Annotated in this window: 41 protein-coding genes, 1 tRNA gene, 6 pseudogenes and 1 riboswitch (1 of these 49 running past the window's edge); of the genes and pseudogenes, 31 read left to right on the top strand and 17 right to left on the bottom strand. The window is 53.1% G+C overall.

What is annotated here, in order from left to right; all coding sequences use genetic code 11:
- From BITS_RS03775 to BITS_RS03765, 3 genes and pseudogenes are all read left to right on the top strand, one after another.
- Positions 1–71: the 3' portion of an SDR family oxidoreductase gene (locus BITS_RS03775; RefSeq protein WP_026642116.1), read on the top strand. Its footprint begins 619 nt before the window's first position; the window shows 71 of its 690 coding nt (coding positions 620–690); its start codon lies off the left edge, out of view; its stop codon occupies positions 69–71.
- A gap of 218 nt (positions 72–289) precedes the next feature.
- The gene (locus BITS_RS03770) at positions 290–1,045 is read left to right on the top strand and encodes an AzlC family ABC transporter permease (RefSeq protein WP_044259417.1); all 756 of its coding nucleotides are present in this window, start codon (positions 290–292) and stop codon (positions 1,043–1,045) included.
- Positions 1,042–1,370: pseudogene (locus BITS_RS03765) on the top strand (branched-chain amino acid transporter permease). Before BITS_RS03770 ends, BITS_RS03765 begins: the two are co-directional and overlap by 4 nt.
- Positions 1,371–1,395: 25 nt before the next feature.
- Here BITS_RS03765 and BITS_RS03760 read toward each other — a convergent pair.
- Positions 1,396–2,631, bottom strand: a complete 1,236-nt coding sequence (locus BITS_RS03760) for a glycoside hydrolase family 3 N-terminal domain-containing protein (protein ID WP_026642113.1) — start codon at positions 2,629–2,631, stop codon at positions 1,396–1,398.
- Positions 2,632–2,789: 158 nt separating this feature from the next.
- Here BITS_RS03760 and BITS_RS03755 point away from each other — a divergent pair, with 158 nt between their 5' ends.
- On the top strand, positions 2,790–5,999 hold the full coding sequence (locus tag BITS_RS03755) for a UPF0182 family membrane protein (protein ID WP_026642112.1): 3,210 nt from the start codon (positions 2,790–2,792) through the stop codon (positions 5,997–5,999).
- A gap of 215 nt (positions 6,000–6,214) precedes the next feature.
- Here BITS_RS03755 and BITS_RS03750 read toward each other — a convergent pair whose 3' ends face one another.
- Positions 6,215–6,991, bottom strand: a complete 777-nt coding sequence (locus BITS_RS03750; RefSeq protein ID WP_034533845.1) for an ABC transporter permease — start codon at positions 6,989–6,991, stop codon at positions 6,215–6,217.
- 424 nt (positions 6,992–7,415) lie between these two features.
- Between BITS_RS03750 and BITS_RS03745 the strand changes: the two genes are divergently transcribed.
- The 6 genes and pseudogenes from BITS_RS03745 to mfd form a co-directional block, all read left to right on the top strand.
- Complete coding sequence (locus BITS_RS03745; RefSeq protein WP_026642110.1) at positions 7,416–8,462, top strand: ABC transporter substrate-binding protein; 1,047 nt, start codon at positions 7,416–7,418, stop codon at positions 8,460–8,462.
- Between the two features lie 253 nt (positions 8,463–8,715).
- A complete protein-coding gene (locus BITS_RS03740; protein WP_026642109.1) occupies positions 8,716–9,837 on the top strand; it encodes a nucleoside hydrolase in 1,122 nt (373 codons plus the stop codon).
- Positions 9,838–10,074: 237 nt separating this feature from the next.
- Positions 10,075–10,569 carry a GNAT family N-acetyltransferase gene (locus BITS_RS03735; RefSeq protein WP_026642108.1) on the top strand — a complete coding sequence of 165 codons (495 nt, stop codon included), beginning with the start codon at positions 10,075–10,077 and terminating at the stop codon, positions 10,567–10,569.
- 109 nt (positions 10,570–10,678) lie between these two features.
- Positions 10,679–11,278 carry an aminoacyl-tRNA hydrolase gene (pth, locus tag BITS_RS03730; RefSeq protein WP_026642107.1) on the top strand — a complete coding sequence of 200 codons (600 nt, stop codon included), beginning with the start codon at positions 10,679–10,681 and terminating at the stop codon, positions 11,276–11,278.
- A complete protein-coding gene (locus BITS_RS09685; protein ID WP_156097480.1) occupies positions 11,268–11,405 on the top strand; it encodes a hypothetical protein in 138 nt (45 codons plus the stop codon). Before pth ends, BITS_RS09685 begins: the two co-directional genes overlap by 11 nt.
- A 5-nt stretch (positions 11,406–11,410) precedes the next feature.
- Positions 11,411–14,815: pseudogene (mfd, locus tag BITS_RS03725) on the top strand (transcription-repair coupling factor); the annotation flags it as partial.
- A gap of 142 nt (positions 14,816–14,957) precedes the next feature.
- Here the strand turns inward: mfd and BITS_RS03720 are convergent.
- From BITS_RS03720 to BITS_RS03710, 3 genes and pseudogenes are all read right to left on the bottom strand, one after another.
- Complete coding sequence (locus BITS_RS03720) at positions 14,958–15,761, bottom strand: ABC transporter ATP-binding protein (RefSeq protein ID WP_152571217.1); 804 nt, start codon at positions 15,759–15,761, stop codon at positions 14,958–14,960.
- Entirely contained in the window at positions 15,758–16,753 is a 996-nt protein-coding gene (locus BITS_RS03715; RefSeq protein ID WP_044259415.1) for an ABC transporter substrate-binding protein, read from the bottom strand. The genes BITS_RS03720 and BITS_RS03715 overlap by 4 nt, the downstream gene beginning before the upstream one ends.
- Positions 16,754–16,918: 165 nt before the next feature.
- Positions 16,919–17,625: pseudogene (locus BITS_RS03710) on the bottom strand (ABC transporter permease).
- 85 nt (positions 17,626–17,710) lie between these two features.
- Positions 17,711–17,853, bottom strand: a riboswitch (TPP riboswitch).
- A gap of 161 nt (positions 17,854–18,014) precedes the next feature.
- Here BITS_RS03710 and BITS_RS03705 point away from each other — a divergent pair.
- The 9 genes and pseudogenes from BITS_RS03705 to BITS_RS03665 all read left to right on the top strand — a co-directional run bounded on the left by BITS_RS03705 (position 18,015) and on the right by BITS_RS03665 (position 25,249).
- Positions 18,015–18,536, top strand: coding sequence for a GNAT family N-acetyltransferase (locus tag BITS_RS03705; RefSeq protein WP_044259414.1), 522 nt, complete (start codon positions 18,015–18,017; stop codon positions 18,534–18,536).
- A gap of 115 nt (positions 18,537–18,651) precedes the next feature.
- Positions 18,652–19,947, top strand: a complete 1,296-nt coding sequence (gene eno, locus BITS_RS03700) for a phosphopyruvate hydratase (RefSeq protein ID WP_026642102.1) — start codon at positions 18,652–18,654, stop codon at positions 19,945–19,947.
- Positions 19,948–20,054: 107 nt separating this feature from the next.
- Positions 20,055–20,597 (top strand): FtsB family cell division protein, encoded by a 543-nt coding sequence (locus BITS_RS03695; protein ID WP_044259442.1) that lies wholly within the window; start codon positions 20,055–20,057, stop codon positions 20,595–20,597.
- A gap of 100 nt (positions 20,598–20,697) precedes the next feature.
- Positions 20,698–21,299: pseudogene (locus tag BITS_RS03690) on the top strand (DUF501 domain-containing protein).
- Positions 21,296–22,309, top strand: coding sequence for a Ppx/GppA phosphatase family protein (locus BITS_RS03685; RefSeq protein WP_026642100.1), 1,014 nt, complete (start codon positions 21,296–21,298; stop codon positions 22,307–22,309). Before BITS_RS03690 ends, BITS_RS03685 begins: the two are co-directional and overlap by 4 nt.
- Before the next feature lie 74 nt (positions 22,310–22,383).
- Positions 22,384–22,465, top strand: a tRNA-Leu gene (locus tag BITS_RS03680).
- Positions 22,466–22,648: 183 nt separating this feature from the next.
- A complete protein-coding gene (locus BITS_RS03675; protein WP_026642099.1) occupies positions 22,649–24,112 on the top strand; it encodes an L-serine ammonia-lyase in 1,464 nt (487 codons plus the stop codon).
- Positions 24,113–24,257: 145 nt separating this feature from the next.
- Complete coding sequence (locus BITS_RS03670; RefSeq protein WP_026642098.1) at positions 24,258–24,665, top strand: FKBP-type peptidyl-prolyl cis-trans isomerase; 408 nt, start codon at positions 24,258–24,260, stop codon at positions 24,663–24,665.
- Between the two features lie 104 nt (positions 24,666–24,769).
- Positions 24,770–25,249, top strand: coding sequence for a GreA/GreB family elongation factor (locus BITS_RS03665; RefSeq protein WP_026642097.1), 480 nt, complete (start codon positions 24,770–24,772; stop codon positions 25,247–25,249).
- 239 nt (positions 25,250–25,488) lie between these two features.
- Here the strand turns inward: BITS_RS03665 and trhA are convergent, their stop codons facing one another.
- Complete coding sequence (trhA, locus tag BITS_RS03660) at positions 25,489–26,433, bottom strand: PAQR family membrane homeostasis protein TrhA (protein WP_081693524.1); 945 nt, start codon at positions 26,431–26,433, stop codon at positions 25,489–25,491.
- 268 nt (positions 26,434–26,701) lie between these two features.
- Between trhA and BITS_RS03655 the strand changes: the two genes are divergently transcribed.
- Complete coding sequence (locus tag BITS_RS03655) at positions 26,702–28,195, top strand: sensor histidine kinase (protein WP_026642095.1); 1,494 nt, start codon at positions 26,702–26,704, stop codon at positions 28,193–28,195.
- Between the two features lie 87 nt (positions 28,196–28,282).
- Here BITS_RS03655 and BITS_RS03650 read toward each other — a convergent pair whose 3' ends face one another.
- From BITS_RS03650 to BITS_RS03635, 4 genes are all read right to left on the bottom strand, one after another.
- Positions 28,283–28,561, bottom strand: a complete 279-nt coding sequence (locus BITS_RS03650; protein ID WP_026642094.1) for a WhiB family transcriptional regulator — start codon at positions 28,559–28,561, stop codon at positions 28,283–28,285.
- Positions 28,562–28,635: 74 nt separating this feature from the next.
- Positions 28,636–30,531, bottom strand: a complete 1,896-nt coding sequence (locus tag BITS_RS03645; protein ID WP_051264336.1) for an FtsK/SpoIIIE domain-containing protein — start codon at positions 30,529–30,531, stop codon at positions 28,636–28,638.
- A 66-nt stretch (positions 30,532–30,597) separates the two neighbouring features.
- Entirely contained in the window at positions 30,598–31,956 is a 1,359-nt protein-coding gene (locus BITS_RS03640; RefSeq protein WP_026642093.1) for an LCP family protein, read from the bottom strand.
- A gap of 71 nt (positions 31,957–32,027) precedes the next feature.
- The gene (locus tag BITS_RS03635; RefSeq protein WP_026642092.1) at positions 32,028–33,470 is read right to left on the bottom strand and encodes an LCP family protein; all 1,443 of its coding nucleotides are present in this window, start codon (positions 33,468–33,470) and stop codon (positions 32,028–32,030) included.
- 414 nt (positions 33,471–33,884) lie between these two features.
- Here BITS_RS03635 and BITS_RS03630 point away from each other — a divergent pair.
- Together BITS_RS03630 and BITS_RS03625 are read left to right on the top strand one after the other, a co-directional pair.
- Positions 33,885–37,005: pseudogene (locus BITS_RS03630) on the top strand (glycosyltransferase family 2 protein).
- Positions 37,002–38,540: a DUF5719 family protein gene (locus BITS_RS03625; RefSeq protein WP_026642090.1), complete on the top strand. Its 1,539-nt coding sequence runs from the start codon at positions 37,002–37,004 to the stop codon at positions 38,538–38,540. The pseudogene BITS_RS03630 and the gene BITS_RS03625 overlap by 4 nt, the downstream one beginning before the upstream one ends.
- A gap of 25 nt (positions 38,541–38,565) precedes the next feature.
- Here BITS_RS03625 and BITS_RS03620 read toward each other — a convergent pair whose 3' ends face one another.
- A complete protein-coding gene (locus BITS_RS03620) occupies positions 38,566–38,994 on the bottom strand; it encodes a metallopeptidase family protein (RefSeq protein WP_026642089.1) in 429 nt (142 codons plus the stop codon).
- A gap of 75 nt (positions 38,995–39,069) precedes the next feature.
- Here BITS_RS03620 and BITS_RS03615 point away from each other — a divergent pair, with 75 nt between their 5' ends.
- On the top strand, positions 39,070–39,885 hold the full coding sequence (locus tag BITS_RS03615; RefSeq protein WP_026642088.1) for an HAD-IIB family hydrolase: 816 nt from the start codon (positions 39,070–39,072) through the stop codon (positions 39,883–39,885).
- Positions 39,886–40,144: 259 nt separating this feature from the next.
- Positions 40,145–40,843, top strand: a complete 699-nt coding sequence (locus tag BITS_RS03610; RefSeq protein ID WP_044259410.1) for a ComF family protein — start codon at positions 40,145–40,147, stop codon at positions 40,841–40,843.
- 97 nt (positions 40,844–40,940) lie between these two features.
- Here the strand turns inward: BITS_RS03610 and BITS_RS03605 are convergent, their stop codons facing one another.
- From BITS_RS03605 to glgB, 3 genes are all read right to left on the bottom strand, one after another.
- Positions 40,941–41,969 carry a sensor histidine kinase gene (locus tag BITS_RS03605; RefSeq protein ID WP_026642086.1) on the bottom strand — a complete coding sequence of 343 codons (1,029 nt, stop codon included), beginning with the start codon at positions 41,967–41,969 and terminating at the stop codon, positions 40,941–40,943.
- 61 nt (positions 41,970–42,030) lie between these two features.
- Positions 42,031–42,768, bottom strand: a complete 738-nt coding sequence (locus BITS_RS03600; RefSeq protein ID WP_026642085.1) for a response regulator transcription factor — start codon at positions 42,766–42,768, stop codon at positions 42,031–42,033.
- A 13-nt stretch (positions 42,769–42,781) separates the two neighbouring features.
- The gene (gene glgB, locus BITS_RS03595; protein WP_026642084.1) at positions 42,782–45,013 is read right to left on the bottom strand and encodes a 1,4-alpha-glucan branching protein GlgB; all 2,232 of its coding nucleotides are present in this window, start codon (positions 45,011–45,013) and stop codon (positions 42,782–42,784) included.
- A gap of 148 nt (positions 45,014–45,161) precedes the next feature.
- On the opposite strand from glgB, the gene BITS_RS03590 reads away from it, so the two are divergent.
- Together BITS_RS03590 and ispF are read left to right on the top strand one after the other, a co-directional pair.
- Positions 45,162–45,761: a CarD family transcriptional regulator gene (locus BITS_RS03590; RefSeq protein ID WP_026642083.1), complete on the top strand. Its 600-nt coding sequence runs from the start codon at positions 45,162–45,164 to the stop codon at positions 45,759–45,761.
- A 38-nt stretch (positions 45,762–45,799) separates the two neighbouring features.
- Positions 45,800–46,276 carry a 2-C-methyl-D-erythritol 2,4-cyclodiphosphate synthase gene (gene ispF / locus BITS_RS03585; protein WP_026642082.1) on the top strand — a complete coding sequence of 159 codons (477 nt, stop codon included), beginning with the start codon at positions 45,800–45,802 and terminating at the stop codon, positions 46,274–46,276.
- A gap of 248 nt (positions 46,277–46,524) precedes the next feature.
- Here the strand turns inward: ispF and BITS_RS03580 are convergent.
- From BITS_RS03580 to BITS_RS03570, 3 genes and pseudogenes are all read right to left on the bottom strand, one after another.
- Positions 46,525–47,360 (bottom strand): annotated as a pseudogene (locus tag BITS_RS03580) (metal ABC transporter permease).
- A 10-nt stretch (positions 47,361–47,370) separates the two neighbouring features.
- Positions 47,371–48,411 carry a metal ABC transporter ATP-binding protein gene (locus BITS_RS03575; protein WP_081693523.1) on the bottom strand — a complete coding sequence of 347 codons (1,041 nt, stop codon included), beginning with the start codon at positions 48,409–48,411 and terminating at the stop codon, positions 47,371–47,373.
- Positions 48,412–48,560: 149 nt separating this feature from the next.
- On the bottom strand, positions 48,561–49,592 hold the full coding sequence (locus BITS_RS03570) for a metal ABC transporter solute-binding protein, Zn/Mn family (RefSeq protein WP_026642080.1): 1,032 nt from the start codon (positions 49,590–49,592) through the stop codon (positions 48,561–48,563).
- 389 nt (positions 49,593–49,981) lie between these two features.
- Between BITS_RS03570 and rpsA the strand changes: the two genes are divergently transcribed.
- The 5 genes from rpsA (at position 49,982) to pyk (ending at position 57,288) form a co-directional block, all read left to right on the top strand.
- Complete coding sequence (gene rpsA / locus BITS_RS03565) at positions 49,982–51,460, top strand: 30S ribosomal protein S1 (protein ID WP_026642079.1); 1,479 nt, start codon at positions 49,982–49,984, stop codon at positions 51,458–51,460.
- Positions 51,461–51,594: 134 nt separating this feature from the next.
- Entirely contained in the window at positions 51,595–52,245 is a 651-nt protein-coding gene (gene coaE / locus BITS_RS03560) for a dephospho-CoA kinase (protein ID WP_034533855.1), read from the top strand.
- Positions 52,246–52,373: 128 nt separating this feature from the next.
- Entirely contained in the window at positions 52,374–54,485 is a 2,112-nt protein-coding gene (uvrB, locus tag BITS_RS03555) for an excinuclease ABC subunit UvrB (RefSeq protein WP_044259404.1), read from the top strand.
- Between the two features lie 98 nt (positions 54,486–54,583).
- A complete protein-coding gene (locus BITS_RS03550) occupies positions 54,584–55,567 on the top strand; it encodes a TerC family protein (RefSeq protein ID WP_026642076.1) in 984 nt (327 codons plus the stop codon).
- Between the two features lie 278 nt (positions 55,568–55,845).
- Positions 55,846–57,288 (top strand): pyruvate kinase, encoded by a 1,443-nt coding sequence (gene pyk / locus BITS_RS03545; RefSeq protein WP_026642075.1) that lies wholly within the window; start codon positions 55,846–55,848, stop codon positions 57,286–57,288.
- Positions 57,289–57,671: the final 383 nt, after the last annotated feature.

The raw sequence follows: 57,671 nt of genomic DNA, 5'->3' as shown, positions 1-57,671 counted from the left end.
TTCTCTTCAATTTGGTGAATGACGCAAATCTCACCGTTTCGGACATTTTGATCGAACGAAATTACCGCTGATTACAATCTGAGTTCATAAGCGCAGGCATGCCTTGGCTTAAGGTGGCCTGCGTTTGTGTATGTGACGGTAATCATGAAGGACGACGTGTCTGAGGAAGTTGCAGTTGCAGTAGGTGCCAATGAGTGACAGAGCGGCGTTTCGGAGTAGGGCCGATGCCGGATGAACCGAGTGTTGTCATTGGTTATGGCAACGCACCAAGGCAGAAAGGGGGAGCAGAGTGGAACACCAGATCACGGAAGCGGTGCCATCCCGCATATGGAGACGTGCCTTGCATGACACCCTGCCGATATGCGCGGGGTTTCTGTTTCTCGGCACCTCATACGGTCTGCTCATGCATGTCAAGGGATTTTCCTTGCTGTATCCAGTATCCATGGCCGCGCTGATTTATGCAGGTTCTATGGAATTCGTCACCGTTGATTTGCTACTCGGGGCCTTCAACCCTCTTCTCGCATTTGTTATGGCGCTTATGGTGAACGCTCGACATCTGTTTTATGGATTGTCCATGCTGGACAGGTTCAAAGGAACCGGCTGGATAAAGCCATATCTTATTTTCGGCATGTGCGATGAGACCTTTGCCGTGAATTCCAGGGCTTCTTTCGAGAACAAAGAGGACTTGCGGCAATATATGGTTTTGGTCACCGTATTCAATCAGATTTATTGGGTTTCAGGGGCGACCCTGGGATGGCTGGTAGGCGGCATGCTACCTCAGTCTGCCACCAAAGGAATTGAATTCGTGCTCACCGCGTTGTTCGCCGTGATTTTCATGGATCAGTGGTTGAATTCATCGAAGCCCGGTCATATTTCCGCCTTGGTAGGTGTGGCGGCATCGGTGATTTGCCTTGTGATATTCGGTTCCAGCCGTTTCATGATTCCCGCTTTGGAGACGATGCTGGTCCTCTTCGTGCTGTTGCGCCCGCATTTGGATGAGTTTGCTCAAGAATCACCGGAATCGGGGAAGGAGAAAGAGTCATGACCGTTGTGCAAAGTATGGTCACCATCGCTGCCGTGGTGCTCGGCACTATGGTGACGCGATTCCTGCCTTTTATCATCTTTCCCGAATCCACTGAGCCGCCACGATTCGTACGATATTTAGGTCGTGTGCTTCCTTTTGCCATGTCCGGGCTTTTGGTGGTGTATTCATTGCGCAATACGGCAATAACGGCTACTCCTACGGGATCCCTGAGGCTGTGGCTCTGCTGCTCACTGTCGTTTTGCACTGGTGGAAGCGCAATATGTTGCTCTCGATTTCCGCTGGAACCATTGCATATATGGTGCTCGTGCAGTTCGTATTCGTCTGATGAGCGCCATATTGTGACACGCTGATCAAGAGATGAGTCCCATACGATATTTCAGGGCCATCACCCGAGTGGCCGCTTGAGTGACCAATTGCGCGAAGTCGCTGTCTTGAGATGCTCGTTGGTTCAAACCATCGGCTATCGGTGCGACCAATGAGTACTCGCCGATACAGGCGATATCGCCGCCGGCTTCGACCAATCGCACGCCGAGCTGTGTGGAATCGATACCACTGACAGCGGCTGCGGAAAGCGAATCAGAAATCACCACTCCTGAATAGTCGGCTTTGGTGCGCAGCAGCTGACCGATTATGGTGGGGGAGAACGCAGCCGGGGCATTGGCATCCAGCTGTGTGTATGTTGCCAGCGACATCATCACCATACTGGGCTGAGATTGCAGAGCCTGCTCAAAGGCAGCAATCTGCGGTGAATCCGGGCCGGTTGTGGTGTCCACAATGCCTTGTGTGGTGAAATCCGTATTTCCTGTCACTCCACCCAATCCGGGGTAGTGCTTGATCACCGTGCTGACCCCGGCATCATGCATTCCGTCCATAAATGCCTGTGCATGAGTGGCATTGCCCGTAGCATCCAATCCAAAATCCCTGGACAGGGCACCGATCGGCGCATTCGTATTACGCTGAACGGTAACGGTGTCGACAACAGGTGCCAAATCAGTGGTTATGCCTGCTTGGACCAATTCGGAGCCCCATTGCGTTGCCTGGGCGCGAAGGATGCCCGTGTCGAGCGTGCCTTGTTCCACGGCCGATGGCATGGTGCTGAAACCGTTGCCACGCAAATGCTGCACCTGGCCGCCCTCTTGGTCGGTGGCGACGATCAGAGCAATGCCCTGCGGAGTTGAGGCTTTGACCTGTTCAACAGCCTGACGTACCGCGGCAACCCCACTATTCCAGTTGCCTGTCACCAGTATCGAACCTGCGTGAATGGAACTCACTCCAGATGCGATGCTGGCAATATCGCAGCCGGCGCATACAGGAACCATGATGAGCTGTCCGACGCGCTCTTCCATGCTCATAGCATCGACGGCTTGTCGGGCCTTGTCCATATCGGCGTCCTCAGAAGAATCCGTTGAAGAGGGGGAAGCTTGGGGAACCGCACTGCGTTGGATGTCCTCATGAGTCGAAGACGAAGCCGGCTGGCTTTGGGATGATCCGTCAGCCGAGGAAGTATTCCGATTCACCGCATTGATGCCCAATGCCACTGAAACGATAAGTGCCACTGCAATGATTACGGCCACTAGTGTCGGCAGCCAACCTGATGTGGCCGAGCGACGTGCATGTTTTGAACTATGTCCCCTGAAACTCTTCACCATCTCATTATGACATCCCATACTCGTTGTCGTTCAAAGTCATACGCATCGAGCATAAGAACCGTCGCTTTCGATGGTGAACGGTACTCTTACGAAATATGGATATGTTTGACGGGTTATTCTCATACAACAGGCCGAGGAAGTCCAGTAATCATGACAACAACGAACAGGATGAGCCGGAAATCCTGAATGTCGAGGTCGATGGCGACGAGGCCAAAAGCGATACCAGGAATTCCGGGAATGGCGGCGATGGCACGCATGCCAAATCAACTCGTGGCAAATCAACGCGACCGCGATTGAGCAACGGTAATCGCAAACCCAATCGACGTGCGATTATCGCCTTCTCCTTAGTTGCCGTGCTGGCAGTGATCGTGGGTCTCTTCTTTGGATTGGCACGATTCATTACCGACCTGATGTGGTATTCGCAACTCGGCTTCCAGAGCGTTATCTGGGTGCAGTTGGCCACCAAAGTCGGCCTGTGGGTGGCATACGCCTTGCTTATGGCAGGTGTGAGCTACATTTCCGCGACATTGGCCATTCGTGCGCGGCCTGACTCATCTGACGGATCCACGATCCGTATCAATGGAGATGTCATCGAAGTGGGCAAGGGTGTGAGCTCACGCAATGCCCGTCGTGTTGCAGTGATCGTATCCCTTGTGGTCGGCCTGCTGTTCGGTTCTCAGTTCAATGCGCATTGGTCGGAAATACTGCTGATGTTCCACGCGCAGTCATTTGGCACGACGGATCCGCAATTCGGCATTGACACCGGTTTCTACGTATTCGTGCTGCCTGGTCTCAAACTGATCGTATCCGCCATATCACTGCTACTCGTGGTCGGGCTGATCTTCTCCGTGGTCACTCATGTGCTTATGGGCGGGATCCGCATCACCATGCCGGTTAAGGGACGTGGATTGTTCTCCATAACCAAGCGTTCCCGTCGCCAGTTGGGCATATGGCTCATCATGATCATGCTGGCGGCTGCGATAACGCAAGTGCTTTCGGCATTCAGCAGCCTCACGGCGACCGGTGATCGATTCACAGGAGCCGCGTATACAGCTGTGCACGCAACCATTCCGGTAACCTTCGTAATGGCCGCGCTTACTGCGGTATTGGGTGTGGTTTTGGGTGTCTGGCTTATGCGCTCGCATGCTCTGGAAGGCCCGGCATCCCTTGGGGTCCGTGCTGTTGCAGCATTGAAGGCATGGCGTGTTCCTGCGATAGCGGTTTCGGTGACCGTGGTCATCGCCTTGCTGCTCACTGTGGTGTGGCCGACGCTTTTGCAACGTTTCAAGGTCAATCCGAATGCGCAGGAGATGGAATCCAGCTATATCCAGCGCAATATCGAAGCCACGCAAGAAGCGTATGGACTCAAGGATGTGAAGGTCGAACAGTATCAGGCCACCACAGAAGGCAAGTCTGGCGCCTTGGCTTCGGATGCCGAAACAACCGCACAGATTCGCCTGCTCGATCCTCAGGTCGTTCCTGCAACATTCAAGCAGCTGCAGCAATCCAAGCAGTACTATTCATTCCCGGACACTTTGGCTGTCGACAAATATGACGTCAATGGAGTCAGTCAGGATACGGTTATTGCCGCCCGTGAATTGAATCTCGATGGCAACGATAACCGCAATTGGGTGAACGACCATACGGTGTATACACACGGCTACGGCATTGTCGCGGCATATGGCAATCAGGTCACTGCCGACGGGCAGCCTCGCTTCTTTGAATATGGCATCCCGACTCAAGGTGAGCTCACTGATACGCAGCATTACGAACCACGCATCTACTTCTCGCCCAATGCGCCGGAATATTCCATTGTCGGAGCTCCGGAGGGTACGCAGTCATGGGAATTCGATTATCCGACCGGTTCACAGGGTGCAACCAATACCTTTAGCGGCAATGGAGGCCCCTCGGTGGGCAATATCTTCTCCCGCTTGCTCTATGCCATTCGCTTCGGTTCCGATCAGATTCTGTTCTCCGATCGCGTTACCGCAGATTCGCAAATCCTCTATGATCGCAGTCCTAAGGATCGCGTGGCAAAGGTGGCTCCGTATCTCACATTGGACGGACGCGTGTATCCGGCAGTTGTGGATGGCAGGGTGAAGTGGATCGTGGATGGCTACACCACATCCGACCAGTACCCCTACTCTCAGATGACCGATTTGGGCGAAGCAACAGAGGATTCGACCACAACCACTTCGCAAACCATACAGGGTTTGGGCTCCCAGCAGGCGAATTACATTCGCAATTCGGTGAAGGCCACTGTGGACGCATACGATGGCTCAGTCGACCTGTATGTGTGGGATGCCAATGATCCGGTGATCAAGGCATGGTCCCAGATTTTCCCTGGCCAATATCATCAGATTTCCGATATCTCCGGTGATCTGATGAGCCATTTGCGCTATCCGGAAAGTTTGTTCAAGGTGCAGCGGCAGCTGCTTTCCAAATATCATGTGACCAGTGCAAGCCAGTTCTTCTCAGGAGAGGACTTCTGGCAAAGCCCTGTGGATCCGACTGAATCGCAGGAAGCCCAGAAGCGTGATATCTTGCAGCCTCCCTACTACCTGACATTGCAAACCGGCGGTTCGAAAGAGCCGGTGTTTTCGTTGACATCAACGTATATTCCAGCCGGCGACTCCTCGACGACTCGAGAGATCCTCACTGGATTCCTTTCTGTTGATTCGGATGCGGGCAATACCAAAGGAACCATCGGTGCGAATTACGGCACATTGAGATTGCAGGAGCTGCCCAAGGATTCCAACGTGCCAGGCCCCGGCCAGGCGCAGAATAATTTCAACGCCAATGCTGATGTGTCCAAGGAGCTGAACTTGCTTGAATCAGGATCCACCAATGTCAAACGTGGCAATTTGCTCACATTGCCATTGGGTGGCGGATTGGTGTATGTGGAACCGGTATATGTGCAGTCAAGCGGTGCCACGAGTTATCCATTGCTGAAAAAGGTGCTGGTTGCCTTCGGCGATCAAGTCGGTTTTGCCAATACTTTGGATGAGGCTCTTGATCAAGTGTTCGGTGGAAATTCCGGTGCCTCCGCAGGAGACGCGGATAATTCCAATGCTTCGCAGAACGGCGGACAGACTTCCGACGATGCGGATGGGCCGGATCAATCCAGCTCAAGCTCCGGTGACAGCGCAATGAGCGAAGAGCTCAAATCGGCACTGCAGGATGCTGCGCAAGCGATGAAGGATGCCGATGCGGCGATGAAATCCGGCGACTGGTCCGCGTATGGTCAGGCGCAGCAGCAATTGCAGGATGCTCTGAACAAGGCGCTGGCCCAAGAACAGGAGTAAAGCAGCTAACTGTTATGAATCTGTGAGGCACATTTCGCAGGTTCATAGCAGTTTCCATTTTGGGCGCTTGATTGGGATGCGTATCGCGAGATACTCGTTCCAACCAAGCGCCCAGCCATATTCGGGAGGATGCGTCACTTACGCAAACTCGCATTTGTGCAAACGCTTAAGTCGAAGAACGCCCTCGCAACTGTGTTTATCGAATGCCAAGAATCTCACAACTGGTCGGCGTCAGGGTCTTCATCATCGCTTGCAGGGCCGATAAGCAGCAATTCGGAAGCATTCACCGCTACCAGCAGCACGCAGGTCATGGCGATGATCACAATGGTCGCGCAGAATACCAAAGGTGTGCGGAAGGAATTGTAGGCTGCCTGCAGCCAGATGCCCAAACCGGAGCGTGAGCCCAGATATTCCGCAGTTGCAGCCGTTGCGACGGTGTATGCGGCGCTTATGCGGATTCCACCGAAAATATGGCGTGCAGCCACCCTGAGCTTGACATGCCACAGAGTCCACGCATTGCTTGCTCCGCAGGTCAAAGCCACATCAGTGTAAAACCTAGGAACGGCTTCGAGGCCACGAATCGTCTGGACCGCTATGGGGAAGAGTCCGAATATGGCGACAATGATGATTTTGCCGGAAATATCAAAACCAAACCAGATCAGAAACAGCGGCGCAATAGAGATTAGCGGCATGGTTTGTGCGGCATACAACAGCGGGAATAATGCTGATTTCAGCGTTCTGGAGATATAGAAAGCCATACCCAAAGCAATGCCGCAAGCGATGGCCAGAACAAATCCGACGAAGCTTTCCAATGCAGTGACCTGGGCAGCAGGCCACAGAGATGGCCAAGAATCAACCAAGGCTTGGCCGATAGCGATAGGGGATGGCATGACATTGGGACTTATTCCCGATCGGGAAACCCAAATCTGCCACACAATCAGTATGAGGAGCACTGCCGTCACAGTCGGCAATATGCGACGAACGCGTTCCATATTCACCTTGCCTTTCCGTCCAATTCCACTGCGCGACACACGGTAAGGTGAGGAGCCCGGGGACGCCCAATGGAGGCGGCAATACTTAACAATGAGCGATATGCGCTTTTTCCGCCGCATACCATTATCTCGTCAACCTCGACTTCAAGCCAACCGAGAACCTGAGGAACCGACGTCGGTATGGAGTACTGTGCAGCTCCATGACATGGGTGCAATCCAAGAACGAAGCAATGTCTGGGCGATGCTTCATAATCGATGCGCTTGATATCAATGTGTGGCAAACCGACTGTTGATTGGTCTTTCCAAGGCAACCGGGGGCATTGAACAGCGGAAACCGGCCCTGTGGTCACGTTCTGCCGACCTTCCGCGAATCCCAGAGCGTGACGATGATACGAGAACTAGGGATTGCCTGATGCTTCGTGATATGAAAAGCAAAAGTCTGCGCATATGTGTTGCTGTGTTGAGTGCGCTCGTCGCCTTGTGCATGGTGACGGCATGTGGCGTCACTGCCGACCAAGCTGGAACCACCAAAACAACATTCATGCTTTCATGGGCACCGGATACCAATCATATCGGCGTGTACGTCGCCAAGGAACAAGGGTATTTCGCCAAAGCTGGATTGGATGTGGATATCGTCGCCGTGTCCCAGGCAGGTGCGGAACAAGCGGTGAATAGTGGTGTCGCAGATTTTGCGCTGTCCAATTTGACCAATGTGGCACAGTACAGTCTCAAAGGCGCCAATCTTCGTGAGGTGCTCCAGGTACAACGCAAACCGAGCGCCATTTGGTGTTCACTGGCTTCGAACACATCCATAACTAGACCGCGTGATTTCGACGGCAAAACGTTTGCCACATTCGGGGCGAGTGAATCCGATGCGGTGATCAAACGCATGATTCAATTCGATGGTGGAACTGGAACGTTTGACAAGGTGACTGTGGGTACCTCCACATTCCAGACGCTGTCTTCGGGACGTGCCGACTTTGGTGGATTCTATGCCACTTGGGAGGGTGTGCAAGCCGATATGTATGGTCCGAAGCTCAATTGCTTTACCGAACCGGATTACGGGGTTCCTGGCAATGCGGATACCATCGGCATCATTGCCAATGAGAAGACAATAACCGACAATCCGCAATTTGTACGCTCATTCGTCCAAGCAGCGCAACAGGGGTATCGCTATGCATATGAGCATCCTGACGAGGCAGCGGAAATGCTGGTGAAGGCTGCGCCCGACGCCAATCTGGATGCCGATTTTGTCAAACGCAGTATGCATGTGATCGTGGAGGGGCAATATTGGGGATCTCCGCAGGATATCGCAGACGGAAAGCTCCGCCTTGGGGCACGTGATACCCAACAAGCGCAGGAATATCTTGATTTTCTTGGCCAGGCCCATGCATACACGGATGCCAATGGGAATACCGTGGACACGGTTCCTCAGGCGGATCAGTTATCGACGGATGAGTTCCTGAGCTGATCCCTCAAGCCTCATGTTGGGAGCGGCCTCGAACGGTGCCAGTTGTCAGGGAAGCGATGATTCGACGCATGTGCTCTGGTGAAAACAAGCAACGAGCTGGTCTCATTTGCGCTCGGGGATACGACGCGACATATGCACGCCGACAAATGCATATTAGAGGCCGTTCCCATCAGCGCGAAACCGTTTCGTAAGCGATATCAACGCAATCAAGCACAAATCTCACTCAATCCGAAACAAGCCATAAGGAGAAGATATGACCAAACGTATCATCATGGACGCAGACACCGGCATTGACGACACACTGGCTTTGGCCTATCTATTGGCTCAGCCGAAAGTCGAACTACTCGGCGTAGTCGGCGTGTATGGCAATGTGCATGCACGCGTTGCTCATACGAATAATCGCATGGTGCTCGAAGCCTTCGGACGCGCTGATATCCCCACGGCCATGGGATGCACCGCTCCTTCCTGGGCACAGGAATTCGCTGTGGATGAGGGGTGCGCACGATTCCATGGTGACAACGGATTCGGCGGCGTCAGCCCTGTCGATTATGTGTCTGGATTGCCGAAATCAAGTTCTAATGTCGCAGCGCAGTCACGGGACGTGAATACCGTTGGCTTGCCCAATTCACTTGGCAACTCGGCGATAGGCTCTGTGGGCGGCACGCGCACCGAACTCCGCGATATGCCTGCAGATGCTGTTCGGGCGACCTGCGGCAGAGGCGTCCATATGATTATCGATGCCGTACGGCAGTACGGAGAAGAAGTCACCGTACTTGCAACCGGGCCATTGACGGATGTGGATGCTGCGATACGCATAGCACCGGATATCGCGCAGCATTTGCAACTGGTGATGATGGGCGGCGCTTTGACTCAACAGGGCAATTGCTACGACCTGATATGCGAAACCAATATCATCCAGGACCCCGAGGCGGCAGACAGGGTGTTTCATTCAGGCGCGCATATCACCATGATCGGTTTGGATGTGACCCATCAATGCCTGCTGACACGCCGCGATATCGCAGCATGGGAGGACACTGGCGTGCCAGTGGGGCGGTTCCTGGCGGATATGACCAAGTTCTACATCAGTGCCAATGAATCAAGCGATGAGATTTTTGCGGCGGGAAGCCCCCTGCATGATCCCCTTGCCGCGGCAGTGGCCGTTGATGCATCGCTTGTGGGATGTTTTGATATCAATATGATGGTGGAAACGCAGACCGGGGACGGGTTTGGATTCAGAGGACGCACCATCGGCGATCGGACCATGCTTGTGGGGCACTCCTGCCGGACCCATGTGGCGCTTTCAGTCGATGCGCAACGATTCCATGACGATTTTGTGGATTCGGTGACGCGATTGTGTCAGGAACAAACCCAATGATTGCATCCTCAATCGCTGCTGCTGAATGCATGACATGACTCGGATGCGGCATATGCGATGTGCCATGCCGTCTGATGCGTTGCGGTGCACGAGCTTTACGTCAGGGCACACCGGCTCATACGCAAGGTTGTGCATGAAGTACTGCACTTATATCTCACGGCGATATTACCCAGTGTGATCAGCATTGAAAGAGACTGTTACGGTTACGTGAAATATCGTGTGCGTACAATACTCGGCATGGCAACCATACGAATGGCTCAGGATTCAGATATTCAGGCAATAACCGACATCTACAACCAGGCAGTCTCTGCTGGAGGAAGCACAGCCGATTTGCAGCCGCGCACCATCGAACAACGATTGGAATGGGTGCATTCGCATACGCCAAGGGAACAATATCCGGTAATGGTCATGGAAGAGAATCATCAGGTAGTCGCCTTTGGTTCGCTCTCTCGCTTCCACCCCCGTTCCGGTTATGACGGCGTGGTGGAACTGAGTTATTACGTTGATGAGAGCGCTCGCGGCCATGGGATCGCAACGGAAATGGTCCAATGGCTCCTTGATGAGGCGAAGCATCGTGGGCATCGCATGGCCACTGCCTTGATTTTTGCCGATAATGCCGGTTCCATTGCGCTCATGGAGCATTATGGGTTTTCCCGTTTCGGTTTGTTGCCCCGTGCCTGCTATGATGGCTCACGGTTTTTGGACATGTCATATTGGTGCAAGGAACTATGAACGACTGAAAATAGCGTTCGCAAAGTGACAAGTCTGTGTTCTTCCGCGTCGAATGAGATGCGCGGTGTGATGGTTATTGACCGATGTGTGTGATAGGTGAGTGGAGCATATGGCATCCGATTTCTGGCTGATCGTCGGATTGGGCAATCCTGGCAGCAAATATGAGGGAACCCGTCATAATATGGGGTTCATGGTGGCGGACGTTCTGGCTGAACGATGGTCAGTACGGTTGTCGGATCACAAGGGGTTGGCGAAATTAGGCAAAGGCGTCATGAATTTGCATGGCACGACCACGAAGTTTTTTCTGGCCAAGCCGGTGACGTATATGAATGATTCAGGCAATGCGGTGGCCTCGATTTCGGCGTATTACGACATTCCTGCGGAACATATCGTTGTGGTGCATGACGATATGGATCTGGAATTTGCCCGTATCAAAGTCAAATCGGGAGGATCGGCCGGGGGCCATAACGGCATAAAATCCATCGATCGTTCTCTGGACACCAACCAATATGCACGAGTGCGTATGGGTGTCGGCCATGCCAAACGGGGCGCGAATGCCCATGCGAATACGGTCAATTGGGTTTTGGGAGGATTCGGTCCCGACCAGCGTAAGCAGCTGCCTGAATTCCTGGCAGATGGCGCCGATGCAGTAGAGGAAGTCATCATTGACGGCTTGAGCCGCGCACAGGAGCATTTCAATGGTCGATAATGGCAACAACGGCGCAGCGGTGGCTTCGCTGGCCGGTGTTTTGGAATCGTTGGACAAGGATCCGGTTTCCAAGATGTTGCGACGGGGAATCTGGAGGTTGTCGAGGGAGCGGAATCGCGCAGACTGACTATCGGCATCCCCACCGGTATGCGCCCTGCTTTGGCGGCGGCCACTTCAGGAAGGGCACCCGTAGTTCTGGTCGTGGCATCCGGACGTGAAGCCGAAGATACCGTTCAATCCTTGCGTTCTTGGTATGACGGCGATCCGCAGGATATTGCGCAATTGGATGCATGGGAAACACTTCCTCACGAGCGTCTTTCCCCCCGCGCGGACACTGTAGCCAGCAGGATGGCTGTTTTTCGCAGGCTGAAACATCCCAATCCAACTGATTCGATGTTCGGTCCGATCCGGATATTGGTTATGCCTGTTCGTTCATTAATCCAGCCGGTTGTGGCGGGTCTGGGCGATATCGAACCATTGGTATTTGAAACCGGCAAGGACATTGCGCTGACCGAAGCGAGTGCCAGACTCGTCGAGCATGCGTACACGCGCGTCGATTTGGTTATGGACCGTGGCGAATTCGCCGTACGCGGGGGTATTTTGGATGTGTTTCCGCCAACGGCTCCGCACCCTGTGCGCGTGGAATTCTTCGGTGACGAAGTGGATTCCATACGCGAGTTCCATGCCTCGGATCAACGCACATACGGCGATGACATCAAGCGTATCTGGGCAACACCCTGTCGTGAACTGCAATTGACCCAGGAGGTTCGCGATCGAGCGAAAAGCCTTGCAGGGCAGATTCCCAATGCGGATGACATGCTCGAATCCATAGCCAATGCAGTGCCTGTAGAAGGCATGGAATCGCTGATGCCGGCATTGGTGGATGACATGGAGGCGGTTCACTCGTTGCTGCCGCATGATGCCATTATCATGCTCTCCGATCCCGAACGCCTGCGTCGGGCATCGGATGATTTGGTCAAAACGGCCAACGAATTCCTTGCCGCCAGTTGGCATGTTGCTGCGGGCGGTCATGGTGCCGGAGCTCCTATCAGCTTCGAACAGGCAAGCTTCCTTGAATTGGAAGATTGCATACATGCGATGGAATACGATGGCAGGGAGGTGCTGTCGCTTTCCGATTTCGGTATCGATCCGAATATGCCCGGACAATACGCGATCCCGGCTCGTGCGTCTGCCTCGTACCGGGGAGACGAATCAAAGGCCAGCAAAGGTATCGAAGGACTTATCGATGCAGGGTTCACGGTGACCGTCACCGCTGCTGCCCAAGGAACCCTGGCCAGATTGAAGCGAGCGATCAACCTTACCGGAATTACGGCTTTCGAACTGGTGCGCTCGTGGGCGGTTGATGGGTTTATCGATGATTCAGCCAAAATAGCCCTGCTCACTGAACGTGATATCACTGGCAAGGATGGCGTTTCCGGCCGTTCATCAACGCCAAAGCGTCGCCGCAAGGCAATCGATCTGATGGAACTCAAGGCCGGCGACTACGTGGTTCATGAGCAACATGGCATAGGTCGTTTCATTGGAATGAAGCAACGCGCCATAAGGTCCGGCGCCAATACCAGCACTCGGGAATACATCGTGCTGGAATATGCTCCATCCAAGCGCAATGCACCTGCCGACAAGCTGTTCATTCCCACTGACCAACTTGATCTGGTCAGCAAATATATCGGTGCCGAAATACCCAAGCTCAACAAATTGGGCGGTTCGGATTGGGCGGCGACCAAGGCGAAGGCACGTAAACATGTCAGCGAGATCGCCGAAGATCTGGTGAAGCTCTATTCGGCGCGGCAGAGCGCTGCAGGATACGCATTCAGTCCGGACACCCCTTGGCAGAAAGAGCTGGAAGACGCATTCCCGTACCAGGAAACCGCCGACCAGCTCACCACCATTGACGAGGTCAAGCGGGATATGGAACGTTCCGTCCCTATGGATCGTTTGATATGCGGTGATGTGGGTTTCGGCAAGACAGAAATCGCGGTGCGTGCGGCCTTCAAGGCGGTTCAGGATTCCAAACAGGTCGCCGTTTTGGTGCCCACCACATTATTGGTGCAGCAGCATTTTGATACATTTACCGAACGGTATGACGGTTTCCCTGTGAAAGTCGCGGCCATGAGTCGTTTCCAAAGCGCCAAGGAAATCGAACAAACATTGGCAGGTCTCAAAGACGGCTCAGTCGATGTTGTCATCGGCACGCATAAATTGTTGAACCCGAGTATCGCCTTTAAGGATCTGGGGCTGCTGATCATCGATGAGGAACAACGCTTTGGCGTTGAACACAAGGAAACCCTGAAGGCTCTGCGAACCAATGTGGATGTGCTCTCGCTTTCGGCAACACCGATTCCGAGGACCTTGGAAATGGCTGTTACCGGTATTCGTGAAATGTCCACGCTGGCAACCCCTCCTGAGGATCGTCTTCCGGTGCTTACCTATGTGGGGGTTCACGAGGATTCACAGGTGACGGCGTCAGTCCGACGCGAGCTCTTGCGCGGCGGTCAGGTTTTTTATGTGCATAATCGAGTTTCGGATATCAATGCGGTGGCAGCACATATCCATGACCTCGTTCCTGAGGCTCGAGTCGGTGTGGCTCATGGCAAAATGGGGGAGAAACAGCTCGATACGATTATCAGGGATTTCTGGCACCGAGACATCGATGTGCTGGTATGTACGACGATTATCGAAACAGGGCTTGATATTTCCAATGCCAACACGTTGATAGTGGACCAGGCTGATCGATTTGGATTGAGTCAGTTGCACCAGTTGCGAGGACGAGTCGGCCGCGGCCGCGAGCGAGCCTATGCATACTTCCTGTATGATCCGTCCAAGCCGATGACTCAGCAGTCGCATGACCGTTTGACCACCATTGCACAAAATACTGCATTGGGTTCAGGTTTTGATGTGGCCATGAAAGATTTGGAGCTTCGAGGCACGGGCAATTTGCTGGGCGATGCACAAAGTGGGCATATCGAAGGGGTTGGCTTCGACTTGTATGTGCGCATGGTCTCCGAAGCGGTTGAGAAATACAAAGAACCTGAACGCAATGAGCCGGTCACGGTCACCATTGACCTGCCCATAGAGGCTTCGATACCGGTCGAGTACATCGATTCCGACAGGCTCAGGCTTGAAGCATATCGGAAGCTGTCTCAGGCTCGCAATGAACATGATCTTGCCGAGCTTCGCGAAGAATTGATGGATCGTTATGGCGAACCCCCGCAAGATCTGGAAATGCTTTTCGAAGTGGCTCGCCTGCGCAATCGCGCAAGCGCCATTGGTATCAGCGAAATAATCGCTCAAGGACGCAATGTTCGCATAGGTCGTGTCGATCCTCCGGAATCCTTGCAAATGAGGCTTTCCAGAATATACAGAGGAACGCAATACAAGCCGGTCACGCATACATTGCTCATACCGGCACCATTTGCGGGTTCTTTGGGGTCCGGACCTATGAACGCCGAGGAAGTGCTTTCTTGGACCCAGCACCTTATGGAAGATCTGGAGTGGAAAGGCGCTTTGAAGGCGTAATCGTCATGTATGGCAGCATTGCTGTGTGCCGTGCTTACTGCTGAATCCAACCGAACACAGCACATATATGAATATCCTCCAATCGAAACGATCGCTGCACTCGACTGGAGGATATTCGTATATGTGTTTTGAAGTTGCCGGCCTATTCGACGTATATGACCTTTGTGTCGCCTTGCCTATTGGAACGGTTGATCAATATATCCCTTAACCACTGCTCGTATGCGCTTCTGTCCTGAGGATAACCATCCCGATCAGAATGCGATCGATCGAGACTGAGCATGCCCTGCAATTGTCCCTCAGAAAGCACGGCTATCCGGTCCGCTAACCGGATTGCCTCATTCATATCATGGGTGACCATAAGCACCGTCCAATGATGTTTGCGGCACAAGTCGGCGAGCAGATTTTGCATATCGATCCGTGTCAGTGCATCCAAGGCGCCAAATGGTTCATCGAGCAGCAATATGGATGGTTTGCGGACGAGCGCGCGAGCCAAAGATGCACGTTGGGCCTGTCCTCCTGAAAGTTGCGATGGCCAGGATGTGTCATATCCCGCCAGCTGAACATCATCCAAGGCCTTGGCGGCAGACTCCCTCAATTGTTGACGGGAGCCGGTCATGCCAAGAACGATGTTCTTCCACACGCGGATCCAAGGAACCAGTCTGGAATCCTGGAATCCGAAGGCGCTTTCACCCTCTACATTCACGCGACCCGATTGGGCGGTGAGCAGTCCGGCTGCTATGCGCAATAAGGTTGACTTTCCGGAACCGGAACGGCCCATAATGCACACGAATTCACCTGGTGAGACCTGCAAACTCACATTCCGGAAAATCGAAACGCCATCGAATTGCATGCTTATGTCATCCAATTCGATGCGGCCAGGTGTGCCGCGCTCTATGCTTGGCGTCGTCATCTCATGGGTATCGCTCAACACCGCACCGTACCTCATTTGGAACAATCGATGGTATGAGCATCGATATCGGGGATTGCATCGATGAAGCCGAAATCGACGTATTGTTGCGCCTGCGCGGCTAGCAAAGCCTTGCCATCCGCGTCGATTGGTTTGATGGTTGGCACGTCGAATTTGCGTACCTGGTCGATCAGTGAATCAGAGGCTCCGAATTCGCGATAGGTGTCGTATATAAAGGATGGGTCCTGCTGTGCGCGCTGTGATTCCTTGACCAATGCATTGTACAGGCGCTTGACGGTATCAGGATGCTCTTTGGCAAATGTCGAGGACACCATATGGATGGACACGTTTTTGGAATCGTAATCCTTGCCTGTCACCAGAAGGGTCGCTCCTTCGGTGGCAATTGCGGATGCAAGATTTTGGTCATAGCTGGCCAAAGCATCGACCTGACCCGAGGCAAAGGCGGCGGCGAAATCGGTCTGGCTCATTTCGACTTCATTGACCTTGGTGTAATCCAATCCCGCATGGCTGAATGCCGCTTTGACAATGTAGTCGCCCGTTGCGCCTTTCTTGTCAATGGCAATGGATTTTCCATACAAATCCTTCAGCGACTTTACTCCGCTTCCCGGTGCGGCCACGATACCTTGGGAATCGCCGTCATAATATTCGATGGCAAATGCCACCCAGGGTGTATCTTGGCTGATCAGTCTCAGGAAATGACCCGTACCGGTGCTTGAGGCATCGGCCTGGCCTGATTGCACGGCTTGGAAAGCGTCGCTGGGAGGGTTGAATGGGCCGGAGAATGAAGCCGAATCCGGACTCATTGTCGAAGCCACGAAATCTTCATTGCGCAGTGTCGTCAAATAATTTGCAGTCGATAGATAGGCTATGCGAACGGTTGCTGCACCGTCGGCTGGTGCGGTGGTGTTGGCAGAGGATTGGCTGGCACATCCTGTTGCAGAAAAGGCCATGCCTAGGCAGAATGCGGCTGCCAGCGATCGCTTGAGAACGGTATTGAAATGAATAGACATATGAACTCCTTATATTGTGTGATGGTTGGTTTCGTGTATCGCCCATATCCTCGTGGGTGAGGCAATACACAGTGAACAGGGGGGGGGAGGCGCGGGCACGACAGGTGAAACGGCCCAGTGCACAAGTCGAGCTGGGTGCGTGAATCATGGTCGAGACATTGAGCGCTATCGTCGCCAGGAAATAACGCAGCGTTCCGGCAATTTCACCAAGCCTTCGCTGGCAAGCCCAAGCAAGGCGTAGAGCACAACGCATAGCATCATCTGGTCTGTGCGTGAAAATTGCTGTGACCTCGAAAGGATGTATCCGATGCCCGTGCTTGAATTCACGGTCTCGCAGGTGACCAATGCGATCCAAGCCACGGCTATGGCAAAACGCAATCCAGTCATAAACGATGGCAATGCGCCCATGAACATAATGCGCGTGAGTATTGTGCGTCGGGGCATGTGATACGCCTGGGCGAGCTCCAATAATTTGGGATCAAGATTGCGCACGCCATCGCGAAGGTTGACATAGATCAAAGAGAAAACCCCTATCGCTATCAGGGTTATTTTCATCCCTTCGCCTATGCCGAGGGCAATGATCAGCAGGGGAGATAGCGCAGGGAATGGTATGGCTCGCAGCATATGCACGGGTTTATCGATTACGGCATATCCAATATGTGATGCGCCGGCCACCAGTCCGCAAGGAACTGCGAAGGCAATGCCGAGAGCGACGCCCGAGCATACCCTGACAAGCTTGCGCCGATCGAAGGCCACAGAATGCCCTCCTGAGCAAGATCAAACCAAGCGCTTATGACGGCCGTTGGACTGGAGAACAATGAAGGCTTCGATGACAGATCAGATGATACCTGCCAAAACAGCAGAATTGTCATCGTAGTGAGCCATGGTGAAACTGCATTCCACACTCGTCGTAGAGGAGGCAATGCAACACCGCGGCTGGAAAAATACGCATGCGGGCGTGGCATGGAACGACATTCCCTTCGTTAGTATTGACTAAATCAGGTTCGACGAGTGTAATCTCAGCCCGGCCGTCCGCTTTCAATATTGATCATTGTTTCCAGCGTTTTTAAGAACTTGCCCGGGCACCCCGTGTCTTCTTGCGTTTGCCATAATACCGAAACCCTTGACCACATTGCCGTTGTGAGTTCATGACGGAGAAGGGCATGAGACAAGCAGCCACCCAGTTTGGGTTGCGAAGCCTTGGAAGAGTAGGGTAGGGGCATCGATTCACAAAACGGTTGACTGTCGGAAAGGATGGGCGATGACTTTGATTGAACACGCACAAGGAAGTGAAGCACCTAGCATCAGGACCGCAGGTGTCGAAGATATCGATGAATTGCTCAGATTATTGAAACAAGTAGCACAAGTGCACCATGTGGGAAGGCCCGATCTCTTCAAAGACGGTGGCAGTAAATATGACCATGATTCATTGAAGGAGTTGTTAGGGCAGAAAGATGTCACCGTGTATGTGGCTCAGCTGCCCAATGAACAACGACTGGCAGGTTATGCCTTCACCATGGAACAGCATCATGAATCGCATGGAGCATTTCAGCCGATCTCCACGCTGTATGTCGACGATCTATGCGTGGATGAAACGGTACGCGGTCGTGCAATAGGCTCACGCTTGATGGAGCATGTGTTTGATGTGGCTCGGCAGCAAGGGTTTTATAATGTCACACTCAATGTGTGGGCATGCAATCCGGAGGCGCTCGCATTTTACAAGCGTTGCGGTATGGAGGTCTATACCTACGGTATGGAACGAATCGTAAACGACGCACAATGAATGGCGTCGAAAACTGTGAACGCTCACACACGCCATGCAGCACAATCACAGTTATCGTCCACAAAGCCCACTATTCTTGGAAACGTCAACACAACCTAATTGCTAAGGAGTAGTTGTGGCAGCTATTGAAAGCGTGTACGCGCGCGAAATCCTTGATTCCCGCGGCAACCCAACCGTAGAAGTGTATTTGGAGACCGAAGACGGTGCTCAGGGCCGTGGTCTGGTTCCTTCCGGCGCTTCCACTGGTGAAGCCGAGGCTTGGGAGCGTCGCGACGGCGACAAGTCCCGTTATCAGGGCAAGGGCGTACTCGAAGCGGTGAAGGCCGTGAACGAAGTGATTGCTCCGAAGGTCATCGGCATGGATGCCACTGACCAGCGCGCTCTTGACGAGACCATGATCGAGCTCGATGGCACCCCTAATAAGGGCAAGCTGGGCGCAAACGCCATTCTTGGCGTTTCTTTGGCTGCCATCTATGCTGCCGCTGAGTCCGCAGAACTTCCTCTGTATCGTTACTTGGGCGGCACCAACGGCCACATTCTGCCAGTGCCGAACATGAACATCATGAACGGCGGCGCTCATGCAGACTTTGCCACCGATATCCAGGAATACATGATTTCCCCTTACGGCTTCGAGACCTACAGCGAGGCACTGCGCGCAGGCGTCGAGGTGTACCACACCTTGAAGAACGTGCTCAAGAAGCAGGGTCTGGCCACTGGTCTGGGCGATGAGGGCGGCTTCGCTCCAAAGATGAAGTCCAATGAAGACTCCATCAAGTTCATCATGGACGCCATCTCCGCAGCAGGCTACGAGCCTGGCAAGCAGATCGGCATCTCGCTCGATGTGGCTTCCTCCGAGTTCTTCAACAAGGAGACCGGCAAGTACCACTTCGACGGTGAGGATCGTGAGTCCGCTTATATGCTCGACTTCTACGAGAACCTCGTCAACGAGTACCCAATCGTGTCCATCGAGGATCCGTTCCAGGAAGAGGGCTGGGAAGACTGGGCTGCAATCACCGCTCGTCTCGGCGATCGCCTGCAGTTCGTCGGCGACGATTTGCTCGTAACCAACCCGAAGCGTCTGGCCAAGGGCATCGAGCTGGGTGCGGCAAACTCCCTGCTCGTCAAGCTCAACCAGATCGGTACCGTTACCGAGACCCTGGATGCCATCGAATTGGCTACCAAGAACGGCTTCACCTCCATGGTGTCCCACCGTTCCGGCGAGACCTCCGACACCACCATCTCCGATCTTGCAGTGGCAAAGAACACCGGCCAGATCAAGACCGGTGCACCTGCACGTGGTGAGCGCGTTGCCAAGTACAACCGCCTGCTGGAGATCGAGGAAGAGCTCGGTTCGACCGCACAGTACGCTGGCTACAGCGCATTCAAGGCTTGCAAGCAGTACATGAAGTAAGCCCTATGCAGTGTTGAGCTGCGGGCTTTGAGTCCGCCGCGCGACACTCATATCTCAAGGTGCCCGTCGCATTCATCAAGTCGAATGCGACGGGTATTTTCGTGCGTATGAGCACATCGAAGCATGACACCGCTTCTCAGCGGACCAAACCGAAGCGCAAAGGTTCAGGTCCGGTTGCATTCTTTGTATCGCTGTTCATTCTCGCCTTGGGGGCCATCCAATTGGTTTCCACATTCCATAGCTATGCGTTGAATCTGGCTGAGCTCAATGGTTTGAAGCGCCAAGAAGCAGCATTGATCGAACGCAAGCAAGAGCTGGAAAATGATATTGCCCGATGGGATGATACGGCATATGTCACGGCACAGGCACGTGAGCGATTGGGATTTGTGTTCCCCGGTGAGCAAGCCATTCGAGTTGACCATCCTGAGGCAGTGACAGGAGAGAGCGATACCAAGCAGCAAACAGGCGATTCGTCTTCGGAACATTCAAGCTTGCCTTGGTATAGTGAACTGTCATATGCATTGAAACAAGCGGATCAGTCTGAAGATACTTCGACATCACCCAGCACGACCGATAATTCTTCCGGGTCGAGCGGCAGTGCTGACGGAACCGATGGCAGTGCCGGTCAATCCGGCAATTCGCAGCAGTGAATAGTGAATGTGGGCAATTGCGACCTGAGCAAGCTCGCAAGCGTAATGAACAATCGCAAGCATCAGCGTGAAGGAGAGCGGTTTGGATACGAAGGAGCAAATGGCGGTCAAGGCCAAGCAGATGGTCGAAGCCATATTGCAGCATCCTGCCACCCAAGAGGATATTGACATCGTCCAGGAACAATTGCATCGCTATCCCAGAGGATGGTAGCCGTAGGCGCCCGTTGTGTGTGCGGAAGGCCCCTGGCCGTAGTGACGCGTCCGAAGCTGGATGATGGGACGCCTTTCCCCACCTCGTGCTATCTCACCTCACCCGAAGCGGTCAAGGCGGTCTCGCATATCGAAGCAGAGGGCGTTATGGCGCAGTACGGCCAGATGCTGGCAGAGGATGTACAGCTGAAAGCAGCGTATGAGCGTGCACATGAGATGTATCTGGCATTCCGTCACGCTTTGGCAGAACGTCTCGGCGATGACGAAACCTATATCGAGGGAATTAGTGCAGGAGGGATGCCTGTGCGCGTGAAGTGTCTTCATGCGTTGCTGGCTCAGACCCTCGTTATGGGATCGGGTGTGAATCCGATAGGTGATTTGACCTTGGATCGCATTTCAAAGGAATTTGATCCGCGGGTCTGCCGCTGTTCGCTCAAGCCTGTGACAACCCAAGATGACCAGCCAGAGTACAACGAGGAGAGTGAAGCATGAGTGCTTCGGTGACGGTAGCTGGAATCGATTGCGGAACCAATTCGATCCGACTGAAGATTTCCCGCGTTGATGACCAAGGCATGCATAAAGTCGTTCCACGCATGCTTCGGGTGATCCGCCTCGGACAGGACGTTGACACCACACATCGTTTTGCGGACGCCGCTTTGCAACGTGCATATTCCGCTGCCCGAGAGTTTGCCGAGGTGCTGTCGAAACACGATGTCGACGGCATTCGTTTCGTAGCGACTTCAGCTACGCGTGACGCCACGAATCGCGAAGAATTCGAAGATACCATGGAAGACATTCTGGGTGTTCGTCCGGAAGTCATCAGCGGCACAGAAGAAGCGGATCTCAGCTTCCTTGGCGCAACAAGCGTGGTATCACGCAATGAATTCGAAGTGCCTTATCTCGTGGTGGATTTGGGAGGCGGTTCCACTGAACTCGTTTTGGGTGGAGACGGCAAGAGCCTGCCGACAACTCAGGTTCAAGCCGCGTATTCCATGAATATCGGCTCTGTGCGCATGACAGAGCGGCATCTGCATGATGACCCTGCAACACAGCAGCAAATCGATGAGGCGATAACAGACATTGATGCTCGAATCGATGAAGCATTTCGCGTGATTCCAGCGGGGAAGACGAGGACGATAATCGGCGTTTCCGGCACGGTGACCACGATGACGGCTTTGGCGATGGGATTGACCAAATATGATCATCGCGCCGTTGATGGAGTGCGTATGCCAATTGCCGAGGCCAAGGCGGTCAATGATCGATTCTTGCGGATGCCACGGGCTCAACGTCGTGAATACGGCACCATTCACCCTGGACGTATTGATGTGGTTGGCGGTGGTGCCTTGGTGTGGAGCCGTGTGCTCGACAAGGTCGCCGAAGCCGTTGGCCAAGATCGAGGATTGCCTCTTGATTCATATGTCGCCAGTGAGCATGGTTTGTTGGACGGTATTGTCCTCGATTATGGACGCAGACTCTTGGCCGAACGCGGGCTTTCTGCCTGATTGAGGCATGCCGCGGGTATCCATAGACAATGGATACCCGTATGTATATACTCTCTTATCGCGATGAATTATGCGCCCCCTTGGCGGAATTGGTATACGCAGCGGACTTAAAATCCGCCACCGCAAGGTTTGTGGGTTCGAGTCCCACAGGGGGCACGGTTGGGGCACTGTCGATCGGCAATGCCTGTTTCATGTATCGCTCAGTATTGCAATCGATGACCCTCGCACGGCGAAACACGCCGTAAGGCAATGCAATACAAGCCTTGAGCGAAGTTGCAGCTCCAAGGCAGTAGCATTGATGTGTTTTGCTTGTCAGGATCGTTGCAGATGAGGTGTGCCATGTTCAGTGTGCTTGACATGTTTTCCGTAGGTGTCGGACCGAGCTCTTCGCATACCGTTGGGCCAATGCGGGCGGCCAGGGCTTTCGTGGCTTCTCTGGAGGGAACATCACTGCTGAGCACAGTTGCGCGAGTGCAGGCGACTCTGTACGGGTCGCTGTCATTGACCGGATTTGGCCACGGAACGGATAGGGCTGTGATAGTCGGCTTGGAAGGCGCCGAACCCAATACCGTGGACACCAATCGACTCTTGGATATCAAGCATATTTGCATGCAACAAAAAAAGCTCGCTCTTATGGGGGCGCATATCATCCCATTCGACGTCGAGCATGATGTTGCCTTTGATATGTGGCATCGACTTGCGGAACATCCCAATGGGATGCGGTTCCAAGCATATGACCGTGACGGAGAAATCGTTGACGAACAGGTGTGGTATTCCGTGGGCGGAGGATTCATCCGCCAAGGCCGTCGAGATGATGCGGTTATCGGCAATCATGATATTCCTCAAACCCAAGCCCAAGTGCCATCGCAGGAGGCGGATGTCGAGGCTCATGGATGGTCTTCGCAAGTGCCATACCAATTCGCTTCATGCAATGAATTGGTCGAGCTATGCGAACGCGAAGGCAAGAGCATAAGCGAAGTGATTTGGGCCAATGAAACCTCCATGCGTCCTGCAGCAGAAGTGAGGCAAGCATTGCTTCATGTCTGGCATGTGATGTCTGACTGCATTCATGCAGGATGCACGAGCAGTCAACAGGTCTTGCCGGGAGGTTTGGACGTGCCTCGTCGCGCACCTGATATGTATGCAAGGCTCACGGCTAATTCGGATGCTTTGCGCCGCGAACCACGTCGTAGCGATGCGGCTTTGGAAAGTTCGGATGCCGCCTGGGTGAATCTCTTCGCTCTTGCCGTGAGCGAGGAAAATGCCGGAGGCGGGCGTATCGTTACGGCGCCCACGAATGGTTCGGCGGGGATTATGCCTGCGGTACTGCAGTATTACTGGAACTTCGTGGACAGCGCATCGGAGGACGGTGTGGTGCGATTTCTACTGACTGCAGGGGCAATAGGATATTTGTTCAAACGAAATGCTTCTATCTCAGGTGCGGAGGTCGGATGCCAAGGGGAGGTCGGTTCCGCCTGTTCCATGGCCTCTGCAGGATTGTGTGAGGCCTTGGGCGGCAGCCCTCGTCAGGTTGAGAATGCCGCGGAAATCGGCATTGAACACCATCTCGGTCTGACATGCGATCCTGTGGGTGGATTGGTGCAAATACCATGCATAGAGCGCAATGCCATGGCTGCGAATACCGCCATCAACGCTGTGCGCATGGCCATGCTGGGCAATGGTTCTCATATTGTCAGCTTGGATCAGGCTATCAAAACCATGAAGGACACCGGTGAGGACATGATGTCGAAATACAAGGAAACATCACAGGGCGGCCTTGCGGTCAATGTGGTTGAATGTTAGCCAGTGAAGCCTTATCGATTCGAGCAGCACAATCGCTGTTCAACGAAAGGCAAATGAATATGACGTTTGTCGCTAATGGTGATAATCTATGACACATTGTGTCATACGAGACACACTAGTGAATAAGGCACGTTAGGAGGAGCACATGGCTCAGAATATGCCTCAAGTCAACGCCGAATTCGGCGCTGCACCTGTGATTGAATTTGCCGAGGATCAGGCGCCTGCAGGTTTGAAGGTGCAGGAATTGGTTGAGGGCGACGGCCCTATGGTCCGTCGGGGCGATACGGTTACGGTGAACTACCATGGCGTGGTCTGGGGCAATGACAAGCCCTTCGATTCGAGTTTCGATCGTCATCAGCCCGCCAGCTTCGGCATTGGTGTCGGACAGGTTATCAAGGGTTGGGATCAGACGGTTCCAGGACATAATGTCGGTTCTCGTTTGGTCGTTTCGATTCCACCTGAGTACGGTTACGGTGCTCAAGGAGTGCCTCAGGCCGGAATCGGTGGCGGTGACACGTTGGTATTCGTTATCGATATCATCTCGACTCGCTGAGTGTGCGAGGCAGAGGCGCCGGCGATAACCGGCGTCTTTCGCATAATTAAACGGATTTGCTGCGCGAATATGCGCAGTGACGCAAATGAATGGGAGTAATTGGAATGGACGGGGAAAAAACCATTCTGCTAACGCAGGAAGCCTATGACAAGATGAAGGAGGAGCTCGAGCACCGCGAGGGTGAGTATCGCGAGGAGATTACCGAGCGAATCGCTGCAGCTCGTGCAGAAGGCGACTTGTCAGAAAACGGCGGATATCATGCCGCTCGAGAAGAGCAGGGAAAGAATGAAGGCCGTATCAACGAGCTTACGGTGAAGCTGCGCAATGCCAAGATTCTGCAGGCGCCAAAGGCCGGCTTGGTGGGCAATGGATCTGTGGTCACACTTGATCTGGCTGGCCGTGAGATGACGTATGTGCTGGGTTCTCGCGATATTGCGGTTGCCACCGACTACGATGTGATCAGCCCTGAGTCACCTATCGGTGCTGCCGTTGATGGAGCCAAGCAGGGTGATACGGTGAGCTACACCGCACCGAATGGTCGTGAGATTTCGGTGACCATCAAAGAAGCCAAGCCTTTGGAATAGTCTTGTCGAATTGAGGCTTGGGATTGGGTTGTCTGAACTGATCCAATGCTTATGCGCATGCCCTTTGGAAAGCTGTAATGCAACGCTTCTCCAAAGGGCATGCGTTGTAATGGGCATCCATGACATGGTGGAACGCCTCATTCATTGCGATGTACAACCCATAGCCACTTGTGCTGCCATTATCCAGCCATTCGCGAAATGTAACACAAAGCGACAACTCACACAGGCAGTCTTGATGACTAATGCCATAAATTGACGATAATCATATAAATAGCCACTATTTGGCAAGCGTATCCGGCAATGGTGCCGGTATGGAAAATCTCATGGAATCCAAATACGGTAGGCCAGGGATCAGGTTTGCGCAGGGCATACACGATCGCTCCGGCGATATAATACACGCCACCGGATGCAATCAGAATCACGACAGCAGGTCCTGCAGCGGGCGACATCCAGAACATGCCCATGAAAGCGACTCCGGCAACACCGAAGATGATGTAGACGATGACATAGAGCCATCGCGGAGCGCTGATCCAGATGACATGAACGATCATGGCTGCCGCAGTGCAACTCCACATGCCAATTATGATGACATTCCGCCAGAAAGGCTGTAATGCAAATGCCGTTGGAGTGTATGTTCCTGCGATGAGCAGAAAAATATTGGCGTGATCGATACGACGAAGCACATCGGTGGTTTTCGGTGACCAATCGCCGAGATGATATGCCGCTGAGTTTCCGAACAAAATCAGCGAGCAGACCATGAAAATGGCGCAGGCCCATTTGAGTCCGGTTCCCTGGGCAAGGCATATCAATACGATTCCTGCTGCCAAAGAGAGGGGAGTGGCAATCGCATGGAGCCAACCGCGCATCAGTGGCTTGGGTCTGCCATGGACATCAAGTCGAATCTTGCGTGGGGGTTTGCTGATGTCGATGCCTTCGATTTTTGCAGCACGGGTCTCGGCATTTGCGATGATGTGCAATGCTTTTGCACGAGCACGTTGTTCAATGGCATGGGCCTTCGCCTGGGCTGCCAAGCGGATTGACTCGGCCTTTGCATGGTCCGCTTGTCGTTGAGCTCGGGTGACTTGTTCAAGCAAGGGTTGAGTCGGAGCTGACTGCCGGGCTGTGTCGACGTCCTTGTCATGGTCAACCGCGTTATTGCCGCTTGAACTGCGCTCGGGATGCATGGTGTCTTGTGAGCTGGCTGGTTCAATGGAATGAGCAGTGTCGAATGCATTGGCTGTCGATGAATCTGCTGCAGTAGCTTCTGCATTCTTCGACGACTGGGCAGTGGTTTCGCTCATGGAAACTGCACCTCGGTTCTGAATCGCTATCGTAATTACGCAAGCGTAACCTACGATAGCGTAACTACATGATTTTCTGGGCTGAATGGCGCCATGGAACGTCATTGAGCGGCATGTCGTAGCGTATCGCACCATGCGTATGATGGTGGGCATGGCAGATTTCACTCATATTCTTGCGAGCAGGCCTGATTTTGACGACTCGGATCGCGAATGGTTGCATCATCTGGTCGCCGACTGGCAGGTTATCGCAGATCTCAGTTTCGCTGATTTGTTGTTGATATTGCAGACGGGCGATGGCGGATATGTCGTTGCAGAGCAGTGCAGGCCCTCAACGGTGATGACCTTGCGCACAGAAGATGTTGTGGATAATGCCGTAAATGACGATATGGTTGCCGAACTTGATGCCGCTATGCTCAGCGATGATATCTTCCGTTCCACCGTGTTGCGCAGCGTGGGCAAATCGACCGTATGCAATGTGTACGCTCCTATCCATCACAACGGCAAAACTCTGGGACTGGTGGTTCGAGAAACCAATATGTCCACGAGGGAATCCACTGGTCGATATGAAAACGAAAGCATCAAGGCCGGGAAACAGCTTTTCGAGATGATTCCGCGCGGCGAATTCCCTTATAAGGATTCGGTGATGAATCAGCGTCATATCGCTCGTGTCGCAGATGGTTTCATTGTGCTGAGTGTGGATGGCGTGGTGCAGTATGCTTCTCCTAATGCAATTAGTTGCTTCCGTCGCCTCGGCTCCTTGGTCACCATGCAGGGGCAGTATTTGAGCGAAGTGGGCACGGGTTTGCTGCATACCAATGATTCCTTCCCGGAAAGCCTTCCGTTGGTGCTCAGCGGCAAGGCAGCAATCGACTCTGAGCTTGAGGCGAACCGGTCAGTGGTGTCCATGCGATCCTTGCCGTTATTCGATGAACGTGGCAGAACAGGAGCCATCGTGCTATGCCGTGATGTCACTGAATTGCGCAGGCGTGAACAGGAATTGCAGACCAAGGATGCCACGATCTCTGAGATTCACCATCGTGTGAAGAACAATCTGCAGGCCGTTTCCGCACTGTTGCGTCTTCAAGCGCGTAAGACGACTTCCTTGGAGGTGAAAAAGGGCCTTGAGGAAGCACAGCGTCGTGTTCAGACCATAGCCATGGTGCATGAGGGCCTGAGCCAGACAGCGGATGAGATCGTTGATTTCGACAAAGTGATATCCAATCTGCTGAAGATGAGCGTTGATCTGGCCACAATGCGCGATCAGCATATTCATATCAACTACATAGGCAAATTCGGCATGATGCCTGCGCAGGATGCCACTCCTTTGTCGCTTGTACTTACGGAATTGATCACCAATGCCGTCGAACACGGTTTTGAGGGGCGCAAAGACGGCAATATCACGATTTCCGTCGGCCGAGGTGGCAATAACCTCAATGTAGTCGTAGAGGATGATGGTTCCGGCCTCGTCATGGAAGAGGGACGCACTATGCCACGATCTGCAGGATCCGGTTTGGGAACGCAGATCATCAATACCTTCGTCACCAACGATTTCGGAGGCACAGTCAGATGGGAAGCGCGTCGTGAGGGCGGCACACGCGTTATTCTCGACATGAAGCTGAGGGCTGCCGCTTCTGAATCCGAGTGAACGGCTCTCACCAACGGCAAGAGGCTGATCCGGATATTGACACCGGATCAGCCTCTTGCCATGTCTGAAGAGAACTTCAAACGCTTATCAGACCTGCATCTGCATACTCTGTGAGCGGCGGGCACGCATGGCGCGACGCTTCAATGCACGGCGCTCATCCTCGCTCATGCCTCCCCAGACGCCATAATCCTGGTTGGTGTCCAAAGCACATTTCAGGCATGCATCAATAACCTTGCAGGTACGGCATACTGCCTTGGCCTCTTCGATCTGCTGATACGCTGCACCGGTGTTACCGACAGGGAAAAACAGCTCAGGATCCTTGTCACGACACGCGGCCTTGGCACGCCAGTCAAAAGCACTGCTCATTGTTTCGAGTTCCTCCAATATGGATGACCGTAGTAACAAACCACGTACCACATAAGCACGAATGCCCTGACTTTTCAAGAGCTTTGGCTAAAGGATTTGCATTTTTCTTGTTCGTCGCCATCGTAAGGGCACTGGATAAGCAGCTGTTGGGCGCGATGGATCAACACTGCACGACCCGGTGTCTCAAGATCTGCCTTGTCGAATTGTGCGATCATATTTGCTGGAATTCCATTGATAAGATCTGTCGAACGATCTCCGGTGGGGAACAGGATGCGATTGGGGAAATGGTCTTGAAGTCTTATATGACGAGAAGATTGAGCGGTCACCACGGCGAGCGAATCGGGGGATTGCAAGGCATGCCGTATTTCTTGAGACAGAGGATCCGTCGAATACGGGTCGAAGAGTGGATCCGCATCGTCAATAAGCCAAATTTGCAAGTAGGAATATTTGCGGTGTGAAGCATCATTATGCGATGTGCACGGCGAGAAGCTGGAACATCCAGACAAGGTGCTCTTATGCCATTCGCCTTGTACGACGTGAAGACTATGGATCGGTGGATGGCATGTGCTCTTCAGTCGTCGTCTCAGCGTAGCCAATACGGTGCTTTTCCCACGACCACGTTGCCCTATGATCGCAAGGTTGCCGTTGCATAGGGGCACGGCGACCTCGTGAAAACACATGCCATCATCACCCAATGCGATTATCGGGTCATTGTGGTTTCCATGTGCCTGCACAGCAGATGCCAGGTCGGTGTTGCTTTTCACCACATGAGGCAAAGGAGGTGTGAACAGGGCTTTGGCAGAGGGAATCCCTGCCATTGCGCTCGCGTCCTTGATCGCTAAAACCAGTGATTCGCATTTGTCAACCATGGCACAGCGTATGGCATGCAACACCTCGCCATCATGGCAGAATCCCGCTCCGGGCAGCGTTGGGCTGATCATGGCGGCTGCGGATGAGCCGATCAATTCATTGGACTGCAACGCATCGCGAACTCGTAAGCACATATGGATCGCCATATTGGCTTTGATGTCGGTGCCAACCTGTGCCAAAGGATTTTGCGTGCAAAGTATGATATGCATACCCAATGAACGGCCCAGTGATGCTATGCGAGACAGTCTGTCCATATAATCCGGTAGCTGCCCGCGCAGAGCATGATATTCATCGATAACTATTATCAGCGTCGGGGGAGGATTCTCAAGATCATCGGTTGCGGTGACTTCATATTGCGCGACTAATTGCTCACGCCTTTGCAATTCGGATTCTATTGCCAATAATGCGCGCGTGGCATGTTTCAGATTGAGATCACAGACCAATCCCGCGGTATGTGGCAGTGAAGCCAATGCGTTGAATGCGGCACCGCCTTTGAAGTCCAAGAAGATGAAATGCAAACGGTCTGGCGGAATGGTAGCGGCATAAGCGAGGCACCAACTTCGCAATAACACAGATTTGCCTGAGCCCGTTGTTCCCGCGATGAGTGCATGAGGGCCATGTGTACGTAGATCCAGCGTAAATATGCCGTTTTTATCGGTGCCCAACGGAATGGTCGGTTGCTTCAGCCAACGAAGTATTATGCTTCGCCACAGCACCGGATCCTCCTGTCGATTCAGGGCCAATGCTGCTTCAAGACTTATTGACTCAATGGTTGCAAAGGATGGGGGAGATGCGGAGTCGAGCCGTGACTGTTGCGCAGTGGTTGTGGTGGAATCACGGTCGATGCCTTGGGATTGATCGTGCTTGCTCAATCTGGATACCGCCGTAATGGCATAGAGAAGACTGCCCAACAGATTGGGAACAATCATGGCGAGCAATATCCATTGATGCTGCATGATTGCGAAAACAGCCATAAACAATTGGGTAATCGCAGGGGCGAAGGTGATAGCCAAGCGTAGCTTTTCTAGTGAAGTGAAACGCTCAGAAAGTCGTCTCTCAGTCGATGAATCTCCGTCATTGCTTGGCCGTTCCTGTCTCATACACACAGCATGCGTGACACAAGGCAAGAACGGCTAGCGCAATAGACTATGTGGTCGAAGGCAGCACTAGCTCTCCTCGGCGAGCGTTCCTACCGTGCCTGCTTCGTGGGTGCCCTCTGAAAGAGATTTGAACAGAGCGAGGTTTTTGGCGTCATCAAGCAATACAGAAGAGCCCACGCCGTCGACATAATAGTCAGGATCGGTCCAATACACGCTTCCGCTGACGCCTGAACTGCCGGATGCGTCTCTAAACGCCAAGGCCATGGAGATCAAGGTGCTGGGATTGGTTGTGCTGTCTACGCTCAAAGCATCCAATGTTGCATTGGCGACATTGTTCAGTGTGCTGATATTGGTCAATGTCGACGCGGACAGACTTTTCTTCATGATGGCGGCAATCACCTGTCGTTGACGTGCTGCTCGCCCAAAATCCCCCTCTGCATCTGCATATCGCATGCGGGAGAATGCCAGAGCGGTTCCTCCGTCCGCTGTATGGCAGCCCGCCTCCCAATTCAATCCGGAATAAGGATCGCTTACGGTCTGGTCGTAGCATAATTCAATGCCGCCCAAGGCATTCACCACATTTTCCAATCCGCCGAATTTCAATTGGGCGACGTGCTCGATTTTCAATCCGGTGATTTCCTCAATCTCCTGCACGAGCTGCACTTGGCCGTAGAATTGTGAAACCGCATTGATTTTCATATACGTGTCATCAATGGAAACCAAAGAATCACGTGGAATGGAAATCAATGAGCTAGGGCCATGCTTGGGCTTGGTCAGTACCAAAATCGTATCAGTGCGATACCCGGAGATTTCGTCTGATGTTCCCCCTGTGTTATCGCCTTCTACGCGTTCATCAGAACCCAGAATGAGCCACGATGTTCCGGAAGTCGAAGCCTTGCTCGTTAACCAGTCTGACTTGTTGAGTTTGCCGTCGACCCAATTCCACAGAAGGAAACCGCCCAAAAGCATCGCCACAAGCAGTACGGCCAACGTCTTGAATGCGATATTGCGCACACGGTGGCCGCGTTTGCGTGCAACGGCACCGCCTCCTCGGACGGATTGCATTGCCATAGCTTGTGGTTTCGGGGAAGTGCCTGTCAGGTTATGTTGAGCGTTCACGGCATTGACTGCGTTGCGCGATGAGCCAGAAGATCGACGAGCTGATCGTTGTCCAGATGCGCTGGGCCTATTTGGCTGGAAGCTTTGAGGCTGTTGCGACTGGACAGATCCTGCCGATGACGAAGCATGAGTGCGTCGTGTTGCATTGGAACTGCTGCGGGCGGATGCAGGAGCATAGCTAGGTGGGGTCGATGACTGCTGAGCTGTGTGCGAGGTATCGGCGGAGACATGTTTACGCCTGGTACCGGAGGGCACGAAGCTTGGTGGCGTCGCCTGAGCATTGTCGCCGTTGTGCGCTTGCGCCATTATTGTCCCTTCCTAGCGTGATTCTCCTGTCACTTTTACACGGTTGGGAGAGCCAAAACCTACCTGAGTCATCAATCCTGCGCAGGAACGGCACATACCGTGGCATTGAGATAACGATCAGCGATGCCGATATATTGGCCGGTCACTGCATCTCGAATGATGCCGTCATCTGGATCGACGATGCCTCCCGTAGCAGGATCGATCAGATTGCCCTGCGCGTCGGTGATCAAACCAGTGGTCGGATCAATGCTCGAGGTGCTGCTTGCGGCATCGGAAGAAGCGGTATCCGCCTCGGTCGAGGTATCAGTGGATGCACTCGACTCAGAACTCTCGGTTGACGCGTCGGTGCCGTTGGCATCAGCGGATTCACTCGAGGTGTCAGTGCTCTCATCAGTTGATTCGGTGAGCGGCTGATTCTCACGCAACTTGGCCCATACTGCATCGGCATCTGAGCTCCACACCACACGATTCTGATCATATGGAGCAGCCGTCACTGGAATGGTACGTGCATAGATATGTGAGGTATCCATGTCTTTCATGCTCATCGCCAAACCCGCAAGGGTTGCTGTATCGGCCAGTCCAGTGCTGATATTCAAGGAGTTCAGAGCGGATTTGGCAAGTTGATACAGCTGATCGACCTGAGTGAACAGATTCTTCTGCATTGCCTGCTTGAACAGTTCCTTGATCAAGTATTGTTGGCGCGTGGTTCTCATGATGTCAGAACCGTCGGTTCCTGTGCCATGACGCATGCGGGCATACTGCGTGGCCTGGGTTCCGTCCAGATGCTGCAGGCCACGGGATAGGGTCAATCCGGTGTAGCTGTCGGTGGTGTCGGTCGCGATGCACAGATCCACACCGCCAATGGCGTCGATCATATCGCGCAGACCTTGGAAATCAACGACGATGAACTGTTGAAGGTCCAAACCGGTAAGCGCGTTGATAGCAGCCATGGTGCAGCTTGCCGCGGATGACAGATCCCCACCCTGTTGGTATGCGGTGGAGAAAATGGAATTGAACATGATGTTGTATTGTGCCGGAATGGTGCCGTTTGTGGTTTGGCAACTCGGCACGGACACAATCGAGTCTCGTGGGATCGAAACGATATTCACCCATGAACGGTCGGCGCTGATCTGCACAACCATAGTGGTGTCGGCCATATGGTTTTCGGTGGATGTGCCATCGTCACCGCCAAGTGAGGCATTGCTATCGCCTTCGCGGGTATCCTGTCCAAGAAGAGCAAATTGAATGGGTTGGCCGGCGTTGGGATCGATCACAGTCGGTGTGGCGGTGGACTGACTGATGACCTTGACCGTATTGTTCACCACAGTGCTATTGAGATCGATGTACGCCGCGGCAGCTGCAGTGCCCACAAAGGCAAAAGCCGCGCATACCACGCAGATAATGGTAGTGCGTAAGGCGTGGCGCACATTGTATCCAAGACTATGACGTGGGCGTGCCTGTTTCCAGCCATTGATATTGGGGAATTTGCTGTTGCTTGAACGGTGGGATGTCACGCTATTGCCTTCCTGCCGGGGTGTCTATACACAAGACACCTCCATCAACTGCCGGTTTTGCCTTGAGTGAACTTCAAATCGTTAAGATTGTAAGCCATATACCTGAGTAATGGGGTCTCTGCGCCGATTTATGCACAGGATAATTGCTGAATTGTCAGAATTTGCGATAGTCGCAGCTTCTGAAGCCAGTATCATGCGGTGGCGTTGTGAAGGTGTTGTATGCAATCCCTGAAAATTTCTTGGGAATGCAATTTATGCGATGCCAATTATGCAATACGGAACACATTCGCGCGGATTGCCGAACCAGTAGTTCGGTCAAGTGTAGACCGATAACGCTTCGTGCGGATGAGTGTAGCAGTATTGCGTTGTCTCCATTTGGCACGAGCGTTACCCCCCATGCGTACACTGGAGCGTATGAGTTCCACGGACAGCACCGATATTCAGCAGATGGTAGCGAGCCTGTTGGCCAATCGGCCCTATTCGCATCGTCAGGATGTGGATGAGGGTGTTGTGGCTGCGGTCACTCTAGAACACGATATGCGCTTCATAGAGGCTACGCTTCAGGCGGTGTTGTCGCAGAGCGTGCTTCCGGGATTGATTATCGTTGCCGATTGCACAGATAGCATAGGTCAGCCCGTGCAATCCTCTTTTGAAGTCATACCTTCGCCATCAGGGCTTGCGTTGCGTATGCCGCAATCCAAGAGGGTTACGGTGCAACTGGTGGGAGTCAAGGCTCCCCGTTCATTTACGGATGCCATGTCACAGGCATTGAAGGTCGCGAAGGTGCCGACTTCTATGCGTTGCGTCTGGATGTTGCATGATGATTCAAGACCAGCAGATGAGCATTGTCTGGAGACCTTGCTTGAGGCCTGGCGCAGTGCGCCCACTGCTTCGCTTTTGGGAGCGAAGCAATTGGATTGGGATGCGCAAGCCTTGCATAACGTTGGTGCATATGCTGCAAAACATCGTATTGAGAGCTTGGTGGTGGAAGGCGAACCGGATCAGGAGCAATACGATGCTCGTCGAGATGTGTTCAGTGTTTCCTTGGCTGGCGCGTTATTGCCTGTGGCGACGTTGCGCTCTCTTGAAGGCATTGACTCATGGTTTGGCACTTTCCGGGAAGGCGTTGATTTTTGTCGCCGCATATGCTTGAGCGGCGGGCGAGTGGTCGTGGTTCCCAAGGCTCGGATCGCCCATAGGCGTGCCCGTTTTGAGGGACTGCGTAATCGCGAAGGTCATGCCATTGAAGATGGCCGCACTGAGAATTCGGCATTGTCTCGTATGGCGGCGCAGCAGCGGTATTGTTACACCGATCGCAGGCTGGTTCTGTGGCCGGTGATTTGGCTGTTGAGCGTCTTCGTATCCGTGGCGAAGGCGGTTTGGCGCCTATTCAATAAGCAACCCTATGAGGCGTGGTGTGAGATTTGTCTGCCATGGCTCATGTGGACGGGTTGGACTCATGCGATCCGTGCACGACGCAGGGTGCGTAGGCAGTCCAAGGTTTCATTGTCGCGTCTTTCCGTATTGGTCGTGGACAGGCATCAGTTGGCGCAATGGCGTGACCGAAGGAATGCCTTGGAGAACCAGAGGAATATGGTATTGCTCAGTCCTTTGGCGAAGGCTCATCTGCGTGTGCGCATGTTACGAAGGTGGACGGCTGCGCTTGCCATGGCGATAGTGGCAGGTGGCTTCGTTATTGCAACGAATTGGGAAGTGTTCCGATCTGCATTGTCCGGTGGTTCGTTGTATTCGAACACCCTGCTTCCGACCGGGGCCAGCTTCCAACAATTGGCAGAAGCTGCTACCACGCCATGGGCATATGGCTCGGCTACTGGCATGCCGGCTCCACCATTGCCCGTGGCTTTTGGTATGGATGGTTGCTACACTCTTCACCATTGGCCATATCAACGCCGCGCTCATTGCATTATTCTTCTTGGCGGCGCCGCTGAGTGCATTATCTTTCTGGGCCTTGGCGGGCGTATTTACCCGTTCGGACGCGGTGCGCGTGACGGCTGGTCTGTTTTGGGCTTCGCTTGGCATTGCCTTGGGGCTGTATGCCCAGGCAAATGTGGCGATGCTGACGGTTATGGTGTTTCTGCCAGCCGCTTTCGCATTTGTCTTCCGTGCAGTGGGGATGTATGTTACCGAAGATCCTGTTATTCCCCGCGCATCGGTGCAATCTGCTGCTGCGGCGGCTCTGTGTTTTGTGGCTGTGGTCACGTCGGAGCCTCAATTGCTGCTGCCACTTATCGTGTCGTTTGTGGTATTCGTGATTGTTGTCAGAAGGCATCATGCCATGTTGCTGCTCATACCGTTGCCTGCGGCATTCGTGCTTGCGCCAACCATTTTGAACGCCATCCGATATGCAGCTATGGGCTCTTGGCGTCAGCTCTTCGCCGATGCCATGGTGTCGGATACTTCAGGAAATGCGGCACCGGCGAGCCTTGGCCTTGGCACCATGCTCATGCGGGCTTTTGGCATTCATTCGGTCCACAGCGTCGCCGATTGGTCAGCTTTGGGCCCATGGGAATGGTCGATTGCCGCAATATTCGTTATATGTGTGTTGGCATCCCTGATCGCACTTGTCAAATCCTCGATGGTGCGTGAATCGCGCATGATGTGGGTGGTTATGCTGTGCGGCGTCGCCGTTGCATTGATATCAGCCCGTGTCGCTATTGCGGTGGATGAAGAGGGCGTGGTTGCTGGCTCGGTGATTCCCGGATTCGCGTTGAGCATGGTCGGCATACTCTCATGTGTCTGTATGATCGCAGGGGAGGCGGTGAAGCAGTACAAGCCATTGCATGATTCCTCGCGCCAATCACGAGTGTGGGCAATAGCCGTGGGCGATTCAGTTGCTGGGCATGTGCTTCGTACTGTGCTGGCCGCTGTTATGGTAGCTGCAACTTGTGCGTATGGCGGTTTCGGTTTGATAAGGCAGCCATCCAGCCTTCATGTCAGTGATGAAGGGCTGCCTATGGTTGCCATGGATTATCTGCACAAGGACAACAGACATAGGATTCTTGCCTTGCGGGCGGAGGGAAGCACTATTGTGCAATGGACAAGCATGCGCACAAGCAGGGGAGATCTGATAGATTCCTCTCCTGCGCAACGGGCGCAGTTCGCATCCGGAATTCAATCCCCTCAGCAAGAAAGTCTGGCCGCCTCAAGTGCGCGTTTGTTGGCAAACGCCGATGCGGAGGCCGTTGCGAATATCAGTGCCCTTGGGTATGGCGGAATCTATGTGGTCGCATCAGGCGATGAGCATATCGATGAGGATGCGACGCAGCGTCTGATTTCCAATATCAATGCATCGGATGGCGTGCAGGCAGTGGTTTCATCGGATTCCGGAACATATTACCGTTTGACCATCAATGACCCAAATGCCCAAGTCATCGACAATTCAGGTGTGCAATATGCTTCTTCTACGACTTGGAGAACGGCCTGGTTGATCATTATGGGAATAGTGGTGGCGATGTATTGTCTTGTTGCGGTTCCTCGGCCATCGGCACAGCGTTATCGACAGGAGGAAGCATGAGTAATCAAGCCCTGCCCTCGGCACCTAAGAAACATACTGCATTGCGGGTGACTATGGCAGTGTTGAGCGGTGTTTGCATCGTTGGTGTTCTGGTCGCCATGGCGATTATTCCTCCGTCATGGATTGCACACGACAGTGTCCCGCGTGAGAATGCGCGGATGGCACAGACCGTCAGTCAGACGCAATTGACATCATATTGTCCCGCGCGTATGGATCTGGCAGATTCTGGATCATATGGAGACAGTGAGTTCCAAGCTTCTTCCGGAAATGTGACATCATCTGCCCGATATGCGGCTTTTGGGTCAGTGTATCGAGCCACGGTGTCTCGTATCGGCAATGATGAAGACAGTATCAACCTCGACAGTGACAGCAATCTCGATGCCAATAATGCCAAGGTGGCTTCCGGAGATGTCAACGACGGTGCGCGCTTTGTCGATACTCGATTGTTGCAGGCGCAATCAGGCTCCGGCATGGCGGCATCGGTTGTCTCATGGGCCACAGAAGGCGATCTGCGAGGAGTTTCGGCGGCTTCATGCGCTGCTCCGAGTCTCGAACAGCGCTTTGTGCTGCCGAGCAGTGCAACGGGAACGACCCACCAATTGGTTGTCGCCAATCCCTCTTCGAAGGCCACTTCCTTGCAAATTGAAGTCTGGGGAACTAGCTCGAGCGGTGCGTTAAGTCTTTCAACCGCTAGCAGTCTCAATGTAGCCGCACAGGCAGAATCAGTGCTCGATCTTTCGGCGGCAGCCCCAAGCCAAGACGGTTTGTATGTCAAGGTGAGCAGCAAGGAGACGCCAATAGCTGCTGTGGTCCGCACGGTCAAGATCGATGGTTTGACTTCCAAGGGTTCAGATTATGCGGAGCCATTGCCTGAAGCTCAACGATCGGCGGTATTGAGCGGAGTTTCTGCTGACGATGAGGTGAGTATCGAATTGTTTAGCGAGCAGGACACCACAGTCACAGTGTATTGGTTAGGCAAAGAAGGCAGATCAGAAGCCAAGAAGCAGGATCTTGCCGCTCAACGAGTCAGCGTGGTTGATGCCGGCAAAGCCCCGCAAGACACCTACGGCGTCATGGTGGAAACAGATGGCGGCACTATCAGTGTGAGCGCGCAACTCACGAGATCAGGCGACGGGGATCAGCAGGATTTTGCCTTGACGGGAATGCAAAGTCCGGCTCAATCCTCCGCGATTACGATCCCTGATAATGTTCAGGCCACTGTGTTGATTGCGAATACTGCCGATCAACAGGAGAGTGCCACAATTCAGGCATTCGATGCCTCAGGTAAGGCACTGGGGAGCAAAGAGATCACGGTCGACGCTTCCTCATCGCTGAGTATGAAGCCCGAGGATATCGATGAGAATGCGGAACTCTTGTTGATGAAAGATAACAGCGCGCTGGCGTGGAGTGCTCGTGTGCAGCAGCAATCGGTATCCGATGCCAAATTGGCTGGACTTGCTGTTATCACACCAATCGCCTTGGAACCCCAGAATGAGACGATCTGGGCGCAATCAGATCAACATGTGGTTCAGTAAGCTCGATACTTTGAATGGTGGTTGTTTACAATCCCCATTCAGGGTCTATTTCCTCAGGCCTGCGACCATACAATTCCGCCAGTCTTCCGACTAGCTCGTCCCGTATGGCCCACTGAAGCTCCATCTTTGAATGGGCGTGGGTTTGCAAGGGCATCCGGTACAGCACGATGCGTGCAGGAATTCCGCGACCTGCAGTGAAGCATTGCGATGCCATGCTTGGATTGGCCTCCCATGGAGCGGGTTGGGATGGTGGCACATCCTCAACAGCGAATTGGACAGGCTTGATCAGATTCGGCCAAGCTCCGTTCAATCTGCGGATCTGCGCAGCTACCATATCGTCAAACATTCCGCTACTGGTGCGATACCGAGGCAAACGCACGCCGAACATGGGTGTTCTGACTCCGCGACCGTGGCGGTTTCGATACACATGAGCTTGCCAAGGAGGTTGCAACATGCCTCCACCATAGGTCAAGACGTAGGCAATAGGCTAGGATACAGTCATTGGCTTATCTCAACAGGAGGTCATGCAATGGATGAAGTCGCGGTTCCGGACTGGAATGACGCCGATTTGCAAGCGATATGCAAGCATATGAGCATACTCGCTTTTGACCTTGACAATACCTTGGCACGGTCGAAACGGCCGATGAGCGAGGCAATGGCCGAACGTATCGCAAAGCTCACGCATCTTGTGAATATTGCTGTTGTGACTGGCGGAAAAATGGCACTGGTAGAGAGCCAGGTACTTGCAATGCTTGCGAACAAGGATGTGCGATACGAAGCCTTGCATGTGATGCCAACGAGTGGTGCACGGTATTACCGTTGGATTGATGGGGATTGGAGCTGCATATATGCGCATAATCTCACGGATGAGCAACGTCAGAGAGCCACTGAATCCCTTGAGCGCCATGCCCGCGAACAGGGAATTTGGGAAGAACATCCTTGGGGCGATCGCATTGAGGACAGAGGAAGTCAGATTACCTTTTCGGCATTGGGACAGCAGGCGCCATCCCATGCCAAGGAAGTATGGGACCCCGGCAATGTCAAAAAAGCGAAATTAGTGGCATCCGTGGCTCCGGATATTCCCGATTTAACCGTTCGCTCAGGCGGTTTTACCAGTGTGGATATTTCATTGAGCGGAGTCGACAAGGCATATGCTGTTCGAGCATTGGCAGAACAGACTCATACGAGTGTTGCCAGTATCGCTTTTGTGGGCGACCGGATGGATCCAGGCGGCAATGATTATCCCGCTGCTTTGGCGGGTGCTATGGCGTTGAGGGTGCAGGGGCCCGAGGATACTTTGACATTGTGTGACGAGCTCATATCTTGGTGCAGTGCCATTCGATAATCGGTCATAATAACCTTGTCGAACGCTTATCGGTGAGGACGGGTTGCATCAGCTGCTTCAAGAAGCGGTAACTCGGTCCGGTGTTGTGGCGTATGAGGTGCCTGTGCTATTGGCGAGGATTCCCACATCTCTCTCAGTATGCCGTTGCGATGCCTGTCTGGAGTCTCACTCTTACCGAATTACTAGGCCACCCAAAAACCTCCGACCACATGTGTGGCAGAGCATTCTCAATCAATGCCGACAACGCTATTGTGATGGCATGAATCGAGCAGTGTATGTGTTGAAATCGTTCATGGCATTGGTACGCGATGTTATCGTGCCGCGTGGATGCGCTGGGTGTGGCGAAGTTGATGCTGTGCTGTGTGATGCATGTTGGTCATTGATGCATCGTTTTCGGATGAGAAGCCTGTATGGCTGTTCTTTGGACCATGCCTATGCATGTGCCGGATATGAGGGCAGCATACGAACAGCGATTTTGCAGTGGAAAGATCATGGGGATCTCGAGTGTGACCGCGTTTTTGCCGGAATTCTGACAGATCTCATAATGCAATGTGCAGATATCAGAGCTGGTCCAGTTGTTTTGATTCCGGCACCTTCTTCTCATCGTTCAATGCGTGCTCGTGGAAGGTGGCATACCAAGAATTTGACGCAATATGTGGCTCGAGAGCTGCGTGGCAGGGGAGTGGAAGCGCATGTGCGTACTGCGCTATCCATGACCGGCAAAGTGGAAAAATCCGTAGCAGGCAGTGCAGGGAGAAGATCGGGCAGACTCCGCAATCACATCAGAGTGGATCTGAACGGTTGCGGGGATGCAGACACGGTTATTCTGATCGATGACATCATCACCACTGGGGCAACAATGTCCCAATGTATCAATGCGCTGCAGACTGCGGGATTGCAAGTAGATGCGGCCGTCGCGTTGGCAGCAACCAATGATATTCGCATGGACACAGGGTGAGGTGTATCCATGCGAATATCATTGGTTAGGAGCGAATACCATAACACACGTATCCGGTGAAAGTGACCGTATGAGGTCTGTTTTCACCATGGTCGAGTCACAATGCGATGTGGTATTTCGGCAGAACGATCTCGAAATCAGCACCTCTTGGGTCATCGACCACTCGCACCGTGCCGCCATGCAGATGCGCGGCCCATCGGGCTATGGACAATCCAAGACCAGTGCCACCGGATTCAGTGCCGGGACCTGTCTTACCTTTGACGAATCTACGGAATATATCCGAGCGTGCCTCTTTGGGGATCTGCGAGCCGAAGTTCACCACATTGGTCACGATCATGCCGTGGTCCTCGTCGATATGTGCTTCGATTAATACCGTGGTTTCATCCGCGGAATGCTTTAAGGCATTGGCGATGATATTGGTGAACAGCTGGCGCAAACGATCCTGGTCGCCTTCCATGGTTATGGATTCGGGCACATGCACCTCGATGGAATGGGCATGTCCGGCATCGGCTATTTCCAATGGTTCCACGGTTTCATCGATGAACTGGGCGAAATTGAAGGATTCAATTTCGAGGCTTGCGGCTCCTGCTTCCATACGGGAAAGATCAAGCAAGAAGGCAATCAGATCGGAAAGACGATAGGTCTGTTTCAAAATGCCGTCAAGATTGGCTGGAGTGGGTTCGATCACCCCATCGGCAAGATTCTCCAGCATGGCCTGCAGTGCCGAAACAGGGGTACGCAATTCATGGCTGACATTGGCGATCATATCGGAACGCATTTGATCTGCATGCTGCAGTTCCTCAGCCATATCGTTAAAGGAGCGTGCAAGCTGTCCGACCTCATCATTGCTATCGGTTCCTGTTTCCACTCGGACCGTATAATCCCCATCAGCCATCGCTTCGGCGGCATCTCGCATTTGGCGTAACGGTGAGGTCAGACCACGAGAGAACAGGTAGGTGATACCCAAAGAGACGGCCAAGGTGAGCGGCATAGCCACCCAGCCACTCCACCCGACTTTGAGCAGGAACCAAGCCATGACAAAGGATATAGCCGTGGCGATGGCGATGAGTGCACTGAGTTCGACCTTGAGTGAGGAGAGCAGACCAATAGGTCGCCCGGAGTCCACAAAGGATTCCGGGCGACGGGAATTACGAGCGAAATTAGGCACATTAACCTCTTGCTCAGCCTTAGTTCTCGGAACTGTGATCCGGCTCCGGTGGTTCAAAGGCATATCCCACACCGTGAGCCGTGCGAATCATTTCAGAACCGAGCTTGTGGCGCAAGGCCTTGACATGTGAATCCACAGTACGGGTTCCGGAAGCGTCAGGCCAATCCCATACCTCTTCGAGCAGCTTTTCTCGCTTGAATACCGACTTGGGCTTACGAGCCAGGGTAGCCAACAAATCAAATTCTGTCGGTGTGAGATGAATCTGCTCGCCGTTCATGGTGACTATGCGCTGGCGCGGATCGATGACCAGCTCACCGAAGTCCAAAACCTTTTCATTCTCCATGTTCTTGGCAATGGTTGCGGCACGCTCAATACGACGGAACAAGGCTTCGCAACGAGCGATGAGTTCGCGCGGGGAGAAGGGCTTGGTCATGTAATCATCGGCCCCGGCTCCCAGTCCGAGCACCTTATCCGCTTCCGCATCTCGTGCTGTGAGCATCAATACAGGAATCGGGCGTTCTGCCACAATGCGTTTCGTCGCTTCGATGCCATCCATAATCGGCAGCATGATATCCATGATGATCAAGTCAGGCTTGAGCTGGCTTGCAGCGCGCACTGCGCTGGCACCATCCGATGCCACGCGTGCCGTCCATCCTTTTGCTGTGATGCGTTGTGCAATAGCCGTAGCCAGATCAGGCTCGTCTTCAACAACCAGGATGGTGCGTGGCACCGGTTGGCGGTGAACAGTATTAAGCATATTGGTTTGCCTTTCAGTCTTCAGGCTTCAAGAATACCGCTCCCAGTGCCGGAATGGTGAGTCTCGCCGAATATGGGCGGGAATGGTATTCTTCCTCCTGAGCTTCGAAGCTTCCATTATGGATACCGGAACCGCCGTATTGTTCGTCGTCGGTGGTGAGCACCTCGTTCCAACGACCGCCCTTGGGCAGCGGTACCTGGTAATCCTGCCAAGCTTCACCTGAGAAGTTTACTACGACAACCATGGTTTCGCCCTGAGAGCCGATACGCATGAAACTCAGCGTATTGTGGTCCGCATCATCGCTGGTCAACCACTGGAAACCAGCAGGATCGAAATCCTGGCTCCACAATGCAGGTGAAGCCTTATACAAGGCATTCAAATCCGCTACCAGCTTCTGAATCTGACGATGTTCCTGCCAATTCAGCGCATTCCAATCCACAGAGGAGTCATGATTCCATTCGCCATATTGTGCGATTTCATTGCCCATGAAGGTCAGATTCTTGCCTGGATGAGCCCACTGATAGGCAAACAGCGCACGAACGCCGGCATAGCGCTGCCAGTCGTTGCCGGGGAACTTGCCGAATAATGAACCCTTGCCATGCACGACTTCATCATGGCTTATCGGCAGCACATAATGCTCGGAATATGCGTAGACCATGGAGAATGTGATCTCATTATGATGCCATTTGCGATTGATGGGTTCCTCGTGCAGATATTCAAGGGTGTCATGCATCCAGCCCATATTCCATTTGAGACCGAAACCAAGGCCTCCGGCGTCGGTGGGCGCGGTGATGCCTTGATATGCCGTGGATTCCTCAGCGATCATCATGATGCCAGGATTGTTCTTATAGGCAGTGGCATTGGCTTCTTTGAGGAAATCGATGGCTTCAAGATTCTCACGGCCACCATAGATATTGGGATGCCATTGACCTGGCTCGCGGCTGTAATCCAGATACAACATAGAAGACACCGCGTCGACTCGCAATGCATCAATATGGTATTCGCTCAGCCAGAAGTTGGCATTCGCTACGAGGAAGTTGCGAACTTCGCGACGTCCGAAGTTGAAGATGTACGTTCCCCAATCAGGGTGGTCGCCACGGGTGGGATCCGGGTCTTCATACAAAGGAGTGCCGTCAAAGCGACCCAAGGCGAAGCTGTCCTTGGGGAAGTGGGCGGGGACCCAATCCATGATCACGCCGATTCCGGCCTGATGGAATCGATCTACCAGATACTTGAAGTCATCAGGGGAACCAAGTCGCGAATCGACCGCGTAATATCCAGTGACCTGATAGCCCCAAGAGCCGGAGAAGGGGTGCTCTGCAAGAGGCATGAACTCAACGTGGGTGAACCCTTCTTTGGATACATACGCCACGAGTTCCTCAGCAAGCTCGCGATAATCGCGAATGCTCTTCTTCCAACTGCCTGCATGCACTTCGTAAATGCTCACAGGACCGGAATGCGGATCCGTGGCCGCGCGTTGTTGCATCCACTTTTCGTCGCTCCATTTAAATGTGGAATCGCTCACCACAGAACCGGTTGCAGGAGGTACCTCATGGGAGCGCTCCATAGGATCGGCTTTCATCTCCCAAACACCGTTGGCATTCAGGATTTCGTACTTGTAGACCTCGCCGACACCCACACCTGGAATGAACAATTCCCATACGCCGGAAGACCCAAGCTCTCGCATGGCATGGCGACGGCCGTCCCAGCCATTGAAATTGCCGACAACGCGGACCGCATGCGCATTAGGAGCCCACACCGTGAAGGCTGTGCCTTCAATATCTCCTAACGGATCGTCGAAATGATGGAGATGAGCGCCCAGCGCATCCCACAGGCGTTCGTGACGGCCCTCTGCGAATAGGTAGGTATCCATATCGCCTATTTGGGGGAGATAACGATATGGGTCATCTTCATTTAGTACTGTGCCGTCCGCATATGTCGTTTGTACTCGATAATCAGGGACGGCCCATTCGTCGCCATTCTTTTGTGCGGCGAAAACCGCGGTGAATACGCCATTGTATTCATGCTTTGCCTCATATTTGCCGTCCAAGGTGATTATGGTCACCGTCTTGGCAAAAGGTCTGAGGACTCGCACGGTTACGAAACCTTCACCACTGTCGGTTCCGAGGTGCGCCCCGAGCACCTCGTGCGGATTGTAATACTCTGCATTGGATACGGAATTAAGTATGCCCTGGTCAACCGGCAGCATAACGGTATCCTCATTGATGTTCTTGTTAGTGCTCATGCTCAAAGCATAGACACGAGAATGCCTGAACGCGAACCTTTGACACGGTGTGTTTCGTATATTCATGTGAAATTCAGCTGTTGCAACGATGAAGTCTTGGTGAGATGGCATAATTAACCGAGTTTCAGTCTGCTCTCACGGAGGATTCATGGGGTACAAGGTCGGCGATATGGTCGTCTATCCGCGTCATGGCGCGGCAAAGGTGGAAGCCATCACCGAACGAACGGTAAAAGGTGTAACGCGCGAATACCTGCAGCTTTCGGTATTGTCATCGGATGGACTGGTTATCAATGTGCCAGTTGATAACGCCAAGAAGGTTGGCGTTCGCGATATTGTCGACGGCAACGAGGTAGCCAAGGTATTTGAAATCCTGCGTACTCCGATCATCGAAAAGGAAATGAACTGGTCTCGCAGATACAAGCTCAACGTCGAAAAGATTGCTACTGGCGATGTCAATAAGATTGCCGAAGTGGTGCGTGACCTGGCTCAGCGTGATGTTGATGAACATGGCTTGTCAGCAGGCGAAAAGCGTATGCTGACTCGAGCTCGCAGCATTTTGACATCGGAGATCGCCTTGTCTGAAAAGCTTGACGAGGAACAGGCCCAGCGTTTGCTCGATGTGAATCTCGGTTATGCGGATCCGATGCCGGGTGATGAGGATCATCACACCGAGGCTCCTGAGGAGCCTGCTGCCGATACTTTGGCAAGGCTTGAGGCCGAGTCCAAGAAAAGCAAAAAGAAGAAATGAGTTCAACTCAGGAACCGAATGCCCGTGACCATCAGATGATGCGCACGGGCATCGGTGTTGATGCGCACCGTTTTGCGCCTGCTGACAGCGGCCGAGAATTGTGGCTGGCTGGATTGCGTTGGGATGGCATTGGAATCGAGGGGGATTCCGATGGTGATGTTGCGGTGCACGCCCTGATCGATGCTTTGCTATCCGCCGCTGGTTTGGGTGATATCGGGACCGTTTTTGGCGTTGGATCCCATGCCCGCGGGGCTGGTATGCATGGAGTACAGATGCTGGGCGAGGTTGCGCAATTATTGCGAGACAACAATGTGGAACCTGTCAACGCTTCACTGGTTATCGTTGGCAATCGACCCAAACTGGCGTCTCGACGCGCTCAAGCACAAGAAGTCCTCTCGGCAGCCGCTGGTTGTCCTGTTTCGGTGAGTGCCACCACAACTGATGGCATGGGATTTACAGGAGCAGGTGAGGGATTGGCTTGCACCGCGACAGCATTGGTGGTTGCACACAGGTAATGCCTTGGTCGCTTAGCATGCATCGCTTGCGACTCAACCCTCTCATCTATGGATACAACTGGACCCAACACCATATGCATTGACATTTGAGGCGTCGGGATATGCATATGCGCGCAGCATAGGAGAGGGCATATTGCAACATAAGTCCTATCCACCTGCAATCACGAATCCGATGGCTGATTATATGCGCCTTGCAATAATTCCAAGCCCTATGTGTTGCGCTTCAGATGCATTCCTAGACGCTTAGTTCAACGGGTGCGAATCGCCTTCCACCCATGAGCCATTGCCCAAAATAGCGTCGACAGGGTCACGATGATAAAGCTTGGAGGGGCGGGAAACATGGCTGAGAGCACCAAGCCGCCCCAAATGGCCACCAAACAGAGCAGCTCGCCGTCAACATGGCTTTGAAGGGGGTAGTGGTCACGATATTGGCCGTTGCGGCCGGCGTGATGACCAATGCGAAAATCAACAGCGTTCCCACCGCAGGAACCGCGATGGTGATGACGCCTGACATCATGGCCATGAAGGCGATATTCATCCATCCGATGGGGACGCCTTTGGCCTGTGCCACCTGTTCGTCCAGGGAACTGAATAACAACGGCCTGTAAATCATGGATAGCAAGAGCAACAACACAACATCAAATATGGCAAAACCGATTAACTGATCTGTCGTAATGGTGAGAATCGATCCGAAAAGAATGGATTGCATCTGCTGTGATGCAGAACTGGACAGACGCGCAAAGAAAAGGCCAAGGCCTGTTGCGAATGCCAACACGGTTCCTGTTGCGATTTCACGCTGGGATGCACGTTTGCCCAAGGCTCCGATTATCAGTGCACCTCCCAACGCGAATGTGCCAAGGCCAAGAGACACAGGCAGACCAAGCAATACGGCGCCTGTGGCACCGGGCAACCCTATATGTGCGAGAGCGTGGGCGGCGAATGTCGACTGCCTTGCGATCGTGAAATATCCCATTACTCCGGCTGCGACGGCTATGCACAATCCTGCAACAAAGGCATTGGTCATAAAAGATGCACTGAGTACATGAAGCCACTGCGGATCAAAGGAAAAACTGACTGAACTCATGCTGCGATCCTTATCGATTGAACTGTGTGCTATGCGAATTGTGCGTATCGGTTTCTTGCTCGATGCTGTTATCGGTTGAATCCTTCGAGTCGGATTCATGATCCGCTGCAAAGTCACTTGTTTCTGCTGCGCCAGATGGATGACTGAGCTGTGAATTGCGCGCATCCTGCATTTCGGATGAACAATGATGATGCATCTTCGCCAATTCGCTTGGTTTATGGGTATCCAGATTGGCCTTGTCTCGCTCATCAAGTCCTGGTGTGACGAACATATCGCCCTGTGGCGTAGTGACCACCTGCACGGTAGTTCCATACAAATGCGTGAGAAGCTTTGCATCGAGCACATCATCCATGGCTGCATAATGCGGGTGTCCGTCCAGCAAATACACTGCGCCGGTGAGTATCGGGAGCAGCATATTGAGATCGTGTGCCACAACCTGTATGGTCATGCCGAGTTCACGATTGAGTTTGGTCAGTACTTGGATGGTTGCCCGCTGTGATGCCAGATCCAAATTGGCCAGTGGCTCGTCAAGCATAAGCAGCTTGGGGTCGCTTACCAATGCTTGGGCTATGGCGACTCGTTGGCGCAAACCGCCGGAAAGTTCTGAGAGCCTGTAACGGGCCTTGTCTTCTATGCCCACGAAGGCCATGGCTTCGCGGACTTTGTTGCGTTGCTGTCGGGTGATGAGATGAATGCCGAATTTGGTTCCGGTCAAACCCAGTAATACGGATTGCTCAGCTGTGAGATTGGAATCGATATCGGAAGTGTAACTTTGGGGCACATAGCCGATATGCAGATTATCTGCGCCAGCGGGCTTTCCCAGTATGCTCATCGTGCCATGGGATAGAGGAATCAGACCCAACTCGGCCTGCATCATTGTGGTTTTGCCCGCGCCATTTGTGCCGACGATTGCGGTTACGGAGCCATAGGGTATGGAGAAACTGCCGTTTTGCCAAATGACTCTGTCGCCTCGTTGCACTGCGGCGTCGCGCAATATGATTGCCGCGTCTTCGCTGGTATTCCCATTTTCATTGAGTGCATGCGCTGTCATTGCCAATCCCGTCTCGAAGAATTGCCGTTGAATGCGGCTATTCACGAGAGTGATTATGACAATACTCTTTGACAATCATTCTCAATAAGAACTTATGTTGAGAATGATTGCGATGAGCCTGAACACATTCACACAGTTAACTGAGCCGATTACTTGCCGGGGTCGGTTTGCCCCTCATTGGATGGGGTTTCGGTGCTTGTTGAGGTGGACGAATCATCGGTCCCGCTTGAAGGTGAACTGCTCTGATCGCTAGAGGCGGAGGTCAAGGCATCGCTTATTTCTTTGACCAAATTTGTGATCCACTCGGTCAAATCGGATGTTCCCTCTGGCATCTGCTCGCTTATTGAAATCACTGGAATATCGCTGCGTCCAGCGGTTCCGGTGATCATATTGGTGGCGTCGCTGGCTTCCTGAGTGTTATTGATGAGGAGATTGGCTTTCTTGGCTTCGAGCAGTTCCTGGAATTCTTGCACATCAGTGGCTGCAGGTTCGCTTTCGGAAGCAGCAGATTGCGCATATCCTTTAGGCGTTACGTCTTGGAATCCCAGATCTGCCATGAGATAGTACGCCACTGCCTCAGTTGCGGCATATGTTGCGTCCGGATGTTTCTGGGTGAACTCTGACATCGAAGATTCCAGGGTGTCTTCCTTCTTTTGCCATGCAGACAGGCGAGTGGCGAAATCGTCTTTTTTGTCTGGTAGAGCCTTGGCAAATGCCTCGCTGAGCTCCTTGGCTACTGCATCTCGTGCATCCTTCGAAAACCACAGATGCGGGTTATCGCCATCGGTGGCGCCGACCATGTCTGCAGCAGAAACGGTAATGACGTCTTTGCCGAGATTTTTGCTTGCCCACGTGTCATATCCGGCTCCGTTAAGAACAGCGACCGCTGAGTCCTGCAGCGTTGCGATATCTGCTGCTGTAGGTTCAAAGTCATGGGCATCGACTGTTGTTGTGCTGAGTATCGAGGTCACCTTGACGTCATCGCCGCCGATTTGTTCTGCTAGTGAACCCCACTGGTTCACCGAAGCGACCACGGAAATGGGGGAGGAGCTTGTGGAATCAGCGTTGGCGGAAGGAGACGAAGAGGATGAAGACTGAGAACACCCAGTTGTTGTAATCAATAATCCGCCCGCTATTGTCGCAGCGATAATCTGTGTCGCACGGCGTAATCCTTGTTTCATCGACCTGCCTTCTTTGCCCTGTATCTGCGAAAACAAATTTCGTTTGTTCCCGTGCATTTGCCGATTGTGCGGGTTAACCATCCGCAACGACAGTGCACTCCTAACCTTGCGTTCTAGTGTAATGCTTGCCTGAGAGGAGATGACAATATAGGGTGGGCATCGCAATGTGACGCATGATTAACGCAATGATTTGCCATATGGTTGTCCGGATGGCGCTACGCTGGAACCCGAGGCGACACGCCGTAGTGGAATACCGGGGTAGTTCACAGTGTTTTGACCATGCGTACAGGTATTCTTAGTGCCTGCGTGCCTGTGAAGGCAAAGTAATAATTGAACCATAACTGAATATCGAGTAATATCCATCCATTCATTACAGAAACCACTTATTAATGGCAGAGAACAATAACGAGGTCACCAAGGTCGCGATCAACGATATCGGCACCGAAGAAGACTTCATCAAGGCAGTCGATTCAACCATCAAGAACTTTGATGATGGCGATTTGGTTGAGGGCACAGTAGTCAAGGTCGATCATGACGAAGTACTGCTCGACATCGGCTACAAGACTGAGGGCGTCATCCCCTCCCGCGAGCTTTCCATCAAGAAGGACGTTGATCCTGACGAGGTCGTCGAGGTTGGCGACACCATTGAGGCCCTTGTCGTCACCAAGGAAGACAAGGAAGGCCGTCTTATTCTTTCCAAGAAGCGTGCTCAGTACGAGCGTGCTTGGGGCGATATCGAGAAGATCAAGGATGCCGACGGCGTTGTCGAAGGCACCGTTATCGAGGCTGTCAAGGGCGGCCTGATCGTCGACATCGGTTTGCGCGGCTTCCTGCCCGCTTCCTTGGTCGAAATGCGTCGCGTTCGCGATCTTTCCCCATACATCGGCCAGAAGATCAAGGCCAAGATCCTGGAGCTGGACAAGAACCGCAACAACGTGGTGCTCTCCCGCCGTCAGTATCTGGAAGAGACCCAGTCCGAAGTGCGCGAGACCTTCCTGTCTCAGCTCAAGAAGGGCCAGATTCGCGAGGGCGTGGTGTCCTCCATCGTCAACTTTGGCGCATTCGTCGATTTGGGCGGCGTAGACGGTCTGATCCACGTCTCCGAGTTGTCTTGGAAGCACATCGATCACCCGTCCGAGGTTGTCAAGGTCGGCGACAAGGTCACCGTTGAGGTTCTGGATGTTGATCTGGACCGTGAGCGCATCTCCCTGTCCCTGAAGGCAACTCAGGAAGATCCATGGCAGCGTTTCGCTCGCACCCATGTTCCTGGACAGATCGTCAAGGGCAAGGTCACCAAGATCGTTCAGTTCGGTGTATTCATCTCCGTCGAAGACGGCATCGAAGGTCTGGTGCATATCTCCGAGTTGGCTAACCGCCACGTGGAGAACCCCGAGACCGTGGTCAAGCCAGGTGAAGAGGTATTCGTGAAGGTTATCGACGTCGATCTCGATCGTCGTCGCATCTCCCTCTCCCTCAAGCAGGCCAACGATTCCGTGGATCCAGCCTCCGAAGATTTCGATCCAGCTCTCTACGGTATGCCAGCCGAGTACGACGAGGACGGCAACTACAAGTACCCAGAAGGCTTCGATCCGAACACCAACGAGTGGATCGCGGGTTACGAGCAGCAGCGCGAAGAGTGGGAAGCCCAGTATGCGGCAGCTCACGATTTGTGGGAGCAGCACAAGGAATTCGTGGCCAAGGAGCTCGAGAATGCAGCAGCTTCCGCAGCTCAGGATGGCCAGGCTCCGAAGGAAGAAAAGGTCGAAGAAACTTCGAACTATTCCTCCGAGACCAACAACGAGGGAACCCTCGCCGATTCCGATCAGCTTGCCGCCCTGCGCGAGCAGTTGCTCAGCGAAAAGCAGTGAGGCATTCGGCATAGCCGTCTAGTTTCCTGATATCCCGGTCGCTTCGGCGGCCGGGATATTTGTTTAGTTATCGTGACTCTACCTGCGAAATGCATTCGCAGGGCAAGGCTTATGGCTTTCGATGGGATGAGGATATGCTCATCAGAATTGGTTTAACCGGCGGAATTGCAGCCGGAAAAAGCACAGTCGCCGCCCGTTTCAAGGAAAACGGTGCTTGTGTTATTGACTATGATGTATTGGCGCGTCAGGCAGTGATCCCTGGTAGTGCTGGTTTGCACAGCATCGTCCAGGAATTCGGCGATCAGGCAATTATCGATGGGCATATGAATCGTTCTTGGATCGCTCAGCAGATATTTGCCTCTGGCGACAGCGCACGAAAGAGATTGAGCGCGATTATTCACCCTGAGGTGTACCGCCTTGCGCAGAACGCAGAACAAGAGGTAATCGGGTTGAATACCAAGGGGCAAAACCTGAGGACAAATAGCGATGCAGTTCAGGTTATTGTGCACGATATTCCGCTGCTTGCAGAGGTGATTGACGAACTGCCCTTCGATTTTCATCACATAGTAACAGTTGAGGCTCCGATCGAAGTGCGCATCCAAAGAATGGTGCAGGAGCGCGATATGGATGAGGAACAGGCGTTGGCACGCATACAACATCAGCCAAGCGAATCAGTGCGTCGGGCCATGGCGGACACGGTTATTGATTCAACTATGCCATTAGAACAAATGTACGAATCGATTGATAAGCTGTACGCATCATGGAAACAGAATCCGGTTGCGTAGGCTTCGTATTGGTTGTCGGCGAATGCTACCCAATCTTAAGGCAAGTGTCAACGGCAAGCCGGTAGGTTGAAGGCGGTTCGCCATTGGTGCAATGCGGGAATCTAGGTGGAAACAGGACAGGGAGTGTAATGGGATTTAATATCGAAAGAGTTGATAAACCATTTGTCGTCAAGTCTCCGTACAAGCCTTCAGGAGATCAGCCGCAAGCTATCAATGAACTGGCTCAACGCATTGAGAATGGCGAAAATGATGTCGTGCTCATGGGTGCAACCGGCACAGGAAAGACCGCAACTACGGCATGGCTTATCGAGAAGCTGCAACGCCCGACCCTTATCATTGACCCTAATAAGACGTTGGCGGCGCAATTGTGTGCCGAGTTCCGTGAATTGATGCCGGATAATGCCGTGAGCTATTTTGTGTCGTACTACGACTACTACCAGCCGGAAGCGTATATCCCTCAAACCGATACCTATATCGAAAAAGACTCCAATATCAATGATGACGTGGAACGTTTGAGGCATGCGGCAACGGCGAATCTGCTCACTCGTCGTGATTGCGTTGTGGTTGCAACGGTGTCATGCATCTATGGTTTGGGCACTCCAGAGGAATACGCGGGGCGTATGTTATTCCTGAAAGAGGGGCAGGAAATAGATCGCGACCGACTGTTACGCACCTTCGTTGACATGCAATACAAGCGCAATGACATCGCGTTCACCCGCGGAACGTTCCGAGTTCGTGGCGACACTGTGGAAATCATTCCAGTGTATGAAGAATTGGCTATTCGAATCGAATTCTTCGGTGATGAGATAGATCGCATCTCAACATTGCATCCTTTGACAGGCGATGTCATAGCCCATGAGGAATCGGTGCATATTTTCCCGGCTTCGCATTATGTCGCAGGACCGGAACGAATGGCCAAAGCCCTCACATCCATCCGAGAGGAAATGGACGAGCGAGTGGCTGCGCTGCGTAAACAAGGTAAGGAATTGGAAGCGCAGCGTCTTTCCATGCGAACCACATACGATCTGGAAATGCTCGAACAGGTCGGAACATGTTCCGGCGTGGAGAATTATTCGCGTCATTTTGATGGCAGAGAGCAGGGAACCCCACCACATACCTTGCTTGATTTCTTCCCTGACGATTTCCTGCTTGTCATCGATGAGTCCCATGTCACCGTTCCGCAAATCGGTGCGATGTACGAAGGCGATGCCAGCCGCAAACGCACATTGGTGGAGCACGGTTTCAGGCTTCCTTCTGCAATGGACAACCGACCTTTGAAATGGCCGGAATTCTTGGATCGTGTCGGACAAACGGTGTATCTTTCTGCGACTCCCGGCGATTATGAGATGGGGCTGTCTGATGGTGTGGTCGAGCAGATAATTCGACCGACAGGTCTTGTGGATCCAAGCATAGAGGTGCGTCCGGTTGAAGGGCAGGTCGATGATCTGCTGGCTGAGATCAAAGCACGTGTCGCTCGCAATGAACGTACCTTGGTGACGACCCTGACCAAGAAAATGGCCGAAGATCTCACAGATTATCTTCTTGAGCGTGGAATCAAGGTCGAATATCTGCATTCTGATGTGGACACCTTGCGACGAGTTGAATTGCTTCGTGAGCTTCGAGAAGGCGTAATAGACGTGATCGTCGGCATCAACCTTTTGCGAGAAGGCTTGGATTTGCCAGAGGTGTCTTTGGTGGCCATCCTTGATGCGGATAAGGAAGGCTTCTTGCGTTCGTATCGTTCGCTCATTCAGACAATAGGTCGAGCCGCGCGAAATGTTTCCGGCACGGTGCTCATGTATGCTGATGAGATCACGGATGCAATGCATAAGGCCATCGACGAAACCAACAGACGTCGCGATAAGCAGATCGCATACAACAAAGAACACGGCATCGATCCCAAGCCGCTTATCAAGAAGATCAGTGATGTGAACGATATGCTCGCCAAGGAGGATGTGGATACTCAGACCCTGCTCGAGGGCGGATATCGCAACGCGGGCAAGGCTGGGAATACGCATATGGGTGTGCCAGAACTTGACAAGGGCGCCGTTCATGAGGGACATGAGGCTCTGCTGCGTGCAGGACTTCCAGCCCAGGATTTGGCCAGCCTTATCAGACAGCTCAGCGAGCAGATGCACGTTGCGGCAGAGCAATTGCAATTCGAGCTTGCGGCACGGTTGCGTGATGAAATTCGTGATCTGAAAAAGGAATTGCGACAAATGACGGAGGCAAGCAAATAGCGCGATAATCCATTCAATGGATGGCAGTGGTGGTAGCCGGTTGGAAACCATGATGGATACGATTCGACTGGTCACCGCCACTTCGTATGCTGGAAGTCATGTCTGAAACCCCCGTTGCCTTTATGGTTGCCACTTTTGTGGTGCTTGCCCTGTTCTTTGTTGTTGATCTGTTTGTGATCGGCCGCAAGCCCCACGTGCCATCCAATGCGGAGTGCATGAGGCATATTGCCTTTTTTGTGGTGATGGCATTGATTTTCGGAGGGTTGATGTGGCTGTTTGCCGGTCCAAAGCCGGCAATCGAGTTCTATTCGGGTTGGCTTACCGAATATTCATTAAGCATCGATAATTTATTCGTATTCGTCATTATCATGTCGAATTTCGCAGTACCGAAGAATTTGCAAAAATATGTGCTCAGCGTTGGTATTGCGGTTGCCTTGGTTTTGCGTGGATTATTCATATTGCTTGGCGCCGCGATAGTTTCGCGGTTTACTTGGGTGTTCTTCCTCTTCGGAGCCTTCCTCATCGTCACTGCCATCAAATTGGTCAGCGGGGGAGAGGACGAAGACGAGGGATATCACGAAAACGGATTGATCAGAATACTGCGATCGATGGTACGCATCAGGAATGAGTACGACGGGAAGCACCTGCGCACCAAACACGAGGGTGTGTGGTACTGGACGCCCATGCTCATCGTATTTCTCACCATTGGTACCACCGATGTGATGTTTGCCTTTGACTCGATTCCGGCCATTTTCGGTCTGACCAAGGATCCATTCATCGTATTCACCTCCAATGTGTTCGCATTACTTGGATTGCAGCAGTTGTATTTCCTGCTAGGAGCGCTTTTGGACAAGCTGGTCTATCTGCCTGTCGGACTGTCCATAGTGTTGGGATTCATTGGCATCAAGCTCATTATCGAAGCTTTGCATGGCAATACTCTCCCGTTCCTGAACCAGGGCAGGCCGATTGAGGCGATTCCTGCCATTCCGACTTGGCTCTCCCTTGTTGTCATTGTGCTGGCCATAGGCGGTTCGGCGATAGCAAGCTTGGTGGCAATGAAGCATCAGGAAGTGGAACGGTAACGCATAGGGAATCCATGCGCAAAGCATAGAAGACAGTGCATTTTGCGAAACAGGTATGAATAAAGGTTAATGGCCGTTGGCACATAGGTGAAGTTCAGGGGCATCCAATCAGGCGTGTGTGGCACGATTCATTTATAAAACGTGGAAAACCGTCATTGTTAGCGCTCACAACACGCCGAGTGCATAGGATGACTTGGAGAAGTGAAGCAGGTAGACTTGTTCTTGGAAGTGGGTCGTTCGCGGCTCAATCAACAACAATCCAAGATAGGCAGGCATGTATGCGCAAAGCCAAAATCGTCGATACCATCGGTCCCGCTACCGAATCTTATGACAACCTCCTCAAGCTGGTCGAGGCAGGTATGGACGTGGCTCGTCTGAACCGCTCTCACGGCACCCCGGAAGATCACCTCAAGGTGTACAACAACGTACGTGAGGCTTCGAAGGCAACCGGTCGCAATGTCGCAGTGCTGGTTGATCTGCAAGGACCGAAGATCCGTTGCGGTTGGTTCAAGAAGAACGCTGATGGAGAGGACAAGGTCCAGCTGACCGCCGGTCAGGAATTCATTATCACCACTGACGACATCGAGGGTGATGAGCACATCACCTCCACCACCTTCAAGGGTCTTCCTGGCGATTGCCACCCTGGCGATCCCATTTTGATCGATGACGGTAAGGTGCGTCTCGAGGTCACCAAGGTCGAGGGCAACAACGTGCACACCAAGGTTGTCGTGGCAGGCCCCGTGTCCAGCCACAAGGGCATCAACCTTCCTGGCGTTGCAGTATCCCTTCCGGCATTGACCGAAAAGGATGAGGCCGATTTGCGTTGGGGCATCCAGACCGGTGCCGATATCATCGCAATGTCCTTCGTTCGTTTTGCCACCGATATCGATCGTGCACACGAAATCATGGATGAAGAGGGTCGTCGCATCCCGATCGTCGCCAAGATCGAAAAGCCGCAGGCTGTAGAGAACTTGGAAGAGATCGTCAAGGCATTTGACGGCATCATGGTCGCCCGTGGCGATATGGCTGTGGAAATGCCATTCGAAGAGGTTCCTCTGGTCACCAAGCGCTGCATCGAGCTGGCTCGTCAGTACGCAAGGCCGGTAATCGTGGCAACCGAGGTTCTCGGCTCCATGGTCAACTCCCCGGTTCCTTCCCGTGCAGAGGCATCTGACTGCGCCAATGCGGTTCTTGATGGTGCAGACGCCACGATGACCTCCAATGAAACCGCTGTGGGCAAGTATCCAACCGAAACGGTGAATACGATGAGCCGTATTTCCGGTTTCGCCACCGAGCACGGATACGACCGTATCCCTTCGCTCAAGGAACTGGATATGTCCAGCACCGGCGCCGTGTCTTCGGCTGCTGTTGATTTGGCAGACAAGCTCAATGCCAAGGCAATCGTTGCCTATACCCAGACCGGTAGCACCGTGCACCGCGTTTCCCGCGAACGTCCTATCGCTCCGATTTATGGTTTGACTGCCAATGAGCACACCTATCATTGGTTGGCTCTGAGCTGGGGCACTGAATCCTTCCTGCTTGAAGAGGATTACCATGACAAGAGCCGCAAGGATCTGATGATTTTCACCGATAAGGTGTTGCGTGAGCAGGGCAAGGTCGCCAATGGCGACAAGATCGTTATCTTGAGCTCCGCTCAGGGCGATCACCAGCCTGGTCGCACTGATTCCATCTATGTCCACACTGTTGGAGCCTGCGACTAATCGTCACAAGCCTACGCTGATAGCGCGTACGTAGCATAAGAGGTCTCTTGCATGGATTGGGTTCCGTGCAAGAGACCTCTCTGTATCTCATACCCTGATGGCGTTGTGGCATGATATCAGCCAAATAACCGGGTTGTGGGGGCTGTAGGGTTATAGGCCCAATATCCCGTAACTTAGGGTTATTGGCCAGAATGTGTGTCTGAAATCGCCTCTCATGCCTTGTGCTGCAAGGTCTGAGAGGTGTTTGAATGTGGCGGTGGGGACTTTCGAGGTCGGCCAGAATGTGTGTCCGGAACGGGACGTGGCGCGTTGCGGGGCAAGGCCTGGGAGCCGTTTGAATGTGGTTGTCTGAATGGTATGAGAACCCCACTTTGCCCGATGCC

This window comes from Bifidobacterium tsurumiense (assembly GCF_000741765.1).
In the GTDB taxonomy this organism is placed as follows: Bacteria; Actinomycetota; Actinomycetes; order Actinomycetales; family Bifidobacteriaceae; genus Bifidobacterium; species Bifidobacterium tsurumiense.
The sequence above is the reverse complement of the archived record's forward strand: the minus strand, read 5'-3'. Positions and strand labels throughout refer to the sequence as shown.

Coding starts and splice junctions, on each gene's coding strand:
- BITS_RS03755 (WP_026642112.1), top strand. CDS start 2,790: ATGGATATGTTTGACGGGTTATTCTCATACAACAGGCCGAGGAAGTCC.
- BITS_RS03750 (WP_034533845.1), bottom strand. CDS start 6,991: ATGGAACGCGTTCGTCGCATATTGCCGACTGTGACGGCAGTGCTCCTC.
- BITS_RS03745 (WP_026642110.1), top strand. CDS start 7,416: ATGAAAAGCAAAAGTCTGCGCATATGTGTTGCTGTGTTGAGTGCGCTC.
- BITS_RS03740 (WP_026642109.1), top strand. CDS start 8,716: ATGACCAAACGTATCATCATGGACGCAGACACCGGCATTGACGACACA.
- BITS_RS03735 (WP_026642108.1), top strand. CDS start 10,075: ATGGCAACCATACGAATGGCTCAGGATTCAGATATTCAGGCAATAACC.
- pth (WP_026642107.1), top strand. CDS start 10,679: ATGGCATCCGATTTCTGGCTGATCGTCGGATTGGGCAATCCTGGCAGC.
- BITS_RS09685 (WP_156097480.1), top strand. CDS start 11,268: ATGGTCGATAATGGCAACAACGGCGCAGCGGTGGCTTCGCTGGCCGGT.
- BITS_RS03720 (WP_152571217.1), bottom strand. CDS start 15,761: ATGAGGTACGGTGCGGTGTTGAGCGATACCCATGAGATGACGACGCCA.
- BITS_RS03715 (WP_044259415.1), bottom strand. CDS start 16,753: ATGTCTATTCATTTCAATACCGTTCTCAAGCGATCGCTGGCAGCCGCA.
- BITS_RS03705 (WP_044259414.1), top strand. CDS start 18,015: ATGACTTTGATTGAACACGCACAAGGAAGTGAAGCACCTAGCATCAGG.
- BITS_RS03695 (WP_044259442.1), top strand. CDS start 20,055: ATGAGCACATCGAAGCATGACACCGCTTCTCAGCGGACCAAACCGAAG.
- BITS_RS03685 (WP_026642100.1), top strand. CDS start 21,296: ATGAGTGCTTCGGTGACGGTAGCTGGAATCGATTGCGGAACCAATTCG.
- BITS_RS03675 (WP_026642099.1), top strand. CDS start 22,649: ATGTTCAGTGTGCTTGACATGTTTTCCGTAGGTGTCGGACCGAGCTCT.
- BITS_RS03670 (WP_026642098.1), top strand. CDS start 24,258: ATGGCTCAGAATATGCCTCAAGTCAACGCCGAATTCGGCGCTGCACCT.
- BITS_RS03665 (WP_026642097.1), top strand. CDS start 24,770: ATGGACGGGGAAAAAACCATTCTGCTAACGCAGGAAGCCTATGACAAG.
- trhA (WP_081693524.1), bottom strand. CDS start 26,433: ATGCATCCCGAGCGCAGTTCAAGCGGCAATAACGCGGTTGACCATGAC.
- BITS_RS03655 (WP_026642095.1), top strand. CDS start 26,702: ATGGCAGATTTCACTCATATTCTTGCGAGCAGGCCTGATTTTGACGAC.
- BITS_RS03650 (WP_026642094.1), bottom strand. CDS start 28,561: ATGAGCAGTGCTTTTGACTGGCGTGCCAAGGCCGCGTGTCGTGACAAG.
- BITS_RS03645 (WP_051264336.1), bottom strand. CDS start 30,531: ATGAGACAGGAACGGCCAAGCAATGACGGAGATTCATCGACTGAGAGA.
- BITS_RS03640 (WP_026642093.1), bottom strand. CDS start 31,956: ATGGCGCAAGCGCACAACGGCGACAATGCTCAGGCGACGCCACCAAGC.
- BITS_RS03625 (WP_026642090.1), top strand. CDS start 37,002: ATGAGTAATCAAGCCCTGCCCTCGGCACCTAAGAAACATACTGCATTG.
- BITS_RS03620 (WP_026642089.1), bottom strand. CDS start 38,994: ATGTTGCAACCTCCTTGGCAAGCTCATGTGTATCGAAACCGCCACGGT.
- BITS_RS03615 (WP_026642088.1), top strand. CDS start 39,070: ATGGATGAAGTCGCGGTTCCGGACTGGAATGACGCCGATTTGCAAGCG.
- BITS_RS03610 (WP_044259410.1), top strand. CDS start 40,145: ATGAATCGAGCAGTGTATGTGTTGAAATCGTTCATGGCATTGGTACGC.
- BITS_RS03600 (WP_026642085.1), bottom strand. CDS start 42,768: ATGCTTAATACTGTTCACCGCCAACCGGTGCCACGCACCATCCTGGTT.
- glgB (WP_026642084.1), bottom strand. CDS start 45,013: ATGAGCACTAACAAGAACATCAATGAGGATACCGTTATGCTGCCGGTT.
- BITS_RS03590 (WP_026642083.1), top strand. CDS start 45,162: ATGGGGTACAAGGTCGGCGATATGGTCGTCTATCCGCGTCATGGCGCG.
- ispF (WP_026642082.1), top strand. CDS start 45,800: ATGCGCACGGGCATCGGTGTTGATGCGCACCGTTTTGCGCCTGCTGAC.
- BITS_RS03575 (WP_081693523.1), bottom strand. CDS start 48,411: ATGACAGCGCATGCACTCAATGAAAATGGGAATACCAGCGAAGACGCG.
- BITS_RS03570 (WP_026642080.1), bottom strand. CDS start 49,592: ATGAAACAAGGATTACGCCGTGCGACACAGATTATCGCTGCGACAATA.
- rpsA (WP_026642079.1), top strand. CDS start 49,982: ATGGCAGAGAACAATAACGAGGTCACCAAGGTCGCGATCAACGATATC.
- coaE (WP_034533855.1), top strand. CDS start 51,595: ATGCTCATCAGAATTGGTTTAACCGGCGGAATTGCAGCCGGAAAAAGC.
- uvrB (WP_044259404.1), top strand. CDS start 52,374: ATGGGATTTAATATCGAAAGAGTTGATAAACCATTTGTCGTCAAGTCT.
- BITS_RS03550 (WP_026642076.1), top strand. CDS start 54,584: ATGTCTGAAACCCCCGTTGCCTTTATGGTTGCCACTTTTGTGGTGCTT.
- pyk (WP_026642075.1), top strand. CDS start 55,846: ATGCGCAAAGCCAAAATCGTCGATACCATCGGTCCCGCTACCGAATCT.